The 56,559-nt window shown below is 63.7% G+C and carries 51 protein-coding genes and 2 pseudogenes (1 of these 53 only partly in view); 30 read left to right on the top strand and 23 right to left on the bottom strand.

What is annotated here, in order from left to right:
- Positions 1-253, bottom strand: the 5' portion of a protein-coding gene (locus AC1DJB_RS13785) for a MarR family winged helix-turn-helix transcriptional regulator (protein WP_284988925.1). 179 nt of this gene lie to the left of the window's left edge; the window shows 253 of its 432 coding nt (coding positions 1-253); its start codon is at positions 251-253; its stop codon lies beyond the left edge, outside the window.
- A 100-nt stretch (positions 254-353) separates the two neighbouring features.
- On the opposite strand from AC1DJB_RS13785, the gene AC1DJB_RS13780 reads away from it, so the two are divergent.
- On the top strand, positions 354-2,240 hold the full coding sequence (locus tag AC1DJB_RS13780; protein ID WP_441433016.1) for an ABC transporter ATP-binding protein: 1,887 nt from the start codon (positions 354-356) through the stop codon (positions 2,238-2,240).
- Here AC1DJB_RS13780 and AC1DJB_RS13775 read toward each other — a convergent pair.
- Together AC1DJB_RS13775 and AC1DJB_RS13770 are read right to left on the bottom strand one after the other, a co-directional pair.
- Positions 2,230-2,907: a response regulator gene (locus AC1DJB_RS13775; protein WP_284988923.1), complete on the bottom strand. Its 678-nt coding sequence runs from the start codon at positions 2,905-2,907 to the stop codon at positions 2,230-2,232. The genes AC1DJB_RS13780 and AC1DJB_RS13775 overlap by 11 nt on opposite strands.
- The gene (locus AC1DJB_RS13770) at positions 2,904-5,552 is read right to left on the bottom strand and encodes a DUF4118 domain-containing protein (RefSeq protein ID WP_306964576.1); all 2,649 of its coding nucleotides are present in this window, start codon (positions 5,550-5,552) and stop codon (positions 2,904-2,906) included. The genes AC1DJB_RS13775 and AC1DJB_RS13770 overlap by 4 nt, the downstream gene beginning before the upstream one ends.
- A gap of 400 nt (positions 5,553-5,952) precedes the next feature.
- On the opposite strand from AC1DJB_RS13770, the gene AC1DJB_RS13765 reads away from it, so the two are divergent.
- On the top strand, positions 5,953-7,644 hold the full coding sequence (locus tag AC1DJB_RS13765) for a hypothetical protein (RefSeq protein ID WP_476910539.1): 1,692 nt from the start codon (positions 5,953-5,955) through the stop codon (positions 7,642-7,644).
- Complete coding sequence (locus AC1DJB_RS13760) at positions 7,628-8,281, top strand: hypothetical protein (RefSeq protein WP_441433014.1); 654 nt, start codon at positions 7,628-7,630, stop codon at positions 8,279-8,281. Before AC1DJB_RS13765 ends, AC1DJB_RS13760 begins: the two co-directional genes overlap by 17 nt.
- 51 nt (positions 8,282-8,332) lie before the next feature.
- Here AC1DJB_RS13760 and kdpC read toward each other — a convergent pair whose 3' ends face one another.
- Genes kdpC through AC1DJB_RS13740 form a run of 4 tightly spaced genes read right to left on the bottom strand, consistent with a single transcriptional unit; the run spans position 8,333 to position 12,828 of the window.
- Positions 8,333-8,941, bottom strand: a complete 609-nt coding sequence (gene kdpC, locus AC1DJB_RS13755) for a K(+)-transporting ATPase subunit C (RefSeq protein ID WP_059388763.1) — start codon at positions 8,939-8,941, stop codon at positions 8,333-8,335.
- Between the two features lie 9 nt (positions 8,942-8,950).
- Positions 8,951-11,077, bottom strand: a complete 2,127-nt coding sequence (gene kdpB / locus AC1DJB_RS13750) for a potassium-transporting ATPase subunit KdpB (RefSeq protein ID WP_441433013.1) — start codon at positions 11,075-11,077, stop codon at positions 8,951-8,953.
- Complete coding sequence (gene kdpA / locus AC1DJB_RS13745) at positions 11,074-12,741, bottom strand: potassium-transporting ATPase subunit KdpA (protein ID WP_441433012.1); 1,668 nt, start codon at positions 12,739-12,741, stop codon at positions 11,074-11,076. Before kdpA ends, kdpB begins: the two co-directional genes overlap by 4 nt.
- Positions 12,742-12,747: 6 nt before the next feature.
- Entirely contained in the window at positions 12,748-12,828 is an 81-nt protein-coding gene (locus AC1DJB_RS13740; protein ID WP_284988983.1) for a potassium-transporting ATPase subunit F, read from the bottom strand.
- Positions 12,829-13,213: 385 nt separating this feature from the next.
- Here AC1DJB_RS13740 and AC1DJB_RS13735 point away from each other — a divergent pair, with 385 nt between their 5' ends.
- Positions 13,214-15,190, top strand: a complete 1,977-nt coding sequence (locus AC1DJB_RS13735; RefSeq protein WP_059388766.1) for an APC family permease — start codon at positions 13,214-13,216, stop codon at positions 15,188-15,190.
- Between the two features lie 33 nt (positions 15,191-15,223).
- Here the strand turns inward: AC1DJB_RS13735 and AC1DJB_RS13730 are convergent, their stop codons facing one another.
- Positions 15,224-15,460 (bottom strand): hypothetical protein, encoded by a 237-nt coding sequence (locus AC1DJB_RS13730; protein ID WP_059388767.1) that lies wholly within the window; start codon positions 15,458-15,460, stop codon positions 15,224-15,226.
- 188 nt (positions 15,461-15,648) lie between these two features.
- Here AC1DJB_RS13730 and AC1DJB_RS13725 point away from each other — a divergent pair, with 188 nt between their 5' ends.
- From AC1DJB_RS13725 to AC1DJB_RS13715, 3 genes are all read left to right on the top strand, one after another.
- Positions 15,649-16,281 (top strand): hypothetical protein, encoded by a 633-nt coding sequence (locus AC1DJB_RS13725; RefSeq protein ID WP_476910538.1) that lies wholly within the window; start codon positions 15,649-15,651, stop codon positions 16,279-16,281.
- A 73-nt stretch (positions 16,282-16,354) separates the two neighbouring features.
- Positions 16,355-16,489, top strand: coding sequence for a hypothetical protein (locus AC1DJB_RS13720; protein ID WP_284988918.1), 135 nt, complete (start codon positions 16,355-16,357; stop codon positions 16,487-16,489).
- Positions 16,490-16,695: 206 nt separating this feature from the next.
- Positions 16,696-18,276: a zf-HC2 domain-containing protein gene (locus AC1DJB_RS13715; protein ID WP_476910537.1), complete on the top strand. Its 1,581-nt coding sequence runs from the start codon at positions 16,696-16,698 to the stop codon at positions 18,274-18,276.
- Positions 18,277-18,415: 139 nt separating this feature from the next.
- On the opposite strand, the gene AC1DJB_RS13710 is transcribed toward AC1DJB_RS13715, so the two are convergent.
- Complete coding sequence (locus tag AC1DJB_RS13710; protein ID WP_284988916.1) at positions 18,416-19,450, bottom strand: LacI family DNA-binding transcriptional regulator; 1,035 nt, start codon at positions 19,448-19,450, stop codon at positions 18,416-18,418.
- Between the two features lie 287 nt (positions 19,451-19,737).
- Between AC1DJB_RS13710 and AC1DJB_RS13705 the strand changes: the two genes are divergently transcribed.
- From AC1DJB_RS13705 to AC1DJB_RS13675, 7 genes are read left to right on the top strand one after another with little or no spacing between them, the layout of a single operon-like run.
- Positions 19,738-21,057, top strand: a complete 1,320-nt coding sequence (locus tag AC1DJB_RS13705; RefSeq protein ID WP_059388771.1) for an extracellular solute-binding protein — start codon at positions 19,738-19,740, stop codon at positions 21,055-21,057.
- Between the two features lie 3 nt (positions 21,058-21,060).
- Entirely contained in the window at positions 21,061-21,963 is a 903-nt protein-coding gene (locus AC1DJB_RS13700; RefSeq protein ID WP_059388769.1) for a carbohydrate ABC transporter permease, read from the top strand.
- Entirely contained in the window at positions 21,963-22,886 is a 924-nt protein-coding gene (locus AC1DJB_RS13695) for a carbohydrate ABC transporter permease (protein ID WP_441433009.1), read from the top strand. Before AC1DJB_RS13700 ends, AC1DJB_RS13695 begins: the two co-directional genes overlap by 1 nt.
- 33 nt (positions 22,887-22,919) lie before the next feature.
- Positions 22,920-24,128 carry a Gfo/Idh/MocA family protein gene (locus AC1DJB_RS13690; protein ID WP_441433008.1) on the top strand — a complete coding sequence of 403 codons (1,209 nt, stop codon included), beginning with the start codon at positions 22,920-22,922 and terminating at the stop codon, positions 24,126-24,128.
- 12 nt (positions 24,129-24,140) lie between these two features.
- Entirely contained in the window at positions 24,141-25,145 is a 1,005-nt protein-coding gene (locus tag AC1DJB_RS13685) for a sugar phosphate isomerase/epimerase family protein (protein WP_441437703.1), read from the top strand.
- A 47-nt stretch (positions 25,146-25,192) separates the two neighbouring features.
- On the top strand, positions 25,193-25,891 hold the full coding sequence (locus tag AC1DJB_RS13680) for a ThuA domain-containing protein (protein WP_441433006.1): 699 nt from the start codon (positions 25,193-25,195) through the stop codon (positions 25,889-25,891).
- The gene (locus AC1DJB_RS13675; protein ID WP_306964523.1) at positions 25,876-26,997 is read left to right on the top strand and encodes a Gfo/Idh/MocA family protein; all 1,122 of its coding nucleotides are present in this window, start codon (positions 25,876-25,878) and stop codon (positions 26,995-26,997) included. Before AC1DJB_RS13680 ends, AC1DJB_RS13675 begins: the two co-directional genes overlap by 16 nt.
- Here AC1DJB_RS13675 and AC1DJB_RS13670 read toward each other — a convergent pair.
- The 4 genes from AC1DJB_RS13670 to xylA form a co-directional block, all read right to left on the bottom strand.
- Complete coding sequence (locus AC1DJB_RS13670; protein WP_059388774.1) at positions 26,979-28,175, bottom strand: ROK family transcriptional regulator; 1,197 nt, start codon at positions 28,173-28,175, stop codon at positions 26,979-26,981. The two genes, AC1DJB_RS13675 and AC1DJB_RS13670, sit on opposite strands and share 19 nt — an antisense overlap.
- A gap of 66 nt (positions 28,176-28,241) precedes the next feature.
- On the bottom strand, positions 28,242-29,381 hold the full coding sequence (locus tag AC1DJB_RS13665; protein WP_441433005.1) for a Gfo/Idh/MocA family protein: 1,140 nt from the start codon (positions 29,379-29,381) through the stop codon (positions 28,242-28,244).
- Positions 29,356-30,858: a xylulokinase gene (gene xylB, locus AC1DJB_RS13660; RefSeq protein ID WP_441433004.1), complete on the bottom strand. Its 1,503-nt coding sequence runs from the start codon at positions 30,856-30,858 to the stop codon at positions 29,356-29,358. Before xylB ends, AC1DJB_RS13665 begins: the two co-directional genes overlap by 26 nt.
- A gap of 4 nt (positions 30,859-30,862) precedes the next feature.
- Positions 30,863-32,053, bottom strand: a complete 1,191-nt coding sequence (gene xylA / locus AC1DJB_RS13655; RefSeq protein WP_441433003.1) for a xylose isomerase — start codon at positions 32,051-32,053, stop codon at positions 30,863-30,865.
- Between the two features lie 205 nt (positions 32,054-32,258).
- Here xylA and AC1DJB_RS13650 point away from each other — a divergent pair, with 205 nt between their 5' ends.
- The 3 genes from AC1DJB_RS13650 to AC1DJB_RS13640 are packed head-to-tail and all read left to right on the top strand — an operon-like array spanning position 32,259 to position 35,698.
- Positions 32,259-33,524 (top strand): FAD-binding protein, encoded by a 1,266-nt coding sequence (locus AC1DJB_RS13650; protein WP_441437701.1) that lies wholly within the window; start codon positions 32,259-32,261, stop codon positions 33,522-33,524.
- A gap of 10 nt (positions 33,525-33,534) precedes the next feature.
- Positions 33,535-34,761, top strand: coding sequence for an ROK family protein (locus AC1DJB_RS13645; RefSeq protein ID WP_307053175.1), 1,227 nt, complete (start codon positions 33,535-33,537; stop codon positions 34,759-34,761).
- A complete protein-coding gene (locus tag AC1DJB_RS13640; RefSeq protein ID WP_441433001.1) occupies positions 34,751-35,698 on the top strand; it encodes an aldose 1-epimerase family protein in 948 nt (315 codons plus the stop codon). Before AC1DJB_RS13645 ends, AC1DJB_RS13640 begins: the two co-directional genes overlap by 11 nt.
- Before the next feature lie 18 nt (positions 35,699-35,716).
- Here the strand turns inward: AC1DJB_RS13640 and AC1DJB_RS13635 are convergent, their stop codons facing one another.
- The 5 genes from AC1DJB_RS13635 to AC1DJB_RS13615 all read right to left on the bottom strand — a co-directional run bounded on the left by AC1DJB_RS13635 (position 35,717) and on the right by AC1DJB_RS13615 (position 40,402).
- Entirely contained in the window at positions 35,717-36,904 is a 1,188-nt protein-coding gene (locus tag AC1DJB_RS13635) for a 4-hydroxybenzoate 3-monooxygenase (protein ID WP_441433000.1), read from the bottom strand.
- 113 nt (positions 36,905-37,017) lie between these two features.
- Entirely contained in the window at positions 37,018-37,770 is a 753-nt protein-coding gene (locus tag AC1DJB_RS13630; protein ID WP_332602918.1) for an IclR family transcriptional regulator, read from the bottom strand.
- Between the two features lie 48 nt (positions 37,771-37,818).
- Entirely contained in the window at positions 37,819-38,382 is a 564-nt protein-coding gene (locus tag AC1DJB_RS13625; protein WP_059388779.1) for a hypothetical protein, read from the bottom strand.
- 106 nt (positions 38,383-38,488) lie between these two features.
- Positions 38,489-39,259, bottom strand: a complete 771-nt coding sequence (locus tag AC1DJB_RS13620) for a GAF and ANTAR domain-containing protein (protein WP_284988978.1) — start codon at positions 39,257-39,259, stop codon at positions 38,489-38,491.
- A 93-nt stretch (positions 39,260-39,352) separates the two neighbouring features.
- Positions 39,353-40,402, bottom strand: a complete 1,050-nt coding sequence (locus tag AC1DJB_RS13615) for an FUSC family protein (protein ID WP_441433052.1) — start codon at positions 40,400-40,402, stop codon at positions 39,353-39,355.
- A gap of 306 nt (positions 40,403-40,708) precedes the next feature.
- Here AC1DJB_RS13615 and mscL point away from each other — a divergent pair, with 306 nt between their 5' ends.
- The 4 genes from mscL to AC1DJB_RS13595 all read left to right on the top strand — a co-directional run bounded on the left by mscL (position 40,709) and on the right by AC1DJB_RS13595 (position 43,438).
- Positions 40,709-41,140, top strand: coding sequence for a large conductance mechanosensitive channel protein MscL (gene mscL / locus AC1DJB_RS13610; protein ID WP_059388782.1), 432 nt, complete (start codon positions 40,709-40,711; stop codon positions 41,138-41,140).
- Positions 41,141-41,261: 121 nt separating this feature from the next.
- Positions 41,262-42,125 (top strand): ACT domain-containing protein, encoded by an 864-nt coding sequence (locus AC1DJB_RS13605; RefSeq protein WP_059388783.1) that lies wholly within the window; start codon positions 41,262-41,264, stop codon positions 42,123-42,125.
- Between the two features lie 30 nt (positions 42,126-42,155).
- Complete coding sequence (locus tag AC1DJB_RS13600) at positions 42,156-42,410, top strand: hypothetical protein (protein ID WP_306964542.1); 255 nt, start codon at positions 42,156-42,158, stop codon at positions 42,408-42,410.
- 80 nt (positions 42,411-42,490) lie between these two features.
- The gene (locus AC1DJB_RS13595; protein ID WP_441432998.1) at positions 42,491-43,438 is read left to right on the top strand and encodes a proline dehydrogenase family protein; all 948 of its coding nucleotides are present in this window, start codon (positions 42,491-42,493) and stop codon (positions 43,436-43,438) included.
- A gap of 346 nt (positions 43,439-43,784) precedes the next feature.
- On the opposite strand, the pseudogene AC1DJB_RS13590 reads toward AC1DJB_RS13595, so the two are convergent.
- The 3 genes and pseudogenes from AC1DJB_RS13590 to AC1DJB_RS13580 form a co-directional block, all read right to left on the bottom strand.
- Positions 43,785-44,792 (bottom strand): annotated as a pseudogene (locus tag AC1DJB_RS13590) (cysteine desulfurase family protein); the annotation flags it as partial.
- On the bottom strand, positions 44,753-44,995 hold the full coding sequence (locus AC1DJB_RS13585) for a hypothetical protein (protein ID WP_332602813.1): 243 nt from the start codon (positions 44,993-44,995) through the stop codon (positions 44,753-44,755). The pseudogene AC1DJB_RS13590 and the gene AC1DJB_RS13585, both read right to left, overlap by 40 nt.
- On the bottom strand, positions 44,992-45,759 hold the full coding sequence (locus AC1DJB_RS13580; protein WP_332602812.1) for an EamA family transporter: 768 nt from the start codon (positions 45,757-45,759) through the stop codon (positions 44,992-44,994). The genes AC1DJB_RS13585 and AC1DJB_RS13580 overlap by 4 nt, the downstream gene beginning before the upstream one ends.
- A 1,316-nt stretch (positions 45,760-47,075) precedes the next feature.
- Here AC1DJB_RS13580 and AC1DJB_RS13575 point away from each other — a divergent pair.
- The 5 genes from AC1DJB_RS13575 (at position 47,076) to AC1DJB_RS13555 (ending at position 52,191) form a co-directional block, all read left to right on the top strand.
- Complete coding sequence (locus AC1DJB_RS13575) at positions 47,076-48,428, top strand: MFS transporter (protein WP_306964553.1); 1,353 nt, start codon at positions 47,076-47,078, stop codon at positions 48,426-48,428.
- A 101-nt stretch (positions 48,429-48,529) separates the two neighbouring features.
- Positions 48,530-49,213 (top strand): GntR family transcriptional regulator, encoded by a 684-nt coding sequence (locus tag AC1DJB_RS13570; RefSeq protein ID WP_307053167.1) that lies wholly within the window; start codon positions 48,530-48,532, stop codon positions 49,211-49,213.
- On the top strand, positions 49,210-50,007 hold the full coding sequence (locus AC1DJB_RS13565) for an aspartate/glutamate racemase family protein (RefSeq protein WP_441432997.1): 798 nt from the start codon (positions 49,210-49,212) through the stop codon (positions 50,005-50,007). The genes AC1DJB_RS13570 and AC1DJB_RS13565 overlap by 4 nt, the downstream gene beginning before the upstream one ends.
- Positions 50,008-50,015: 8 nt before the next feature.
- Positions 50,016-51,449: an amidohydrolase family protein gene (locus AC1DJB_RS13560; protein WP_441432996.1), complete on the top strand. Its 1,434-nt coding sequence runs from the start codon at positions 50,016-50,018 to the stop codon at positions 51,447-51,449.
- A gap of 7 nt (positions 51,450-51,456) precedes the next feature.
- A complete protein-coding gene (locus AC1DJB_RS13555; protein WP_059388791.1) occupies positions 51,457-52,191 on the top strand; it encodes a maleate cis-trans isomerase family protein in 735 nt (244 codons plus the stop codon).
- A gap of 18 nt (positions 52,192-52,209) precedes the next feature.
- Here AC1DJB_RS13555 and AC1DJB_RS13550 read toward each other — a convergent pair whose 3' ends face one another.
- Positions 52,210-52,413 carry a cold-shock protein gene (locus tag AC1DJB_RS13550; protein WP_035743560.1) on the bottom strand — a complete coding sequence of 68 codons (204 nt, stop codon included), beginning with the start codon at positions 52,411-52,413 and terminating at the stop codon, positions 52,210-52,212.
- Positions 52,414-52,681: 268 nt separating this feature from the next.
- On the opposite strand from AC1DJB_RS13550, the pseudogene AC1DJB_RS13545 reads away from it, so the two are divergent.
- Positions 52,682-52,999: pseudogene (locus tag AC1DJB_RS13545) on the top strand (SDR family oxidoreductase); the annotation flags it as partial.
- Between the two features lie 81 nt (positions 53,000-53,080).
- Here AC1DJB_RS13545 and AC1DJB_RS13540 read toward each other — a convergent pair.
- The gene (locus AC1DJB_RS13540) at positions 53,081-54,133 is read right to left on the bottom strand and encodes an iron ABC transporter substrate-binding protein (protein ID WP_284988896.1); all 1,053 of its coding nucleotides are present in this window, start codon (positions 54,131-54,133) and stop codon (positions 53,081-53,083) included.
- A gap of 325 nt (positions 54,134-54,458) precedes the next feature.
- Here AC1DJB_RS13540 and AC1DJB_RS13535 point away from each other — a divergent pair, with 325 nt between their 5' ends.
- The 3 genes from AC1DJB_RS13535 to AC1DJB_RS13525 all read left to right on the top strand — a co-directional run bounded on the left by AC1DJB_RS13535 (position 54,459) and on the right by AC1DJB_RS13525 (position 56,361).
- Positions 54,459-55,112, top strand: coding sequence for a hypothetical protein (locus AC1DJB_RS13535; protein WP_476910536.1), 654 nt, complete (start codon positions 54,459-54,461; stop codon positions 55,110-55,112).
- Between the two features lie 54 nt (positions 55,113-55,166).
- On the top strand, positions 55,167-55,601 hold the full coding sequence (locus AC1DJB_RS13530; protein ID WP_059388794.1) for an SRPBCC family protein: 435 nt from the start codon (positions 55,167-55,169) through the stop codon (positions 55,599-55,601).
- Between the two features lie 130 nt (positions 55,602-55,731).
- Positions 55,732-56,361 (top strand): hypothetical protein, encoded by a 630-nt coding sequence (locus AC1DJB_RS13525; protein ID WP_307053163.1) that lies wholly within the window; start codon positions 55,732-55,734, stop codon positions 56,359-56,361.
- The last annotated feature ends 198 nt before the right edge of the window (positions 56,362-56,559 follow it).

Raw genomic sequence — 56,559 nt, 5'->3', positions numbered from 1 at the left:
GGACGAGGCCTTTGACCTCGAGCTGGTCCACCACTTCCGTGGCCGATCGTGGCGCAATGCGCAGCCGTTCCGCCAAGTCTTTCAGCCGAATCGGGTCCCCTGGCGCCGGGCGCATAAGAGTCATGAGCGCCCGCCATTGGTGCGGCGTCAGCTCCCACGGAGACAGCTGCTCGGCCCAGGTCCGGCGCAGCCCCCGGAAGGCGGCATGGAAGAGATCGCCAAGGTCGGCAGAATCTGAGGGCTGTGACTGCATTCTGTCAGTCTAGCAATTTGACCTGTAGCCACATAGTGAGGTAACCTCTGTATTAGTAGGCGCGATTCCCGCGCCCCGCTCGCCACTGGAGGTGGTGCTTATGACGGAGAACATCCTCACCCAAAATCCCCATCGACCGGGCGTCGGAGCCCGAAGTCCCGGCCGCGGCCCCGCCCGCCTCAATCCCGCGGACCGTACCCAGTTGAAACAGCACCCCGTGAGCCTCAAACGGATCGCCGGGCTGTTCACCCCGCACAAGGCGACCATCGCCGTCGTCGTGCTTCTCATCAGCGCTTCAAGCATCATCGGCCTGGCGCAGCCGTTCCTGGTCCGCCACATCATCGACGTCGCGCTGCCCGGCAAGGATCTGCCACTGCTCGCGTGGCTGGCCGCCGGATTGATCGCCGTGGCCGCCGCAACCGCGCTGATTGGCGTGCTGCAGACGTGGATGACCACGGGCATGGGCCAGAAGATCATGCACACCTTGCGCACGCGCCTGTTCACCCACTTGCAAAAGCAATCGCTCGGATTCTTTACCCGGACCCGCAGTGGCGAGGTGCAGTCGCGGTTGAACAACGACATTTCCGGCCTGCAGCAAGTCATCACCTCCACCGCGACCGGTGTTGCGTCCAACCTGACCACGGCCATTGCCACCGCCATCGCCATGGTGGCCATTTCGCCCGGGCTCTCGCTCTTGTCCCTGATAGTGATACCGCCGGCTGTTTGGTTCACGCGCCGGGTGGCCCTGCTCCGGCGCAACATCACGTCAACGCTGCAAAGCGAGCTGGCCACCATGAACACCCAGGTCGAGGAAGGGCTGTCAGTCTCCGGCGTCAGGCTCTCCAAAACCCTCGGAACCACCAAGCGCGACGCCCACCGCTACACGGAAAGCTCCAAAAGGCTGATCGGCCTGGAGATGCGCTCCCAGTTGGCCGGCCGCTGGCGCATGTCCACCATGGGCATAATCTTCTCGGCCATTCCGGCCCTGATCTACCTCGCCGCCGGACTGCCCGTCACCAGCGGCGGCATGACCATCGGCACGCTCGTGGCGTTCACCGCGCTGCAAGGCGCCATCTTCCGCCCGGTCATGAGCTTGCTGGATCTCGGCGTCCAATGGGTCACCGCAATGGCCCTGTTCAGCCGCATCTTTGAGTACCTGGACTTGGCTCCCGAGATCACTCCCCCGGCGCGGCCCGTCCCGCTGGACCCGGCCGCAGTGCGCGGCGAGGTCCGCTTTGAGGGCGTCCGTTTCGCGTACGACGGCGGCACGGACGTTCTGCTCGACGTCGACCTCACGCTTCCGGCCGGCACCAGCACCGCAATCGTGGGCCTCACGGGCTCCGGCAAATCGACGCTGGGCTCGCTGGTCCCGCGCCTGCATGACGCCACCGCCGGGCGGATCACCATTGACGGCGTCGACGTGCGCGACATCGCCCCTGAGGACCTGACGAAAATCGTTGGCGTGGTGTCCCAGGAGACGTACTTGATTCACGACACCGTCCGGGAAAACCTGCTGCTGGCTGCACCCGGCGCGGACGACGCAGTGCTGTGGAGCGCGCTGGCCTCGGCACAGATCGCGGACCTGATCGCAAGCTTGCCCGACGGCCTGGACACCATGGTCGGCGCCCGGGGCCACCGCTTCTCCGGAGGAGAACAGCAGCGCTTGGCGATTGCCCGAACCATCCTGCGCAATCCGAAAGTGCTGGTCCTCGACGAAGCTACCTCCGCCCTGGACAACGCAACCGAGGCTCATGTCCAGGCGGCGCTCGACCGGCTGGCCGTCGGCCGGACTACGCTCACCATCGCCCACAGGCTCTCCACCGTGGAGAAAGCCGATCAGCTCGCAGTGCTCTCGCGCGGTGCCATCGTGGAGTTCGGAACGCCCGGAAACCTTCGCGATTCAGGCGGCGCGTATGCGCGGCTTGTCGAGGCCGGGGAGACTGTCGGGTTTGCCGGTCATGCTGCCGCAGCAAGGCTCACGGCATGAACCGGTACCCGATCCCTACCTCGGTGATCAGATGGCGCGGGTTCCCGGGCTCCGGTTCCAGTTTCCGGCGGAGCTGGGCCATGTACACGCGCAGGTAATTGGCCTCCTTGGCGTAGGCCGGGCCCCACACCTCGCTGAGGAGCTGCTGTTGGGTGATCAGCTTCTCGGGATTGCGCACGAAAAGATCCAGGATCCTCCACTCCGTCGGCGTGAGGCGGACGTCTTCGCCGTCGCGCGTCACGCGTCTCATGGCAAGGTCCGCAGTGAACGATTCAGTGACCAGCACGGGCGCTTCTTCGCCCGGGTCAGAGGTGCGCCGCAGGATCGCCCGGAGGCGCGCGAGCAGCTCGTCGAGCCCGAACGGTTTGGTGATGTAGTCGTCCGCGCCGGCGTCCAAGGCTTCCACCTTGTCGTCCGAGCCGTGACGCGCGGAGAGGACCAGGATGGGTACGCTACTCCACTCACGCAAGCGGGTGATGACTGTGGTTCCGTCGATGTCTGGCAGCCCCAGGTCGAGGATCAAGACGCCAACCGGGTGCTGGGCGGCAGAGCGCAAGGCCGATTCGCCGTCGGACGCTGTGGCCACAGTGTAACCGTGGGCTTGGAGCGTAATCCGCAAGGCCTTGACGATGTGGGGATCGTCGTCCACAACCAGGACGTGGCTCATCCCGCCTCCCCGGAGGCGCTATCCGGACTGCCCGACGGCGGCATGTGGCGGTGCTGCAAAAGAACGGATTGCGCCTCCAAGGGAGCTTGCGCCTCCTCGTGCGGGATCGCGACCCCTGTGGATAGCGGAAGCCGGATGACCATGGTCAGGCCGCCGCCCGGAGTCTCTTCCGCGGTGAGCGTGCCTCCCATCGCCTCCGTGAATCCCTTGGCCACGGCGAGCCCCAAGCCAACCCCGGTGGTGGAAGGGACGTCGTTGAGCCGTTGGAACGGCTGGAACATCCTGACGACGCTTTCGGCGGGGACTCCTTGGCCGTGGTCGATGATGCGCAGTTCTCCGGACGGCCTCCCGTCCAGGGTGGACGAGCTGAAGCCACCAGCGGCTCCCACCAGCACAACATCGGAATCCGGAGCGTACTTGATGGCATTCTCCACGATGTTTGCGATAACGCGTTCCAGCATCCCGGCGTCGGCGTCGATCTCCGGCATGTTCCCGGGCAGGTCGACGCGCACCCGCCCCGGCGGCATGCCGTGGAGGGCCGTGGGGATCACTTCGTACCAGCGCACCGGGCGAATGAGGGCGTTCACCGAGTCCGAGGTAATGCGGGACATGTCCAGGAGGTTCCCCACGAGGACGTCGAGCCTGTCCGAGCATTCCTCGATGGTTGCCAGCAGTTCCTGTTCCTCCTCCGGTGTGTAGTGGACGTTGCTTTGCCGCAAGCCGCCGACGGCCAATTTGATCCCGGCCAGCGGAGTCCGCAAGTCGTGGGAGACCGCGCGCAGGATGGAGGTTCGCATGGTGTTGCTTTCGGCCAAGCGCCTGACTTCACGTCGGCTTGCCGCCAATTGCCGCCGCTCGAGCTGGGCCGAAAGGTGCGCGCCGAAGGCGCTGAGTAGGCGGCGGTCGCTGGCTGGCAGGATGCGGCCGGACAGGACCAGGCGGGTTCCGGCGTCGATCTGTTCGGTGTTTTCGCCGCCGTCGGCAGGGAGGGGTGCGGCCTCTCCGGCCTTGGCGACGAGGCGCCAGCCGCCCGCCGTCCCGCCGCCCGGGCCCGCCGTGCCAGCCCTGTACAACGCAGCCCCGCGCATCTGGAATACGTCCAACGCTTGCTTCAAAAGTCCTTCGACGGTGTCCTCGGCGCTCGATGCCCCGCGCGTGAGGTCACCCAGGGTGGTGGCCTCGGCACGGGCACGGGCGGCTTCCTTGGAGCGCCTGGCCGAGACGTCCACCACGGCCGCAACAGCGGCTGAAACGCCCACGAAAACCAGCAACGCGATGATGTTCTCGGGGTCGCTGATGGTCAGGGTCCCCACGGGCGGTATGGAGAAGAAGTTCACCAACAGGCTGCTCCACAAGGCACCGAGCAGAGCGGGCCACAACCCGCCCACCAGGGCGACGGCAACCGAGCCCGTCAACTGGAGGAGCACCGCCGTCGTGATGTTGTGGGAAGGACTCGCCGCCAGCAGGAGCTGCAAAAGAACCGGCAGGACCACCGCCATAGCAAACCCGACGACCACCCTTGTGCGGCCAAGGTCCCGCTGCCGTGGACGGTCCACGCCCCGGCCGCCCAAGGGATGCGAAACCATGTGCACGTCAATATCGCCGGAGTCACGCACCACCCGGTTGCCGATCCCCCGCCCGGTCAGCCTGGCGACGAGGCTCCGACGCCGGGAAATCCCGACGACGATCTGCGTCGCGTTCACGCTGCGGGCAAAGTCAAGCAAGGCCTTCGCCGGGTCCTCCCCTGCCACCGTGTGGTAGCTGCCACCCAAGTCCCGGACCAACAGGCGCTGGGCTTCCAGCGCCTGCGGAGATTCCGAGGCCACACCATCAGCGGCGCGGACGTGCACGGCGAGCAGGTCGCCGCCATTGACGCGCTTGAGGATCCGGGCGGCCCGGCGGACAAGGACCTCCCCTTCCGGCCCGCCTGTGAGGCCGATGACGATGCGTTCGCGGGCGGGCCAGCTCGCCTCGATCCCCTGTTCCGAACGGTACTTCGCGAGCCCTTCGTCCACGCGGTCGGCCAGCCACAGCAGCGCCAGTTCCCGTAATGCCGTCAGGTTGCCCATCCGGAAATAGTTGGACAGGGCAGCGTCGATCTTGTCCGCCGAATAGATCTTGCCGTCGCCCAGCCGTTGCCGCAACAGCTCCGGTGAGATGTCCACAAGATGGATTTGATCGGCACGCCGCACGACGTCGTCGGGCACTGTCTCCGCCTGCCGGACGTCGGTGATGGCACTCACGACGTCACCAAGGGAAGCCAGGTGCTGCACGTTGACGGTGGAGAGGACGTTGATGCCGGCGTCGAGCAGTTCCTCGACGTCTTGCCAGCGCTTTGCGTTGCGGCTTCCGGGGATGTTCGAGTGGGCGTATTCGTCGACGACGGCGATGCGCGGCTTGCGTGCCAAGACCGCGTCGACGTCCATCTCTTCAAAGCTGGTGTCCCGGTACGCAATCGTGTGCGGCGGGATGACTTCCAATCCGTCCATCAAGGCACGGGTGTCGCTGCGCCCATGGTCCATGGCGAAGGCCACCACCACGTCTTCACCGCGGCCGCGCAGCCGGTGAGCCTCCTCAAGCATGGCGTAGGTCTTCCCTACTCCCGGGGCTGCCCCGAGGAAAATGCGCAACGTTGCCCGTGCCATGTGGTCATTCTTTCACTTGTTTAACGCGTCGGTTGCCCGCAAGAAAGCCAGCCTTTTTGACCGGCGCGTCTGCCCGCCGGGGAACTTTCGGAGCGGTAGTCTCACGATCAGCAATACATGTGCCTCGGGGGATGGTTCTCTTTACGGCTGCGTCACCGCGGCCACTGTCCTTGCCGACCGTGGCTTCGGTTTGAGCGTGGCGGTAAAGGAGAAAGCAATTACTGGCATACAAGATAGCCCCAGGATGTCCACCGGGCGCGCACGCCTTCAATTCCCCCGTACACAGCGCCTCCATCGATTCGGAGCCGCAATAGCAATTGGCGTTTGCCTGTCCCTGTTGCCCGCCCCGGCCATGGCAAGCCCAACACCTGCACCGTCACCCTCAGCCTCCACGGACTCCGTGGCACCACAGGTTCCCGGGACCGGGGTCCCCGCGCAGGTGCCTGTGACGCCGTCGCCATCATCGACGACGTTACCCGCGCCCGGGCCGACCGGTCCGGCCCCGACGCCGGCTCCCACCGCGACGCCGGTTCCGACACCGGGCACCACGCCGCCAAAGGCAATCGAACCTTCGCCCGCCACGTCAGCCACCCCTGCACCTTCCTCCACAACCGTAAAGGCATCTGGCTTCGCCGTCCCTGGCGCGATCGGCGCCAAGCACGAAAGCCTCGGCGGTGACGCCGGCGGACTCGGCCCGGCGATTGCGGAGCAACAGTGCGATCTCCCCGGAGGGGCTTGCCGGCAGCAATTCCAGAGGGGGTGGATCTACTTCGTCCCGGGATACGGGACGTTCGCAGTTTGGGGCGCGATCAACGGCCGCTACCAACAGCTGTCCGCAGACACGGGCGGTCTGGGGTACCCGAGCAGCGACGAGCAATGCGGACTGCCTGGAGGGGCGTGCCGGCAGCAATTCCAACGCGGATCCATCCACTTCGTCCCGGGATACGGGACGTTCGCAGTTTGGGGCGCGATCAACGGCCGCTACCAACAGCTGTCCGCAGACACGGGCGGTCTGGGGTACCCGAGCAGCGACGAGCAATGCGGACTGTCTGGAGGGGTATGCTCCCAGCAGTTCCAACGCGGATCCATCTACTTCGTCCCGGGATACGGGACGTTCTCCGTTGTGGGCGCCATCAGTGGCCGCTACCAGTCCCTGGGCGGCCTCAGCGGCTACCTCGGAGCCCCGCACGGTGACGAGCAGTGCGGCCTGCGGTTCGGCGGCTGCTCGCAACAGTTCACGCGGGGAAAGATCTACTTTACGATAGGCGCCGGAACCCAGCCGGTTTGGGGCGGCCTTGGCAGTTTCTACGACTCCCGCCATTCCCAGGACGGCGTCATCGGGTACCCCGTCACGGGCGAAGCCTGCGACGGGGCCGGGAACTGCAGCCAGAGCTTCCAGTTCGGACAGCTTCAGTGGATCAACGGTGGAGGTGTCAGGTATACGATCGCCACCGCAGGGTACTGCCCCGCTTTGAACTCCGGCGCCGTGAAGTACCCGACTAACGGGGCGCAAAGGGTGTCCCTGGCGGTAGCGGACGCGTACCGTGCAACCCAGGTATCGATGATCACCTGCGTCCGCAGGCCCGGTGACGGGCAGTACGTGAAGGAGTGGGGTGCGATCGGCTCCGCCGGGGAGTCGGGGTTCGCCGGTCCCGGCGTGGCAACCGGCCCCACTTGGCAGGCGTTCTCGCCCACAGGTTCGTTCACGGTGACCGAAGCGTTCGGCCTCGGCAACCCGGGAACGGCCCTGTCCTACCGGACGCTGAACCAGTTCTCGCGCTGGGGCGGCAGGCTCAATGCGAACTACAATCAGTACTTCGAATCCAGCTCGGACATCTTCCCGGACGAGAACATGTGGTACTTCGCGACCCGGCCAACGCACGATTATCGTCAGGGAGTGGTCATCAATTACAACCGGCCACCGGACTCGCCCATCGTCATGAACGCCGGATTCGCGATCTTCATGCACGGCAACAACAAGCCCACCTGGGGTTGCCTCGCGTTCAACGATCCGGACTTGCTGCAGTTCATGCGCACCGCTCAGGCCGGGGACCGGATTGTGATGGGAGTTGGCTATGAAATCTTCTGGTAGGAGCGTCCGCACCTGGGCGGTGCCACTGTCCGTTGCCCTGGCCGGGCTCTTGCTGACTGCTTGCCAGGGCGGCTCGGAGCCAAGTGGCTCAGCGGCGAGCCCGGTACCAGCCAGCGCCCTGGCCTCTCCAAAAACCGATGCCACGGCCTCCCCGGGCACCACGGCCATGGACGGCAGGATCATCGGGACCCCCGACGCGCAGGCCTGCAAAGTGCCTGACACAGACGAGATCCGGCAAAAGCTTGGAGCCATTGCCGCGCAGATCCAGCAGGGTGTGCAATCCGTCACGGAAACCCAAGGCGTAAAAGAAACGAGTTGCACTTTCAGCTTGGTGGGTGTGCCCAACGGACAGGATCCGGATCCGGGCAACGCCCTGACCATTTCCACAACCGTGTACCCGGACACGGCTGCCTTGGGCAAAGTGGAACTGCCTCGGCTCATGATGTCCCCCAAGTCCGTCGACGGCGCAGGCGAACGGGCTTGGTACGCGCGGAACCAGTTGTCCTCGAGTACCGAGTACGTCCTTGAATCAGCTTCGAAGAACGTCATCACGAGGATCACGCTGGCCGTCCCTGTCCAAGCACCGCCGGTCGAACAGTCCCAGGACAAACTCACCTCGCTACTGCAAGCTCCCTGACGCGGGACGGCCAGCCACTTCACATGGCCGGTTTCCTTTAATTGGTTTCCTTTATTTGGCTGCAACTGCCGCCACGTCCAGGTTCAGCTCGGTGACGTTGACGGACGGCTGCCCAAGGAAGGCCTCAAGTCCGGTGACGGTTCGGCGGTCAACCATGGCCTGCACCGTCTCGGGACTCAGCCCGTGCGCCTTTGCCACCCTGGGCACTTGGAGGCGGGCGTAGGCAACCGAGATCTGCGGGTCCAGCCCTGAACCGCTCGCCGTCACGGCGTCCGCGGGGACGTCAGACTCCTTGACACCTTCCGCAGCGGCAACGGCGGCACGGTTGGCTTTGACGGCGTCGAGCAGTTTGGGATCGTTGGGTCCCAGGTTGCTGGCAGTGGATGCCCCCGGGTCCCACTTGGCCGCCGAGGGGCGGGCGTGGAACCACAGCGGGTTCTGGGTGCCGGCGTCGTTGGCAGAGACTTGCGCGATCAGGGCAGAAGCGGCGGGCTTACCTGCCGCGTCTTTCACGATGGAGCCATTGGCTTGGAAAGGCGCAACGGCCTGGCCGATACCGAAAATCGCCAATGGGTAGATCAATCCAAGGACCACGGTGGCCAGGAGCAAGAACCGAAGAGCCGTTCCTGCTTGCCGAAAATAGCCGGGAAGGGTGTTCATGGTTGTCTCCTAGCCGATGCCGGGGATGAGGGAAATGAGCAGGTCGATGAGCTTGATCCCGATGAAGGGAGCCACAAGACCGCCGAGGCCATAAATGGCCAGGTTCCGGGCCAGTGCCTGGTTTGCCGAGACAGCGCGGTACTTGACGCCCCGCAAGGCGAGCGGCACCAGGGCAATGATGATCAACGCGTTGAAGATCACGGCGGAGAGGATCGCCGAGGACGGCGAGGCCAGGCCCATGATGTTCAAGAGCCCGAGTCCGGGAAAGGCGCCTGTGAACAGGGCTGGCACGATTGCGAAGTACTTCGCCACGTCGTTGGCGACCGAGAACGTGGTCAAGGCGCCGCGGGTGATGAGCAACTGTTTGCCGATGCCCACGATGTTGATGAGTTTGGTGGGATCCGAGTCCAGATCCACCATGTTGGCAGCCTCCTTGGCAGCCGGAGTACCCGAATTCATGGCGACGCCGACATCCGCCGCTGCCAGCGCGGGGGCATCGTTGGTGCCGTCGCCCGTCATGGCCACCAGCCGGCCGTGCGCCTGTTCTTCCTTGATGACAGCGAGTTTGTCCTCCGGAGTGGCCTCGGCGACGAAATCGTCGACGCCTGCCTCTGCAGCGATTGCCTTGGCCGTGATGGGGTTGTCACCCGTGATCATCACCGTCCGGATGCCCATCCGGCGCAGTTCGGCAAAGCGGGCATGCATGCCCGGCTTGACCACGTCGGCGAGGTGGATCGTGCCGAGGACCCGGGCTCCGCCGTCGTGCCCGACGCCGGCCACCAACAGCGGGGTGCCGCCCTGGGCTGAGATTTCCCGCACCTTGCGGTCCACTTCGGCGGGCGTCTGGCCACCGGCGTCCGCCACGAACTTCGCGACGGCGGTAGCGGCGCCCTTGCGGATCTTCCGCCCGTCGAGGTCCAGGCCGCTCATCCGCGTGCTCGCGCTGAACTCGACAATTGCGAACTCTTCCGTGCCCTTCAGGAGAGCGGCAAGGTCCGGGCCGCCGACGCCCTTTTCCGCTGCGAGATCCACGATCGAGCGTCCCTCCGGCGTCTCGTCGGCAAGGCTGGATAGCCGGGCAGCCTCGATGAGTTCGGTCCGCTCGACGTCGTGGGCGGGGAAGAAGTTGACCGCGCGGCGGTTGCCGTAGGTGATGGTGCCGGTCTTGTCGAGCAGGAGGGTGGTGATGTCTCCCGCGGTCTCCACGGCGCGGCCGGAAGTGGCCAGGACATTGTGCTGCACCAAGCGGTCCATGCCAGCGATGCCGATAGCCGGCACGAGCGCGCCGATCGTCGTCGGGATCAGGCAGACCAGCAGCGCCACCAGCACGATCGGCGAGGGCGTTGCCCCCGGCAGGGAAGCGAACGGCGCCAAGCTCATGGTGACCGCAAGGAACACGATGGTGAGCGAGACAAGGAGGACGTGGAGGGCGATTTCGTTGGGCGTCTTTTGCCGAACAGCGCCTTCCACAAGCTTGATCATCCGGTCAATGAACGTTTCGCCCGCCTCAGCCGTAATGCGAACGGCGATGCGGTCCGAAAGGACCTTGGTGCCGCCGGTCACGGAGGAGCGGTCGCCACCGGATTCACGGATCACGGGCGCCGATTCACCCGTGATGGTGGATTCGTCCACGCTCGCCAGGCCCTCGATAATCTCGCCATCGGAGGGGATGACGTCCCCTGCTTCGCACATGACGACGTCGTTCTTCCGCAGTTCCGTTCCCGGCACTTCCTTGAGGGTGCCGTCCTCCAGCCGAAGCCGGGCAACGACACCTTTCCTGCTGGCCCGGAGACTGTCTGCCTGGGCCTTGCCGCGGCCCTCGGCGATGGCTTCCGAGAGGGTTCCGAAGAGCACCGTCAGCCAAAGCCAGATTGTCACCGATACGCCGAACACTGCTGGCTTGAGGATGCAGATGGCCGTGCAGAGAGCCGCCCCTACCAGCACGGTGAACATCACGGGAGAGTGGATCATCTGGCGTGGCCCCAGTTTCCGTACTGCAACCGGCAGCGCAGTCCGGATACTGGCAAGGTCCAGCTTTGCCGGTGCCTTGGTGTGGTGCTTGTGCTCTCCCGGAGTTCCCAGGGGATTTCCGTCTGCGTAGGTCCGGGCGGCGGTGTCCGTTGTGGACGGGGTCATTTGAGGAGTCCTTCTGCGAGGGGGCCCAGGGCGAGGGCAGGGAAGTAGCTCAACGCCGTCATGATCACCGTGACGGCGAGCAAGAGCGAACCGAAGAGCCAGCCATGGGTGGGCACTGTTCCGGCGGATGCCGGGATCCGGGGCTGTTTTGCCAGGGATCCTGCCAGGGCCAACACCAGCACGATGGGGAGATAGCGGCCAAGCAGCATGGCGATTCCCATCATGGTGGACAGGTAGGGGCCGGAGGTGGTGATACCGGCGAACGCGGAGCCGTTGTTGTTGGCTCCGGAGGTGAAGGCGTACAGCATTTCGCTGAATTGGTGCGGTCCGGTTGCAGGGGCGTTGGCAACGGCGTCCGGGAGAAGGACGGTGATTCCAGCCGTGGCCAGCACGATGACGGGCGTCACCAGGATGTACATGGCCGTGAGCTTCATCTCGCGTGGCCCGATCTTCTTGCCCAGGAATTCCGGAGTGCGGCCCACCATGAGCCCGGCGATGAACACGGAGACGATCGCGAGCATGAGCAGGCCATAGAGCCCCGACCCCGTGCCGCCCGGGGCCACCTCGCCGAGCATCATGTTGACCATGGCCACGCCGCCGGCCAAGGGCGGAAGCGAATCGTGGGCCACGTTGATCGCTCCCGTTGAAGTCAGGGTGGTGGCCGTGGCAAAGATGGAACTCTGCGCCGCGCCAAAACGCTGTTCAAAGCCCTCGCCCAAACCGCCGGCTGCCGCCGTTGCCGTTCCCGCAGTGCCGGCAACGGCCCAGCCCATCAGCAAGGTGGACGCCAGCCAGAGCATGCCCATGACACCGACTACTGTGTGCCCCTGCCGCTGGTCCCCCACCATACGGCCATAGGCGTACGGCAAGGCAGAAGGAATGAGCAGGACCAAGAAGACCTCGAACATGCTGATGAAGACGTTCGGGTTCTCAAACGGGTGCGAGGAATTGGCGTTGAAATAGCCGCCGCCGTTGGTGCCGAGGATCTTGATGGCCTCCTGGGAGGCCACCGGCCCGCCGGGGATGGTCTGGGTGACGCCTGTTGCTTGGTTGACGACGTCGGTGGACCAAAAGTTCTGCACCACACCGCCAATCACCATCACGATGGCCGCGAGCGCAGCCATCGGAAGAAGTACACGGAACGAGGTGCGGGCAAGGTCCACCCAGAAATTCCCCAGCCTGTCAGTCCGGGTGCGAGCGATGCCGCGGATCAGGGCAATCACCACCACGATTCCGACTGCGGCAGAGAGAAAGTTCTGCACGGCCAGCAGGCACATCTGTACGAAGATGCCCATGGTGGTCTCGGGGACGTAAGTCTGCCAATTGGTGTTCGTCGCGAAGGAGATGGCCGTGTTCATGGCCGTCCAGGGATCCACGCCGGCCAGGGAATTGTTCCCTGGCAGGACGCCTTGGAGCCGCTGGAGCAAGAACACCACCAGGATGGACACTGCAGAGAAGACCAGGACACTGCGCAGGTAGATCGACCAGCTCTGTTCGGCGCCGGCATCCACTCCCGCGAGGCGGTAGAACAGCCTCTCCGCCCGAGATGACTTCTTGCCGTCAAACACGAGGGCAAGGTAGATGCCCAGGGGCTTGTGCACCAAGACCAACAGCAAGAGCAGGACAACCACCTGGGTGAGGAAGGAGGCAACGCTGAAAACCATCCCGCATCACCACTTTTCCGGGTGGATCAACACGGCCAACAAGTAGCCGAACAGACACAGGCCTGAAATGAACAGGACCAACCACATCACGGCGTCCGCGCTCATTGCCCGCTCACCGGCCCATCGCCGTCGACGATTTTGCCCAGAAGGTGGGCAATCCACATCACGATCCCCATGGACACCACGAAGATCCCCACAACAGCCACGTCGGCCATTGGAACGTCCTTTCATCCGCGCCCCGTTTGCGGGGCTGATGCCAGTCAACTCCCCGGCAGACGGCGAAAATCGGTTCCTGATGGTTCCTTAACACCGCAGGGCCGAATCTTGACGGCTTCTTAACAGGCGCAAAGTGGATTCCGGGAAATCGACGTTAAGGATTCATCAAGATCGGCTTCAACCAGCGAAAACACCTGTGGCCGGTGTTATGTTCAGCAATGATCGCGGTGCCTGCGCGTCGCGCGGAAAGGACACCATGACTACCTTGAGCAGGCCCCCGGCTGATCCTTCGGCCCCACGGCCCGGAGGCATGGCCTCCCTTCGGACATGGTTGCTGTTCGGACTGCAAGACTCCAAAGGATCGCACCAAGGACCTGGTGCGGTGGGCGATCCCCATCTGAAGAAGCATTCGTGGTGGCAGGTCATGTGCCTCACCGGCGTCGACTATTTCTCCACCCTCGGCTACCAGCCGGCCATCGCAGCCTTGGCCGCCGGAGTGATTTCGCCGTTGGCCACCATCGTCCTGGTGGCCGTCACGCTGCTGGGTGCCCTGCCTGTGTACCACCGCGTCGCGGGTGAAAGCCACCGTGGCGAGGGATCAATCGCCATGCTTGAGCGCCTCTTGCCACGATGGGGAGGAAAGCTCCTCGTCCTCGTTCTCCTCGGGTTCGCGGCGACGGACTTCATGATCACCATGACCCTCTCGGCCGCGGACGCCACGGCCCACGCAATCCAGAATCCACTCGCCCCGGGCTGGCTGCAGGGACAGAACATCCTGGTCACTTTGTTCCTTCTGGCCCTGCTGGCCGCAGTATTCCTGCGCGGATTCAAGGAAGCCATCGGCGTGGCGGTGGTTCTGGTCATCGTCTATCTGGGCCTCAACGTCGTGGTCGTGTTCTCAACGTTTGTGGAAGTGTTCGCACATCCGGTCGCAGTGGGTGACTGGTGGCATGCACTTTCCACTTCGCACGGAAACCCGTTCATGGTGATCGGCATCGCGCTACTCGTTTTCCCCAAACTCGCCTTGGGCCTGTCCGGTTTCGAGACGGGAGTCGCCGTGATGCCCCAGATCCGCGGACGTGCCTCGGACACGGAGGAAAACCCTGCCGGACGGATCAAGGGAACCCGCCGTCTCCTGACCACGGCCGCGGTCATCATGAGTTCGTTCCTGATCGCCACCAGCTTCACCACCGTTGTGTTGATTCCGGACCAGGAATTCCAAACCGGCGGCCAAGCCAATGGACGGGCCCTGGCATTCCTTGCGCACCAATATCTCGGCGTGGGGTTCGGCACTGTCTACGACCTAAGCACCATCGCCATCCTGTGGTTCGCAGGCGCCTCCGCCATGGCGGGGCTGCTGAACCTGGTCCCGCGGTACCTGCCGCGATATGGAATGGCACCGGGATGGGCCCGGGCAGTGCGCCCCCTCGTGTTGGTATTCACCCTCATCGGGTTCCTGATCACCTTCCTGTTCAACGCCGACGTCGACGCCCAGGGTGGCGCGTACGCCACCGGGGTGTTGGTGCTGATGACGTCGGCCGCCGTGGCGGTGACCCTCTCCGCCCGCCGTTTGAGGCAGCGCAAGCGCACCGTCGGATTCGGCGTCATCGCCCTTGTCTTCATCTATACGACAATTGCCAACATCTTCGAACGTCCCGAAGGCATCCGGATCGCCGCGATCTTTATCGTGGGGATTATCGTGATCTCCCTGCTTTCCCGGATCCGGCGCTCGTTTGAATTGCACGCGACCCACGTCCACCTGGACCGCCAGGCGCTGGAATTCATGTCCACCAACCTAAGTGGCCCGATTGCGCTCATCGCCCACGAACCCCTCCGCCTCACCGCGGAGGCCTACCGGGACAAACTCACCTCAGCGATCGAGGTCAGCCACATTCCGGTGGATTACCAGGCGCTCTTCCTGGAAGTGATAGTGGACGATTCCTCCGACTTCGAAACCGCGCTCGAAGTCCACGGCGTGGTTCGGCACGGACACCAGATCCTCGAAGTCCACGGCCCGGTGGTCCCCAACACCATCGCCTCGGTGCTGCTGCACATCCGCGACGTGACCGGCCTCATGCCGCACATCTACTTCCGCTGGACCGAAGGCAACCCGGTCATCAATCTCCTTCGCTTCCTGTTCCTGGGCGAGGGAGAGATCGCTCCAGTCACCCGGGAAGTGCTGCGTGAAGCCGAACCCGATGTCAGCCGCCGCCCGTGGGTCCACGTGGGCTAAGCGCGGCTACAAGGTGGCCTGACGGCGATGCCGTCAGGGCCGCTCAGGCACCTCGCCGTTCGCTACCGCTTCGATCCAGTCGACCGCCTCGTCCGAGAAATAGAACCCCGAAGGCCCGTTCTCACCAACCCACCAGGCATCGGAAGTAACAACACCTCCAACTTGGGCGATCTCGGCAAGCACCTCGGGGGACACTGCGTCGCCATTGTTCTCGATCAGCCATTCTTGGGTGGACGGCTTCAGCTTCGGCCACCAGTGCTCGATACTCATGGCCGAAGTCTGCCATGCCTGCCCCATTTGCTCGAGCCTTGACCGTTAAGAGAGTGCTAAATCTCCGCCCTGCCGCATATGGAAACCGTAAAGACCACCGGTGGCGGGTCCTTTCGGTGATCTGATCGAGTGAAGAATTCACGGCCACCCGGGCTGTGGACTGGTCCTCCGCAGGAGCTGACGTAAGCATGAAGCGCTTTGGCTTTACCCACGGAACGGCACCCGACACCACGGTTCCCGGCAGCAGCCCGATCGACTATGTTGTGGTCGACGACGTCGGTGATTTCTCGTACTATCCGTCCGAGGCCGCCATGCTCGACAACTTGGAATACGTTGACGAAGCAGCATGCATCCTTGACCGAGCCGGAAACGACTACCGCCTGACCATGGATAAGGACAGGCACCTGCGCCTGGGCCCTTCGTTGGGCACTGTCGAATTCAACTGGCTCCGCCAAGCGTGGACAACCAACCAACGTCGGAATATGCAGACCCACCCCTTACAACCGTTCTCCCCGGAAACGTTGGAAGCCCTCCTTGCCGGATTGTTTGAAATGCTTTACCTCGAACAATCCGGCAGGACCACGGATGCGCCGTGGGTGTTGGAGGTGGATGGCGAAGTAACCCATCCTGCGACGCTCCAAGAAGTCAACGGCCTCCTCACACGCGAGGATCACCTCGAACGAGTCACGGTGCATGACCCATTCGGCCACGACTATCAGCCAATCCGACACGCAGGGCACCGCTTCTCCTTTCCCACCGGGAGGTCCATCTACTACGTCGAGGTTCCTGGGAGATTCAAGCGGGACGGCGTCCACCACTGAGGCCACCCGCACGGCACGCAAATACTTCTCCGCACTTGCGACATGAATCGTCTGCACGCGCCATACAGTAGGCATGAAGATCCAAACAGCGGCTGCGGTGCCCGTCGCGGATGGCATGTGGCTGCTTCTGACCCGGTGGCGGGACCAGAGCCTCGTTGCGCAGCTCAGGACGCGGCAACCGGCACGCGGCGATTTGCTTCGTCAATAGACGCGATCCCCGAACCGATGGAGCCTTCCGAGAACGACGTCGTCGACCAAGTGCCCGTCCGCGGGCGCCACCGGGCCGCACCACTGAGGAACAAATGGCTGATCACCCTTTTCGCGAGAAAAGATTCCAAACCTGCGTCATGAATTCCGGGTCCGCCCACTGTGTCTATATGGTCGGAAATATTTATGCTCGCAGGGAAGCCGGTAATGGCGCCTAGTACTACCTCTTCAATGGCCGACGCTGTTAGCGACAGTGAAATAATCGCCATGGTCCGCGGTGGAAACCTGGATGCGTATGACGGGCTGTACGCTCGCCATGTTTCCATCGCTTCTACCGTTGCCCGCAGGAACGTTGACAACCTCAGCGATGCCGACGACGTCGTCGCCGAAGCATTCCGGTCGGTCCTGCAGAGCCTTGTCGAGGGCAAGGGGCCTGAACAATTCTTCCGTGGGTACCTGTTGTCCACGGTGACCAGGCTTTCCCATCATAGGAACCGGAATGCCCGCCGCGCCCTGCCGACCGCCGACGAGGCTGTTCTTGACCACAAAATGACACCCGGGGATCCGGTCGTCCAGGCTTTCGAATCCCATACCGTGGCCCGTGCCTTCCGATCACTGCCGGAACGATGGCAATCGGCCCTGTGGTACCTGGACGTGGAACGGATGAAGCCCGCCGTCGTCGCTCCGATCCTCGGGCTCTCGCCCAACGCTGTCTCCGCACTGGGCGTGCGCGCGAGGGAAGGATTGCGCAAACAGTATTTGCAGATGCACGTCAGCGAGATTCCACAAGGCACCTGCACGAAAGTCGTACCCCAGCTCGGATCCTATGTTCGCGGGGGCTTGTCCAAACACGCCGAGGCAAAGGTCCGGGATCACCTTGACGAGTGCGCCAAGTGCACGGCCGTGCTGCTGGAGCTCAGGGACGTGCAGGCAACCATGCGGGCCGTGCTCCTGCCATTGATGACAGGCGTCCCGCTGGCAGCATGGGGAAGCGGCGCCTCGGGGCTGGGCATTGCAGGGCAGTTTCCTTCAGCGCCGGTGGCATCCGGGATGACCCGGATCTCACAGCCTCTATTGATGTCTATCCTCGCTAGCCTCGCAGTAGGGCTGGTCGTGGCAGGGGTCGGTTTTGTCCAGGTCCTGGGTGGCCAGCCGGCGCCGCAGGGATATCAGGATGCGCAGATACAAACAACCGGGTCTGCCCGGCCGACGCCGGCGCCGTCCCGAGACCAGTCCCCCACCCGTGTTGCCTCCGAAGCGCTCCCGCCGCTTCCTGCGCTGCCGGACGAAGCGGCGACGCCTGTGATCACCGAACCCCTCTTTGCGACACCGGCGCCGGCACGAGGGCCCGCGCCAGCCAGCACACCATTACCCATTGCCGTTCCCGTGCGGACCCCGGCTCCCACGCCGACGCCGACGCCGACGCCGACGGCAAATCGCGGGAAGATCAGCGGTACAGCGAGTCGGACAGACACGGGTGCGGACCCCACGACGGCGACGCTCGAGACCGTCTTCACCCTGTCCCGAGGAATCGGGAATGCCACAGCCGACTTCTCGATCAACGCGCCCGGCACAATTTCAGGCGGATCCGTTACTGCCCCCTCGGGCTGGAGTTGCTCGGCGAAGCCACTGGATCCTTCCGGCATCAGTTGCACCACAAATTCGGCACAACCCGGCGAACTGACCTTCCGGCTCAACGTCACCGTCGTGAACCAGGGCGTCCACACCTTGACGTATGGCCTGAGTGGAACCGGGATTGCAACGAGCACATTCCGCTACGACTTCTGACAGATCAATCGGCCCAAATTAGACCCTGACGCGCGGAACACCAAGCTGAGGGAAGACCACCGCCCCGTCGTCGGGCTCGAAGATGTGAGCTAGCGTCGGCGAAAACACCCCCAAAAGTGAGCGGGGGTCCGGACTAGGCCTACGCCGGCGGGGCGGTGGATTCGCGGACCACAAGGTGCGTGGCGAGTTCCACGCGCCGCGAGTCCAATGCGTCACCGCGCATTTGGCGGAGCACGAAGCGCAGGGCGGCACGGCCCATCTCCTGCAGCGGCTGGGATACGGACGTCAGCGGCGGCACCGATTCCTCTGCTTGGTAGGTACCGTCGAATCCCACCACGCTGATGTCCTCCGGGATGCGGATCTTTTGCCGCCGCGCCTCGGCGAGCACACCCAGGGCGATGCTGTCGCTTGCGGCAAAGATGGCCGTTGGGCGCTCTTCGAGTTGAAGCAGGGTTTTCATTCCCGCCACCCCGTTCTCGGAGCGGAAGGGCCCTGACAGGATGTAACGCTCCTCGACGGGCACACCATTCGCCATCAGCGCCGCCATGTAGCCGTGGAGACGGGCCTGGTTGCACTCGGCGCCTTCCGGGCCACCCAGGTAGGCGATCCGGCGGTGCCCTAGATCCAACAGGTGCGCCGTGGCGGCCTTGCCCCCGGCCCAGTTGCTGGCACCGACGCTGACCACGTCACCCGGCGGCGGGTTGAGCGGGTCGATGACCACGATGGGTATCTGCCGCCGTCGAAATGGATCCAGCTGGGCCGAACTGAACGCCGAGGTCACCACGATCATGCCGCTGCGGCCTTCGTCGACGATCCGCTGCGCCCGCTGCTCGAGGCTCAGCTTCGACGCCGACTGCTGGCCGGTGATGTTGAGCAGGACTTCGACGTCGGAGGCGGCCGCGTGCTCCAACACGCCGTTGAGCACTTCCACCCCATACGCCGAATTCAAGGTGTCGAACACAACCTCCACCACGGGCCGGCGGCCGGCGGTGTTCTTTCGCTGAAGCGGCGACTTGTATCCCGTCCGCTCCAAGGCGGTCAGAACTTTGGCGCGCGTGTCAGCTGCAACATCCTCGCGCCCATTGACCACCTTCGAGACGGTCGGCATCGAGACGCCCGCTTCCCGGGCAATGGCGGCCAATGTCACCTTGGCGGAACTTTCACTGCTGGCCATGGATCCTCAACTCTTTCGAAATATTTCGCTGACACAAGTGTGGGCGGCGAGGCAAGCAGAGTCAATCGCCATTTCGTAAAAGAGTTGAACTTTATGCCCGAATCGCCTTGACGGTGACCCAGACCACAGCTAAATTTGCCTAACGGACCGAAAAGATTATCGAAATATTTCGAAGATTCGGATCAAGCATATTCAGCGGCAGTGCAGCCTCGCTCCCCGAAGGCCGGACTCCCGAAACCAATAGCCGGGCAATCAGCGTCGAGCCCGGAGGACGAATGGAATTGCAAATGGTAAAACTCACGTTGCGCACGGCAGCGATCGCCGTCACTGCCGCGGCCGTATCGATCTCCCTCGCAGCCTGCGGATCAAGTGGACCGGCAAGTTCGGCAGGAAACGCCGATTCGGCCACCATGTGGGGCCTCACGGGCGGTAACCAGCCCGTACTCCAGAAGTCCATCGATGCATGGAACAAAGCCCACCCGGACGAGGCCGTCAAGCTCGACTTCTTCGCGAACGACGCGTACAAGACCAAAGTGCGCACCGCCGTCGGCGCCGGCCAAGGACCCACCTTCATTTACGGTTGGGGCGGTGGCGTGCTGAAGTCCTATGTCGACGCCGGCCAAGTGGCCGACCTGTCGGACTTCGTATCGTCAAACCCGGATGTCAAGAGCCGCTACCTGCCGTCCGTGCTCAAGAACGGCGTGATCGACGGCAAGACGTATGCCCTGCCCAACAACAACGTGCAGCCCGTCGTCCTGTACTACAACAAGGAAGTCTTCGATAAGATCGGCGCCCAGGCCCCCAAGACCTGGGATGAACTCATGGCCCTGGTGCCGAAGTTCAAGGCTGCAGGCATCGCTCCCTTCTCCCTGGGCGGCCAGTCCAAGTGGCCTGACCTGATGTGGCTCGAATACCTGGTGGAGCGCATCGGCGGACCCGAGGTCTTCGCTAACATCGCCGCCAACAAGCCCGGCGCCTGGTCCGACCCCGCCGTCAAGGCAGCCCTCAGCAAGATCCAGGACCTGGTGGACGCCGGCGGATTCGCCAACGGATTCTCCTCCATTGCCGCCGACAGCAACGCGGACCAGGCCCTCCTTTACACCGGCAAGGCCGCCATGATCCTGCAGGGTGGCTGGATCTACCAGAGCATGAAGAAGGACGCCGCGGACTTCGTCAAGAACGGCAAGCTGGGCTACGTCACCTTCCCCACCGTGTCCGGTGGCAAGGGCGATCCTGCCAACGTCGTGGGCAACCCTTCCAACTTCTGGTCGATCTCTTCCAAGGCCACTGACAGCCAGAAGAAGGCGGCGCTCGACTACGTCAAGAGCGGAATGTTCACCGACGCCGACACCCAGTCCTTGATCGACTCCGGAGCGGTTCCCGTGACCACGGGCATCGAAAGCAAGCTGGCCGCATCACCGGACAAGGATTTCCTGAGCTACGTGTACGGCATGGCCAAGAACGCACCGAGCTTCACCCTCTCCTGGGACCAGGCCCTCAGCCCCGCCCAGGGAGACGCCATGTTGGCGAACCTGGACCAGATCTTCCTGAAGAAGATCAGCCCCGATCAGTTCGTCTCAACCATGAACGCCACGATCGGAAAGTAACCAGTGTCTACCTCAACCGGTTCTTCCCGGCGGGTCCTTGAAAAGGGCCCGTCGGGGTGGCTGGCCGCACCAGCCCTTGTCTTCTTCCTCCTCTTCGCCATCATCCCGCTCTTCGGCGTGCTCTTCCTCAGCTTCACCAAATGGGACGGGCTGGGCGAAATCAAACTGGACGGCTTGTCGAGCTGGACCACGGTCCTGACCGATCCCGTCACCGGCAATGCGCTGTGGGTCACGGCCAAGATCATGTTCTTCTCGTTCATCGTCCAAGCCCCCATCAGCTTGCTCCTCGGAGTTTTCACGTCCGCGTCCCAGAAATACCGCGCGGCCCTCGCAGTCCTCTACTTCGTGCCGCTGCTGCTGTCCTCCGCGGCCGTCGCGATCGCATACAAGGCCCTCTTGGACCCGAACTTCGGACTCGGTCCGGGCTTGGGCCTTCCATTCCTCGCCCAGGACTGGCTCGGCAACTCGGATCTGGTGCTGTTCGTCGTCGTCTTCGTCATCGCCTGGCAGTTTGTCCCGTTCCACACACTCATCTACCAAGGCGGCGTGCGCCAGATCCCGGCGTCGCTGTATGAAGCGGCCCAAATCGACGGCGCGGGGCGCGTCCAGCAGTTCTTCGCCATTACCTTGCCCCAGTTGAAATACACCATCATCACGTCCTCGACCCTTATGGTGGTCGGCTCACTGGCCTACTTCGATCTCGTCTTCGTCCTCACCGGCGGAGGCCCCGGCTATTCCACGCGGCTGCTACCGCTGCACATGTACCTGACCGGCTTCAAGGCCAACGACATGGGAGCGGCGAGCGCCCTCGGCGTCATCCTCGTGGTGATCGGCCTTGCACTGGCCCTGCTCCTGCAAAGACTCGGTGGCAAGAACCGCAACGCAAGCCAATTGGAAGGTGCCTGATGGCTTCCACAACCCAGATTCCCGCACCGCCGGCAAGGCCCAACGCGCCAAGCAACAAGCAAGGCCACAAACATGGCGAGCGAGCAAAAGGCTCCAAGGGCCCCGGCCGGCTCCGCCCCAACTACCTGGGCGGCCTGGGCGGCTGGCTTTGGCTGGCGATCATCATCGTTCCCATCTACTACGTGGTGGTGACCAGCCTGAAGAACCAGGCCGGGTTCTTCACCTCGAACCCGATGATGCCGCCCACCGAGCCGACCCTGGACAACTACAAGCTGGTCCTGGACAACGACTTCGCCATGTACTTCTTCAACAGCCTGATCGTCACAGTGGGCAGTGTCGTACCTGCACTCTTGGTCTCGTTCATGGCCGCCTACGCGATCGTCCGGGGGAAGGGCCGGTTCCTGACGTGGACGAACAACACGTTCCTCTTGGGCCTGGCGATTCCCTTGCACGCCACGATCATTCCCATCTATTGGATGATCACCAAAGCGCATCTCTATGACACCTTGTTGGCGCTGATCTTGCCCTCCATTGCCTTCGCGATTCCCATTTCCGTCCTCATCCTGAGCAACTTCATGCGCGATGTACCCAACGAGTTGTTCGAGTCCATGCGGCTCGATGGTTGCTCGGACTGGGCCATGATGTGGCGGCTCGCGCTGCCCATGACGCGCCCCGCCGTCGTGACCGTGGGCATCTACAACGCGCTCGGCGTCTGGAACGGCTTCCTGTTCCCGCTGATCCTGACCCAGAGCCCGTCCACCCGCGTGCTTCCGCTGTCCTTGTGGACCTTCCAGGGCGAATTCAGCGTGAACATCCCCGCCGTGTTGGCTTCCGTGGTGCTCGCCACCTTGCCGCTGCTGGTCATCTATGTGGTGGCTCGCCGCCAGCTGCTCAGCGGGTTGACCGCAGGATTCAGCAAATAGCCAACGCTCTTTGAAAGCACGAAAGGAAACACAATGACTACCGCAAAGCCCTTGCGGGTCGGCATGGTCGGCTACGCGTTCATGGGCGCCGCCCACTCCCACGCTTGGCGGACAGCGCCGCGGTTCTTCGATCTCCCGCTTGACCCCCAGCTCACCGCACTGTGCGGCCGGAACGACGACGGCGTCCGCGCCGCCGCGGGCAAGCTCGGCTGGGGATCGGTGGAGACTGATTGGCGCCGGCTCCTCGAGCGGGACGACATCGACCTGATCGACATCTGCACCCCGGGCAATACGCACGCCGAGATCGCGATCGCAGCCCTCGAAGCGGGCAAGCACGTGCTCTGCGAGAAACCCCTCGCCAATTCTGTGGCGGAGGCGGAGCGCATGACCGAAGCCGCCCAGGCCGCGGCAGAACGCGGAGTGTTCTCGATGTGCGGCTTCAGCTACCGCCGCACCCCTGCTTTGGCGCTGGCCAAGCGGATGGTCGAAGAGGGCCGGCTCGGAAACATCCGGCACGTGCGGGCGCAGTACCTGCAGGACTGGCTTAGCGACGAAAACGCGCCCATGACCTGGCGGCTGGACAAGTCCAAGTCCGGATCGGGCTCCTTGGGCGACATCGGAGCGCACAGCATCGACGCTGCGCAGTGGGTCACCGGGCAGCAGATCACGGGCGTTTCCGCACTCCTGGAAACCTTCGTCCACGAACGTCCGCTGGCCGGTGACCTCGTCGGGTTGGGCGGCCATGGCGACGTCGGCGCGGATGCGCCGCGCGGCGCGGTCACGGTCGATGACGCCGCCATTTTCACCGCCCGCTTTTCTGGCGACGGGCTCGACGGCGGCACTACTTCCGCGGGCGCCGTCGGGGTCTTCGAGGCCACGCGGTTCGCGCTGGGACGCAAGAACGCCATGCGCCTGGAAGTCAACGGGACCAAGGCCTCCCTCGCGTTCGACTTCGAAGAGATGAACGTCCTGTCCTTCTACGACGCCGCGGAATCCCCCGACGCCGGATTCCGCCGGATCTTCGTGACGGAGCCCGAACACCCCTACGTCGGCAACTGGTGGCCCACCGGGCATGGCCTCGGATACGAGCACGGCTTCACGCACCAAGTGGTGGACCTCGTGAGCGCGATCGGCGCAGGCGAGCAGCCCTCGCCGTCGTTCGCTGATGCCCTGCAGGTGCAAAAAGTGCTGGCCGCCGTGGAAGGCAGCGCCGCAGAGTCCAGCCGCTGGCAGAAAGTCTAGGAGGGAACACCGATGACAAGACCCATCACACTGTTCACCGGCCAATGGGCCGATCTGCCCTTCGAAGAGGTCGCCCGGCTCGCGGGCGAATGGGGCTTCGACGGGCTCGAAATCGCCTGCTGGGGCGACCACCTGGACCCCCACCGGGCCTCCATCGACGACAGCTATGTCCAGGAACGCCTCGACATCCTGGAGAAGAACGGCCTCAAGGTCTTTGCGATCGCCAACCATCTCACCGGCCAAGCCGTGTGCGACGACCCCATCGATGAGCGCCACCGGGACATCCTCTCCGACCAGGTTTGGGGCAATGGCGATCCTGAAGGAGTCCGCCAACGCGCTGCCGAGGCCATGAAGGACACGGCACGGGCCGCGGCACGCCTCGGCGTCAAGACCGTCACGGGATTCACGGGCTCCTCCATCTGGAAGGCAGTGGCCATGTTCCCGCCCGCCTCGGAGGCGATGATCGAGCGTGGCTACCAGGATTTCGCGGACCGCTGGAACCCGATCCTCGACGTGTTCGACGAAGTCGGGGTCCGCTTCGCCCTGGAAGTCCACCCCTCCGAGATCGCCTACGACTACTGGACCGCGAAACGTGCCCTGGAAGCCGTGGGGCATCGCGAGAGCTTCGGGCTGAACTTCGATCCATCCCACTTCATCTGGCAGGACCTGGACCCCGTCATGTTCCTCCAGGATTTCGCGGACAAGATCTTCCACGTGCACGTTAAGGAATCCATCCGCCAGCTCAACGGACGCAACGGCCGGCTCGGCTCCCACTTGCCATGGGCGGATCCGCGCCGGGGCTGGGACTTCGTCACCGCAGGCCATGGCGACGTGAAATGGGAGCCGATCTTCCGCACCCTCAATGCCATCGGCTACGAGGGGCCAACCAGCGTCGAGTGGGAAGACGCGGGCATGGACCGACTCGTGGGAGCACCGCAATCCTTGGCCATGGTCCGGGAACTCGCCGCCATCGCCCCGCCGGTCGCCGCTTTCGACGCGGCCTTCTCAAGCCGCTAACCATTTCATTTTCGGCTCTCCGGCCGTATTTCTCAGCAAAGGAAACCATGACTGACAAGAAGACCGCCCTGGTGGTCCGTGGCGGCTGGGATGGCCACCAGCCATTCGAAGCCACAGAACTCTTTATCCCCTTCCTCAAGGAGAACGGCTACGACGTCCGCGTGGAGGAATCCCCCAAGGTATATGCCGATTCGGCATATATGGCCGGCGTGGACCTGATCGTGCAATGCATGACCATGTCCACCATCGAGAAGGACGAATTCGAGGGGCTCCGTACCGCCGTCGAAAACGGCACGGGACTTGCCGGCTGGCACGGCGGCATCGCCGATTCCTACCGGAACAACTCGGACTACCTGCACATGATCGGCGGCCAGTTCGCCTGCCACCCCGGCAAACATCCCGACGAACGCATCGGCGAACAGTCGGACAACTACGTGCCGTACAGCGTCAACATGCTCCCGGCTGCCGCGAGCCACCCCATCACCCAGGGAATCGGCGACTTCGAGCTGGTCACCGAGCAGTACTGGGTCCTGTCTGACGACTACATCGACGTCCTCGCCACCACCACCCAGAAGGTCCGCGACTGGGACCAATGGAACCGGGAGGTCACCTCCCCTGCGATCTGGACCCGGCAGTGGGCCGAAGGACGGATCTTCGTCTGCACCCCGGGACACCGCGTGGAAATCCTCCAGGACAGCAACGTCCGCACCATCATCGAAAGGGGCATGCTGTGGGCAAGCCGCTAAGAGTAGGCATCATCGGCTGTGGCGCCATCATCGCCCAGTACCTCAAGAACTTCCGCCGGCTGGACGACATTGACCTGGTAGCCGTCGCGGACCTCGATCCCGCGCGCGCACAAGCGGTCGCGGATTCTTACGACGGCGTCCGCGCGGTGACCGTCGACGAGCTCCTGGCGGCGGACGACGTCGAGCTCGTACTCAACCTCACCATTCCGGCCGCGCATGCGCCGATCGCATTGAGGGCCATCGCCGCCGGCAAGAGTGTCTATGGTGAGAAGCCGCTCGCTGCGACAACCGCCGAGGCACGGCAAGTGCTCGACGCGGCGCGGGAGGCCGGCGTCGTGGTCGGCTGCGCGCCGGATACGGTGCTCGGCACCGGGATCCAGACTGCCCGCAAAGCGATCGACGACGGCCTGATCGGTGCGCCGATCTCGGCCACGGCAACCATGGTGACACCGGGACACGAGCGCTGGCATCCCAACCCGGACTTCTACTACCAGCCCGGCGGCGGACCGCTGCTGGACATGGGTCCCTACTACGTGAGCGCCCTGGTCACGCTATTGGGCCCGGTGGTCTCGGTCATTGGTGCCGCAAGCCACACACGGGACACGCGCACCATTGGTTCAGGACCGCGGGAGGGCGAGGTGATTCCGGTGACCATCGATTCGCACGTGACCGGGGTCCTGGTCCACGCCTCCGGCGCCCTGTCCACGCTGGTGATGAGCTTCGACGCGGTGAAGACCAAGTCGGCCAACATCGAGATCCACGGTTCGGCGGGATCTCTTGTTGTTCCTGATCCGAACCACTTCGACGGCGACGTCCAGCTCTTTACGCTTGGCGCCGACTCCTGGCAGACCCTTCCGATCTCGGCGGGCTACATCGATTCGGGCAGGGGCTTCGGCATCGCCGACCTCGCCGCAACCCCGGCCGGGGTCGAACCACGTGCTGGCGGCCAATTGGCGTTCCATGCGCTTGAGGTCATGGAATCTGTGCTGGCATCTGCCCACAGTGGCTCAGCGGTCTCGATCGAAAGCACGGTTGCGCGGCCGGCCCTCGTGGAACTGACCGCCTTGGCGGCCCCGCTCGCGGAAGTTCAGGGAATCAGTTCGTAGGCCTGGCTCAATATTCTCCGGACTGCGGTTGCTGCGGCGCCCCTGAGGGCCCCCGTCTGCCCCAGTCCGGAGAACGCCAGGTTTCCTTCCGGGATCAGTCCCGGTGCGTGGTGGTCCAAGCTCCGGCGCAGCGCAGGAGCGATCCACTCCTCGAGTACGGCGAAATGACCGCCGAGCACGACGGCGGAAATGTTCGCCACCCGCGCCGTCGAGGCTATCGCGATTCCTAGGTAGTGCCCGGCCTGTTCCACCGCTGAAACCGCGCTCCAATCTCCGTCGGCAAGGCGGCTCAGCAGGTATTCCATGTGCTTTGTAGCCACATCCTGATGTATTCCGGCTGCAGAATATATGGCGTCTTGGCCCGCGAACGTCTCAAGGCAACCGTGACCGCCGCAGGCGCACAACGGGCCGTCGGGATGCACCACCACATGCCCGATCTCACCGGCATGGCCGTGCGGGCCGGCGAAAAGCCGGGAATCTATGACCAGCCCTCCACCGACGCCCACTTCGCCGGAAATGTAGAGGAAGTCAGGGAAGCGGTCGCCGTGGCCAAACCAGAGTTCCGCGAGCGCGGCGCCATTGGCCTCGTTGGAGAGGGTCACTCCGAAGGGGGCTGCGGGCAGGAGCCTGGGCAGCTCTTCGGAGAGTCCGACGTCGGCCCAGCCCAGGTTCGGCGCGGCCAGCACCACGTTGCGTTCCGTATCCACCAAGCCGGGCACGGTCAATTCCCCACCAAGAAGTTCGACGCCGTCGCCGGCCGCCTGTGTTGCCGCCCGCTGCGCCATGGCGACGAGGAGCGGCAGGATGTCGGAGGGCAGGCTTCCGCGGTTATGCCTTTCGACCGTTTCGTGGAAGGCCAGTTCCCCTGCGAAGTCCAGGACTCCCACCGCGAGGTAGTCCACATTGATTTCCGCGGCCAAAGCGCCGCGGGCCGGATTGAGGACGAGACCGGTTCCGGGCCGTCCGCGTTCGCCGTCTCGGGTGATACTTGTTTCCCGCACCAGGCCGGATTCAAGCAAGTCGGTGACGATGCTCGAAACGGATGCTTTCGTGAGACCGCTTTCCGCGGCAAGCTGGGCACGCGTGGCCCCGCTGTTCCCCTGTATCCCGGCGAGGACGAGCGCAAGGTTCTGCCTGCGGACATCGCCCACTCTTCCCGGCGACGGCGTGGCGGGCATGTTTCCTCCAGGATCCTGTTTTGACTGCGTGACTTACATCATCATTCAGGGATCGGAGGTTGCTGGCTATTTGGACCGTGCCGTGCTGCGCTGGTCACTTGCCGAGGTGCTGCCCTGCCCCTGGTCCCCCGGGTAGCTGATTCCCGCTAGCCTGCGTGCTTCATCCAGCAGGGACATGGTGGTCAGGGTATCCGCCAACGGCATCGTGGGGCACTCGAGCAGGCCCAGCTGCAGGCAACGAATCACTTCGCGCAACTGGTAGGTGTAGCCATGGCCGACCGGGGTGAATTTCTCCTGCCGTTGCTCGCCGGAGCTGGAGGTGATGGTCAACTCCGTCGGATTGAATAGCGGTGCGTTGGATCGGAGCATCCCCTTCGTGCCGCATACGGTGGCCGTTTGGGGGGTGGCCGAGGTCAAGGAGGTCATGGCCTGGACCTGCGCCCCGGAAGGATAGGACAGTGTCAGTGCGGTCTCGGAATCCACTCCGCCGTCAGTCAGATGCGCCGTGGCCGTCAACGATTCCGGGCGTCCTAGGCTGATCAGCGCCCATGTCAGGGGATAGACACCAACGTCCATCAGGGCGCCTCCCCCGTCGTCGCGCCTCCACAGCCGGGATTCTGGATTGCACGGCGCCGGAAACCCGAGGTCAGCTTGCAGCCACCGGATCTCACCGAGTTCGCCGGATGCGATGATTTCCGCCGCCCGTTGCACGCTGGGCAGGAACCGGGTCCACACTGCTTCCATCAGGAACAGGCTTTTCTCCCGGGCCAGCCGAACCAGGACCTCTGCTTCACGGGCGTTGATGGTCAGCGGCTTCTCGCACAACACGTGCTTCCCCGCTTCGAGGGCCGCCTTCGCCGCCGAGAAATGACTCGTGTGAGGGGTTGCCACATACACGACGTCCACCGCGGGATCCTGGAGGAGCCGCTGGTACCCCGGAAGCCCGCCGTCGTCGCCGTAGGCGCTCTGGAAGCCGTGCTCGGAAGCAAACGCGTCCGCGTTTTCCTGGGTCCGGGAACTGACGGACTGCAAAACGGCGTCGGGAAGGAGCGCGAGATCGCTGACGACCGTGGAGGCGATCCGTCCGGCGGAAATGACTCCCCACCGGACGGGACTGCCCGATGCGGGCACCGGATCCTGGTTCAGGGAATCAAGAAGCGGTGTCCTGACGAGCAGCGATTCAGTTGGCGGCGTCAACGCGGGCACTGACCTTCCTGTAGTTCTGCCCGATCGAATCCCGGAAATCCGGCTCGGGTGTGGCGTCGAGGGCCACGGGCCAATCCGGGCGGTAGCCTGCGAGCGCCCACGCCGCCTGCACGGCTGAACCGCGGGCAACGTATTCGCCCGGGCTCGGAATCACGACAGGCAGGTCGAATACCTGAGCCGCTATCCGTTGCACGGCAGGATTCTTTACCGCGCCCCCGATCAACTGCAACCGTTCCGCACGGACACCCTGGTCACGCAGCGCGTCCAGGCCTCCGGCGAGTCCACACAGCATGCCTTCGATGGCGGCCCGGGCGATATTCGGCCGGGTGGTGGAGGCGATGCTGAGGCCGTGGAAGCTGGCCTTCGCGTGAGGCAGATTGGGAGTCCGTTCCCCTTCGAAATACGGCACCAGCACCACGCCTCCCGAGCCAGGCTCAGCTTCAAGGGCGAGCCTGGACAGCCCGTCGAAGTCGACGCCGAGCACTGCGGCTACCGAGCTGAGCACGCGGGCGGCGTTCAAGGTCACTGCGATGGGCAAATACTCGCCGCTCGCATCGGCGAAGCCCGCCACGGTCCCGCTCGCATCATGTCCGGGTGAAGAGTCGACGGCGAACACGGTGCCGCTGGTGCCCACGGACACGACGACGTCGCCGGGTTTGGCTCCGAGCCCAAGCGCGGCGGCGGCATTGTCCCCCGCCCCGACGCCGAGCAGGATCCCGCCGCCCAACGCTTCGCTTGCGCCACGGCCCCCGAAACACGCCGGGTGCACGCGGCCCGCGGTTTCGCCCGGACCTAGCACCCGGGGAAGAACGACGACGCCGGGCGCCGCCGTCGTCGTCCCGCCCGAGGCTTCCCGGGCGTCCTGGCCGAACGCCAGTTTGAACAAATCCAGATCGTAGCGTCCGGTCAGCGGGCTCCAATAGCCGGTGCCGCTGGCGTCCGAACGGTCAGTGGTGAGTTCGTCCAGGTCCGGCCCCAGCGGGCTGGAGCCCGCCGGACCGTAACCGCGGAGACGCCACGTGAGCCAGTCGTGGGGGAGCGCGACGGCGGCCACCCGAGCCATGCTTTCGGGTTCGTGGTCCCTAATCCAGCGGATTTTCGTGATCGTGAACGAAGCCACCGGAACCAGGCCGGTCCGCCGGGCGAAGTCCTCCGCCCCCACTTCGGCGGTGAGATCTTCCGCCGAGCCGGCCGAGCGAGTGTCATTCCACAGCAGCGCCGGCCGCACCACATTGCCCTCGAGGTCCAGCAGCACCATCCCGTGCTGCTGGCCCCCTACGGACAGTGCGCTGACATCGGCCAGGCCGCCGGCGTCGCCGAACGCTTCGGACAGCGCCCGCCACCACTCGTCCGGATGGACTTCCGTTCCCTCCGGGTGGCTCGCGCGGCCCGCACGCACGAGCGCACCGCTTTCCGCGTCCAAGACCACCACTTTGCAGCTTTGGGTAGAGGAATCAACCCCGGCAACCAGTGTCATGAGGTCAGCGCGCTCCGAGGAGGTGCTCGATGAAGAGCTGCTGGAGCTTCACGAACCCAAAGCCCTTGCCGCCGAAGTAGGCATCGGCGTCGAAGTCCTCGTAAGCGGACTTGTCCGCACGCAACTGCTCGTAACCTTCGCCCGGGTTCAGGGTAGGTTCGTTGATTTCTGCCACGCGGGACGCCTGGAGGGCCTCCTGGACCTCGGGGTCGGCGCGGAATGCCTTGGCGCGCTCCTTGAGCAGCAGGTAGGTCTGCATGTTCGCGGCCGCAGAGTCCCACACGCCGTCGATGTCCTCGGTGCGGCTGGGCTTGTAGTCGAAGTGGCGCGGACCGTTGTAGGCGGGGCCGCCGTCGGGACCGCCGTTTTCGAGCAAGTCCACCAAGGAGAAAGCGTTCTGCAGGTCACCGTGGCCGAACACCAGGTCCTGGTCGAACTTGATGCTGCGCTGGCCGTTGAGGTCGATGTGGAAGAGCTTGCCCTGGTACAGGGCCTGGGCGATGCCGTGCGTGAAGTTCAGGCCCGCCATCTGCTCGTGGCCGGTCTCGGGGTTGATGCCCACGAGCTCCGGGCGTTCCAGGGTTTCGATGAAGGCTAGGGCGTGGCCCAGGGTGGGGAGCAGGATGTCGCCGCGGGGTTCGTTCGGCTTCGGTTCAATCGCGAAGCGGATGTTGTACCCCTTGTCCGTGACGTAGTCGCCCAACAGGTTCACGGCCTCGCGGTAACGCTCGAGCGCGCCACGGATGTCCTTGGCGGCGTCGTATTCGCTGCCTTCACGGCCGCCCCACATGACGAACGTTTCGGCGCCGAGTTCTGCGGCGAGATCGATGTTGTCCAGCACCTTGCGCAGGGCAAAGCGGCGGACGCCGCGATCGTTGCTCGTGAAACCGCCGTCCTTGAAGACGGGGTGGCTGAACAGGTTGGTGGTGACCATGGGAACGATCATCCCCGTGGCTTTGAGCGCACCCTGCAAGCGGTCGATTTCGCGTTGGCGATCGGCAGCCGAGCAGCCGAAGGGGAACAGGTCGTTGTCGTGGAAAGTGATGCCGTAGGCGCCAAGGTCGCTGAGTCGGTTGACGGCTTCCACGGTGTCCAGGGGAGGGCGGGTGGCCGAACCGAACTGGTCCTGCGCCTCCCAACCGACGGTCCAAAGACCGAACGAGAACTTGTCTTCACGGGTGGGCTGAATCGTCATTGAGTGCTCCGGGTAGTCGAAAGGGGTTTGTTTCGCTATCCAACATATTATGAATTCCTGTGATGTCAACCACGTGAAGCCAACAAAGTTTTTTTCATCCCCTCAAGGAAAAGTCAGGAAAAGACCTGGCGCATGGGCCATTCAGCCGTTATGTTGTTGTGGACATCAAATAAGGCCGTCGAGCCCTCGAACGAAGGATTCAACCGTGACTGATCAGCTGGTGGCGGAACGCAACTGGGCAGGAAACTACAGCTACCAGGCACCGCAACTCGCCCATCCCGCCAGCGCGGAGGAACTGCAAGGTCTCGTGGCAGGCGCCCAGAAGGTCCGTGCGCTTGGCTCCAGGCATTCCTTCAACTCCATCGCGGACACGGCCGGTACCCTCGTGGTGCTGGACCAGCTGGATCCGGGCATCAGCGTGGATGCGGCGAACATGACCGTCACCGTGAGCGGTGGCACGCGGTACGGGACCCTGGCGGCAGAACTCCAGCGCCAAGGCTTCGCCCTTCACAACCTCGCCTCGCTCCCCCACATTTCGGTGGCAGGAGCTGTCTCCACCGCCACGCACGGCTCCGGTGATGCCAACGGCAACCTTGCCAGCGCCGTCGCGGGCCTTGAGCTGGTCACGGCGGACGGCAGCATTCTCAGCGTAGGCCGCGGCGACAAGGATTTCGACGGAATGGTGGTGGGACTCGGCGCACTCGGCATCGTCACCAAATTGACCCTGGACATCCAGCCAACCTTCGACGCCGCCCAGAGCGTGTTCGAAAACCTCAACTGGGACCTCGTCCTGGAAAACTTCGACCAGATAACCTCCTCCGCGTATAGCGTCAGCCTGTTCACCGATTGGAGCGAAGACACCGTGGGCCAGGCGTGGCTCAAGAGGCGCGGCGGCGATGCGGCCGTGGAAACGTCGGATTTCTTCGGCGGCACCCCGGCAACAGAAGCCCGGCACCCCCTTCCCGGCGTGTCAGGCAGCAACTGCACGCAGCAGCTCGGCATGGCCGGGCCGTGGTCCGACCGGCTGGCCCATTTCAGGATGGAATTCACACCGAGCCAAGGCGACGAGTTGCAGAGCGAGTACCTCATCCCCCGTGAACACGCCGTGGACGCCCTCCGCACCATGCGCCGGCTCTCCCACGTCGTGACTCCCCTGCTGCTGGTTGGCGAAATCCGCACGGTGGCCGCCGACCAGCTCTGGCTGAGCGCCAACTACGGCCGCGACGGCATCGGCTTGCACTTCACGTGGCGCCAGGACCAGCCGGCCGTCGAAGCCATCCTGCCGCTGCTTGAGGCGGAACTGGCTCCGTTCGCGGCGAGGCCGCACTGGGGCAAGCTGTTCGACGCCGGTGCTGCCGCCGTCGCGCCCTTGTACCCTCGCTTCAACGACTTCATCGCCCTGGCTGAACGCCTCGATCCGTCCGGAAAGTTCCGCAACGACTTCCTGGACCGAACGGTGTTTGGGAGCTGATATTGTCGCGATGATGCCCTCCCCCACCCGAAATCCCGTCACCGCCAGCGAGCCCGATCCGTCACGGCGAAACAACCTGGCGCTGCTGACCTCCCTTGTCCACCACAACGGTGTACTCAGCCGTGCCCAGCTGACCAAGCGGACGGGCCTGAACCGGTCCACGGTAGGGGCGTTGATAGGGCAACTCGTGAACTTGGAAGTGGTGTATGAGACGGCGCCCTCCGGCGAAGCGCAGGTGGGCAGGCCCAGCCCGATCGTCCATCCCCGGCCGTCCATAGCTGCCCTTGCGGTCAACCCGGAGATCGATGCTGTCACCATCGGTCTTGTGGGCCTCGGGGGGAAGGTCCAGAAGAAGATCCGTTTCGACACCGAGCGGATCCCGACGGCCAAAGAAGCCGTGAACATCGCGGCGGCCGTCATCGAGGGAATGCGGTCGGAGCTCGACACGTCGTACCAGGTCATGGGCGTGGGCATCGCAGTGCCCGGGCTCGTCAACCGCGGCGACGGCGTGGTCCGGCACGCCCCGCATCTGGGCTGGCGCGATGAACCCATAGCCCGAATGCTCGGCGAAGCTACCGGATACCCCTGCCACGCGGCCAACGACGCATCGCTCGGCGCCGAGGGTGAACTCCTTTTCGGCGCCGGCGCGGGCCAAAGGAACCTGATCTTCCTCAACGGTGGCGCCAGCGGCATCGGCGGCGGAATCATCGCTGACGGGGAATTGCTTCGCGGGACATCCGGCTACGCCGGGGAACTTGGACATACCTTTGTCCGCTCGACCGGCAAACCTTGCCATTGCGGGGCCGCAGGCTGCCTCGAGACCGAAGTCTCGCAGTCCTCGCTTTTTGAACTGGCCGGGATCGGCGGTGGGGATGCGGGTGAACTCGAGCAAGCGCTTCGCCGGAACAGCAGCGAAGCGGTGGGCGCCGAAGTGGCACGCCAGCTTGAGTATCTTGGCATCGCCTTGCGGAATGCGGTGAACATTTTCAACCCTGAAGCGATCGTCCTGGATGGCTTCCTCGGCGTCTTGCACGCCCTGTCTCCCGGGACATTGGACAGCTCGCTGCGATCCCAGGCGATGGACGGACCGGCTGGCCAGGTAAAGATCTACCGGGCCGCCCTCGGCTCGGATCTCATGATGATCGGAGCCGCGGAACTGGCCTTCGCACAGTTCCTCGCGGATCCGGCCGGCGCCTTAGCTACGCTTCCTCTTAGCAAGGTCGACTATGTCTACTGACAATTCGCCCATGGGCGAACATTTCGAACTCACGGCCAGCATCGGCGGCCGCATCCAGCGCGCCGTCGTCACGGAAATCGCCGCCAGCCTGCGGGAGCTCGCCGTCGACGGCGTGGCCCTGGTCCAGGACTATCCCGCCGATGCCCAACCGCCATGGTGCTCGGGCTGGGTCCTGGTCCCGTGGCCCAACCGGGTGGCTGGCGGCACATGGAGCGACGACGGCGTCACCCAACAACTCGATATCACCGAACCGGACAACGGCAATGCTTTGCATGGATTGCTGACGCACACTCCATACGGGGTCAGTGCCCGGACCGCTGACAGCATTACGCTCGACGCCGGCATCTCGCCGCAAGCTGGGTACCCCTTCGAGCTGTCGACGTCGGTCCGTTATCAACTCGTGGAGGACGGGCTGCTTGTCACCCACCGCCTGGAAAACACGGGCCACCGGTCCGCGCCCGTCGCGCTCGGCGCCCATCCTTTCCTCCGGCTGGGCAGCGTGCCGACGGACGAACTCACGCTCTATATCAACGCCGCTACCCACATCGAGGTGGACGAACGCCTGAACCCCAGCGGAATCACCACGGACGTCGCCGGAACCACGAACGACTTCCGCACAGGCCAGCTGGTTGGTTCAGTTGACCTCGATGACGCCTGGAGCGATGTCCACCGCGAGGACGACGGAAGCTCGGTGCACTACCTCGAAGCGCCCGACGGCAGCCAAGTCCAAATGTTCATGGATGCCTCCTTCGGCTACGTCCAGGCCTTCACTACCACGGACTTCGCCACCGACGGCGGTATGGTGACCGCCGTCGCGGTTGAACCGATGACTGCGCCCGCCGATGCCTTCAACAGTGGCGAAGGCCTGCGCTGGCTGGAACCCGGGGAGGCCTGGGAGCCCAGCTGGGGCATCCGGTACGTGACGACGCGCGAGTAGCCAGCCGCGCGTCGCCGGCTACTTCCCCGTCGGCCACCCCGTGTACGACTCCGCAAGGTAGGCACGGGCGTGCCGGGACGAGACCACGGAGTGGAGCTCGCCGAGCTGGCGCGCGCGTCCGAAGTCGTCCGATCCAGGAGCGGTGTGCAGCATGGACGTCATCCAGTAGGAGAAGTGCTGGGCTTTCCAGACGCGTTCCAGGGCGCGGTCGCTGTAGGACTCGAGCAGGCCGTTGGAACCGTTCGAGTAGAAGGACTCCAGGCCTTCGAAGAGCACTTTGACGTCGTGCAGGGCCAAATTGAGGCCCTTGGCACCGGTCGGGGGGACGGTGTGTGCGGCGTCGCCGGCCAGGAACAGGTTCCCGTGGCGCATCGGAGTGTGGACGAAGCTGCGGAACGGCAGGACCATCTTCTCCAGGACCGGGCCCTCCTTGAGCTCAAAGCCGTTCCCGTTGACGCGTTTGCGGAATTCGGACCAGATGCGCTCGTCGTCCCAGTCGGTCACGTTTTCTTTGGGGTCGCACTGGAAGTACATGCGCTGCACGTTCTCGGTGCGCTGGCTGATCAGGGCGAAGCCGTTCGCGGAGTTGGCGTAGATCAGTTCGTCCGAGCTGCGCGGGGCCTGGGCGAGGATGCCGAACCAGGCGAAGGGGTATTCGTGGAAGTACCATTTCCGGTTGGCCTCGGGGATCTGGAAGCGGCAGTGGCTGCGGGAACCGTCGGCGCCCACCAGGAAGTCCGCCTGGATCTCGAATTCCTGGCCCTCGGCGTCGGTGTACCAGACTTTCGGCTTGCCTTCGAGGTCATGGACGGTGGTGTCCGTGACGCTGTACCGGACGTCGCCGCCGTCGTCCTTGCGCCGTGCTGCAAGGTCGAGGAAGACGTCCGTCTGCGGGTACAGCCAGACCGATTCCCCCACGAGCTCTTTGAAATCGATCCGGTGGCTTTCGCCGTTGAAGCGCAGTTCGATCCCGTCATGCCTGTCGCCGTCGCGCAGCACGCGGTCCGAAACCCCGCTGTCCACGAGCAGGTTCACGGAGCCGTGTTCCAGGATGCCCGCACGGACCGTTTCGGCGATCTCCTGATGGCTGCGGACCTCGATGACGGTGGATTCGATCCCCGATTTTGCCAGCAGGTGGGAAAGCATGAGGCCGGCCGGGCCGGCGCCCATGATGGCCACTTGGGTGGTGATGATCTTGCGTGCCATGGTGTTCCTCGCTTCATTGCGGAACCGCGCCTAAGGGCCGCGGTGGTTCTGCTGATCAGTGTGACCCCCGCCGCATCGTCGGCGTTAGACGAATTCCGTTCAACGGAAAACCCTTAAGTGTTCCGCTGCTCCCCGAGCTGGCGCCCGATTCCGCGCGCCGCCGTCTGCAGCGCCGGCACCAACGCCTGCAGGCGCATTTCGGCGAGGGGAACCACGACGCCGAGCGCCGCCACCGTGCGCCGCTTGCCGTCCGCGACCGGCACCGCGATTCCCCAAGTGTCCGGATCCACGACGCCCGCGAGCTGCGCGTACCCCTGCTGGGCGGTTTCAGCCAAAAGGTGACGGACGACGTCGGCCGTCACCTTTCCAGCTGGGTCGCTGAACTGTTTGAGGTAATCGGCCTGCTTTTCCCGCGGCTGGCTGGCCATTAACGCCAGCCCGGCCGAAGAAATGTGAACGGGCATCCGGCCGGCAACGCGGGCACGGTTGGCCACGGATCCCCGGCGGGACAGCCGCTCCACGAACAACGCTTCCCAACCATCGAGCACGGCAAGGTTCACGTTCTGGTTCAGGACCTGCTGGATATCCTCCATGAACGGCAGGGCCGCTTGCCGGAGGGCCAAGGTGGGTGAATTCCGGTTGACGAGTTCCCATAACCGCAGGCCCAGGCGGACATCTCCGCCGGCAGCCAGATCCAGGAGACCGTGGTCGGCGAGCTGCCGGACCAGGCGATGGGCACTCGTGAGCGGCAAGCCGGCAGTCTCCGCGAGTTCGGAAAGCCGCAGTGACGTGGATCCTTCGGGGAATGCTTCGATGATCCGGACGATGCGGTCCACGACGGAATCACCGGATGCCGAGTTGGCCACTGCGCTTTCCCCATTTCCCACGGATTCCATTCAATGGTGGGCTCAAGTTTACTGCGGTTCAGCGGGATCCGCAGGGGCATGCTTGGTTTCCCGGCGCGAAATCTCCAAGCCGATCGCGTCGTAGTGCGCCAGCACTACCGGCGAGGCGGATGTACCGGGCTGGTCCAGCAGGCCAAACGCGAAATCGCTGGCAGCAAGAAGTTCTTCATCGGAGCATTTGTCCAGCGGTTGGAGTCCCGCCGCGTCGATTGAGGCTGCGAATTCGCCGGTGATTTCAATCGATTTCGTTCCCGCCGCGGCCCCGAAACCGGGACTGGCAGGCTTGTCCGTGAATTCCAGGGAAACGCCGGATCCGGTGGGCAGGCCAACTTCGGTGGCTCCGCCGTCGATCGCATTGAGGTCGTTGCGGAGTCCCGCTAGTGCCTGCGATTCGACAATCGCGGCGTGCGAAAAGCCGACTCTGATGTGGGAGGTGATGCCCATTCGGCGAATCCGGCGAACAATGTGAACCAGCGCGGAGCGGGAGTCCTGATTCAGGCTCCCCCGCACGTCGATCTCGACAGCGTCGGTGGAAACATCAAACTTTACAAGGGCGTGCAATCTACGGTCCATAGGTACTCCAAAAGAGGCGTCTATGGCCGACGGCTCAACCTCAAGAAGCCTATCCTCCGGAACCCTCGTTGTACACCCCGCGAGTCGACCGACGAGCGGGCCCGCCTCACCCGGCCCGGCTGCGGCCCGGCTCCTGGGCGGGCTCTTCGAAGTGGGTCAGGGTGCCCGCTGCGTCAACGGAGTCCACCAAGGACGTGGCGATATCGCGCAATTTCACGTTGCGATTGCTCGAGGCCTCCGTGAGGATCCGGACAGCGTCCTCCTGGCTGCAGCGGCTTTGTGCCATGACAATTCCAACGGCGATATCGATCACTGTGCGGGACTCCATGGCCGCCCGGAGATTCTTTGCGCTGTCTGCATGGAGGGCGAACCTGATAGCGAGACGCAAGGCCTGCGACACCTCACGGGTATATCCGCGGGCCCGATCAGCAGCCCGTTCGTCGAACTTGTACGGGGCCTCGGAGTACAGGTTGAGCGCTGCTTTGGCCTCTCCCTCCAGATTGAAGGGCAACGACAACACCGACCTCAGTCCGTGCGACGCAACGGCACTCGCATAGTCGGGACCCCAGCGGTTCTCTTCAAGAAGATCCGGGACGTGGACTTCCCTTTCCTCTTCGGCAGCCGTCAAACATGGCCCCTGGGCCAAGGAATACTGGATCTCGTCCACTTCGCGGGCCGCATCACTGCTCCAACCAATCGTGAGTGCCTTCCGCTCGCGCAGCAGCGTGATCCCACAGAGCGCGTCATCGCCGTCGCCCGCCATCTGGTGGGCAGAAAACCGCGCCAGCTCGTTGAGGAATTCCTCGAAGTCGGCACTCTCCAGGATCAGGTTCTGGATTCGGTCGATGGTGGTCAAAGTGTTATCTGCAGGAAGCATGGCGCGTTCTCCCGGTGAATATGCTGATTGGGGCATGTGGAAACAATAAGTCCCTTTACATAAGGTCCCACACGGTCGCCAATTGGGAAACGCCTAGCCGGAAGTGAGTTCCCTGACCCGGGACCATGCCGCAGGCGCCAATACCACCGCGACGCCGACGGCGGCCCCGATCACGGTCTCCACAATGCGGTCCCGCAGCAGGAGCGCGGGCGGAACGTTGGCAACCAGCAAAGTGGAAATGAGCGCGAGCGGTGTGACGAATATCTGCGCCACGAGATATTGGCGCGTAATGAAGAGCTCTGCTCCGAACTGGCATGCGGCAATCACCAACACCATCTGCCATGGCGCCGGACCGAGCCAGAGGATTCCGGCCAACACCAGCAAACCGAGCAATGTCCCCACGATCCTCTGGATTCCCCGTTGCACCCGATGCCGGGTACTGCGCCCAACCAGGGGAACTACTGCCGCCACCATGGCCCAATAGCCGTGTCCGAATCCGAGCCACTGCCCAACCAAAGTAGCAAGCGTTCCGGCTAGCCCGGCAGCCAGGAAGTAGCCCAGGCCTTCCAGCCAAGCTGCCCGGATTTCCTGGGGCAGCAACCGGTCCGCAGCCGGTCGCTTCCATGGTGTCCGGTGGCTCGGGACTACCCGCGCCGACATTCCGATCAGCAACGCCAACACGGCAGTCAAAACCGCCGCCAACATCCCTTCCCAGAGCGGGGGCTGCTGGGGAACGGAGGCGATCGCGGCGAAAGCGAAAATATGGAAGAGCGAACCTGCCGGGCGAAGCCTCCACAGCGCGGTCACCACGGAGCAAAATGCGGCAACCAATGTGGTGCCTAGCGTGAGGATCCACAGGTACGCGTCCGAGCCCTGGCCAACCCGGGCGGTCAGGGTGGCAAGCAGGATGATGCCGAGGAGCAACGAACCGGCACGGAGCTGGCTTCGAAAACGGTGGCTGTGGGGCTCGTTACGGCCGTAGATATTCGTGAACGCCGCAAAGCTGGCGAAGACCACAAGGTCCAGCCGTCCGAACAACACGAGGGTGATCAACGGCAGGAAGACGCCCACCGCGCAGCGCACAGCCGGGTGATGGTCCTTGTTGCCAGGACCGATCCTGAACATCTCTGCCAGGGCGTTCAATGGCTTGCCTGCCTCTTTGCTTCTCTTGAGCGCCGAACTGCTCAACTAATCCCCACCGCCACCCTCGCCTCGCAAGCTCGGCCAGGGAACCCTGGCGGCGTGGGCCCACGACGGCGGCACTGGCATCCGCTACGAGCTTACGCCGGGAGGCTCCAGGCAGCCGGACCGCCTTCCGTTGAATGGTAGGTCGTGAAGCGAAGTAAGACGGCGGCACGTCTTCGATTGATAGTCTCATGTCGGTTGTTACCAGCCGGGCCGGGGCGATTCCGGCCACATCACCTGTACCCATTCACCGGAGGTCAATCCATGCTCAAAGGTTTCAAGGACTTCGTTCTTCGCGGCAACATCATCGAGTTGTCCATCGCCGTCGTCATCGGCACCGCGTTCACAGCCCTGGTCGCAGCGTTCACCACCAACATCATCAACCCGGTCATCGCCGCCGCCGGCGGAGTCAACGCCCAGGGGCTCGGCTTCGCGATTTGGCCCGACAACGCGAAGACCTTCGTCAACTTCGGCGCCGTCATCACCGCGTTCGTAACTTTCCTGATCACGGCCGCCGTGGTGTACTTCATCTTCGTTGCGCCCATGAACAAGATCAACGAACTGACCAAGCGCCGCGCCTCCATCGAAGAGCCCGAGGACGAGCCACTGCCGGCTGATACCGCCCTGCTTGTTGAAATCCGCGACCTCCTGACCGAGCTCGCCGCTGCCAACAAGAGCAACGAGAACGCCCGCTAGGTTTCGTGAATCACGGCCAGTTCGGCGCGTCCGGTCGGCGCCGAACTGGCCCCATGAATACCGCCCCAGATCGTGACGCAGGCGCAATCCGCCTGAAACAGGGTTCGGGCACGATAGTGCCATGAAGCCGAAGAAGAGGTCTTCCGTTACCGCTGAGCTCTCCTGCGAAGTGTGCGGGCAGATGCCCGAGGCTCCGAAGGCAAGGGTCACCGTGGCCCAAATCGCGGTGATGCTTCCCATTGAACTTCTTGTCCACGCCATTGTGGTTGAAACGCAACTGCCTTACCTGGCCAAGGTGCTCCTCCTGACCGTGACCGCAACGGTCCTGGTGATTTGGGTTGCCGAGCCCTCCGCGGCCAGGATCCTGCGGCGCTGGATCCACGCACCTGCCCTCCGCCACCGCAGGAAGCTCCATTCGGCCCCGGCGCTTTGGCGGGCGAGGACTGTGCTCCGCGACCAGCCAGGCTCCCTCCAACGCATGACCCACTCGCTCGCCCGGACGAACATCAACATCCTCAGCATCCATGTCCACCCCATGGATGGAGCCGTCATGGACGAATTCGTGGTGTCTGCCCCGGGCCACCTCGGCGAGCATGAGCTACTGACAGCGCTCGACGACGGCGGTGGCCGGGATTCGCACGTGTGGCCTACCACTGCACTCGCCATGGCGGACGGCCAGACAAAGGCCCTGAGCCTGGCTGCCCGGATCGCCGACAACCCGGACGAATTACCGCTGGCGGTAGCAGAACTGCTGTCGGCGAAAATCGTCACCCCTGAACCCGAAGGGCCGGCCGCCGAGGCAGGCGCCGCCGTCGGGCCCTCCACAACCCTCCTCAAGATTCCGACCGCATGGCACGGGCCGCTCCTGTTCTCCCGACCGGACGAACCGTTCACGCCGGCGGAATCGGCACGCGCACATCGGCTTGCCGAGCTGGCGGAAATCCTGGCGCACACCCGGAGCGCCGACGCCAAGGACCGGGACTAGACCGGCCGACAACTGGAAGGTGGTGGCAGGATGAGCGCCATGGACATGAGGGAGATGGATTCCGCAGGGGTGTCCGTTCCCGGCCAGCCCAGCGCCGAGGCGGTGGCCACGAGCCGGGAGCCTCAGCACTGGGGCCGGGCGATGGCCGTTGCCATCAGCAAACTCGCGGACCAGCTGGCAAGCGAGGACGCGCATGAAGCCCTGATGGGCCGCGAACTCCGGCTCCGCGTCACCCCGGATCCGGACGGCGCACGCATCTCCGTGTGGTGTTTCCCGGAGGAGTAGCGAGGGCGGAGGGCCGATCCGGATTTCACATCATGAACCCGACGCCGGCGTCCACAAACTCCGCCGGTACAGTTTGGCGGGTGACTACCAAGATTGATCTCGAGCGTGCTGCCGATACCCTCCGGGCGTGGGCTTTGGATGAAGACCTGAAGCAACGCGTCATGTCCACGCCAGCCTTGGCAACAATGGCTTCGCGCGTGGCAAGGCGATACTCAGCCGGGGACACCACCGCCGATGCCATCGAGGTAGCCGCAGCGGCGGTGGCGCGCGGGCATGCCGCCAGCATCGAGTATGCCGGCGAGAGCGTGCGCAACGCCGAGCTCGCACGCTCGGAAGCCGGGGTCTTCCTTGAGCTGGGCGTTGCCCTCGGGAAGTCCGGCCTGCCGGGCACCATCTCTTTCGACCTCTCCCACCTCGGCGCACTCGTGGACCGCGATCTGGTCCTCAACCATGTACGCCAGCTCGCCGCGATAACTGAACCGTACGGAACGGGACTGATGATCTCGGCCGAAGGCTCCGACCGGACCGATTTGGTCCTCGACCTGTACGACGAGCTCGCAGCAGAGATCCCCCGCGTCGGCATCACGCTCCAAGCCCGCCTGCACCGCACCCCCGGAGACCTCGAGCGGGTCCTTCGCCACCCGGGTACCGTTCGCTTGGTCAAAGGCGCGTTCCTCGAGCCCGAGTCCGTCGCCTACCCTCGCAACAGCGCCGAACTGACGGCTGCCTACCTCGACCTCGCGAGCCAGCTCATCCGCTCGGGCCACTCCCTGTCCCTCGCAACCCACGACGACGAGCTCGTCAACACGCTCATCTCCAGGCACGGCGAGGCACTGAAGACAGACGCGATCGAATTCGAGATGCTCCTCGGACTCGGGACCGACCTTCTCGACCGGCTCCACAGGGCCGGGTACAGGACCCGTGAATACGTCATCTTCGGTGGCGAATGGTGGTTGTACATCCTGAATCGCATCGCGGAACATCCCGAGCGGGTGCTGACGGCTCTCGCCGACCTCAACCCGAGCTAAGCCCTCCCCGATCCCGGCTGCCCTGCGACGCGGAAAATACCCTGCGATACCGGTATTCCAGCGTCGCAGGGTATTTTCCGCGTCGCGTAGCCAGCTGCGCATCGCGAGGTAGGAAGCGCGTCGGCAGGCCATTTGCGTGTCGCCATAGCAACGCCCCAGCGCCGGGTTGCCCGGTATCCCATGCAATACCCGGCAGACCTAGGAATTGCGTCGGTATCCCATGCAATACCCGGCAGACCTAGCGTGCGGCCTGCTAATATCCACTGTCAGATCTCTGAGGTAGGTTCCCGGTCCTCGGCCTCGTCTTCCTAGATCTTGACGGTGTCGGCCTTGAGTACGCTCGCGCCTACGAACTTTGGAGCCGCTGAACAGCCTTCGCAATCATGCCTGCTGCCTCGTCGATTTCCTCCGTGGTAGTGAAGCGCCCGAATCCTACGCGAATACTGGACCTGGCCATGGCGCCGTCAAGGCCAATGGCCATGAGAACATGTGAGGGATTCTGGTCGCTGCTGTTGCAGGCGGACCCAGTCGACATGGCTATTTTCGGTAGGGCTGATAGCAGGTCCACCGAATCGATGTCCGGAATCCTGAAATTCAGGCAATTCGGAAGAGCGTCATCGAGCGGCGAGTTGGCGGTGACCGTTTGGATGCGCTTGGACAACTGGTTCCAGAATCTGCTTCTCAGGTCGAGAACTCTTTGCTTTTCGCTGGCGGAGATCTCGTTGGAAATTTTTATTGCTTCCGCGAATCCGACGATGCCGGTGATGTTTTGCGTCCCAGGCCGGCGCCCTCCCTCTTGGCCGCCGCCGAACAACATGTTTTCGAACCCCCCATGCAGCGTCTGGGTTTCCTTGTCGATGTAGAGGGCTCCGATGCCTTTGGGCCCGTAAATTTTGTGCCCTGAGAAGCTGATCAGGTTTGGGCCCAGGGATTTGAAGTCCGGAGCGAGATAGCCGATGGCTTGCGTGGCGTCGCAGTGAAACCGAACCCCTGCCTCACGAGTGATGGCGGCGATGTCCGTGACCGGTTGTATGGTGCCGATCTCGTTATTAGCCAGCATTATCGACACGAGGCTGGTGTTGGGCCTGATCGCGTCGGCAATGTCATTGGGTGAGACGATCCCTTGTGCGTCCACGGGCAGAAAGGTGACTTCACCGCCCCGCTTTTGAAAGGCGAGGCAGGCATCCAGGACGGATTTGTGCTCGATGACAGAGGTAATGATGTGGTTGCTGCTGGACCCAGCTGCAGTTGCGGTTGCCCAGTTGTTGGACTCCGTCGCCCCGGAGGTGAAGAAGAGCTCACCCGGGCGGCAATTCAGCACTCTAGAGATGCTGCGGCGGGCCTTTTCGATTCCGTGAGGTTCGCGGTGTTGGCGCCGTCCAAGACTGTGCCAAGGCTGAGCCCTGCCATCATCGAACTCCGCGAAAAATCATCGATCCCGGTTGGTGCATCGAAATATCCGCATGAGATCAGGGCTTGCGTGTCGCCGGTAACCTCAACCGACAAATCCAAGCCGTCCAGAAGTCGATCAATATCCATGGCGGGTGCTGTCTTCATTGCACACTGACCTTCTTTTGTGAAGTTGATGATTCAGCAAAAACGGCAACGCCGGCGCAGACCGTGAGAATCGCGATACCTGCCATCTGCCGAAAGTCCAGGCTTTGATGTAGAACCACGGCACCTACGGTGGAAGCCAACGCAGGGTCAAGGGCAGCGACGAGCGCGAATACCAAAGCTCGAAGGCGTTTCATTGCAAATAGCTCCAGCGCAAACGGAGCCAGCAAGGTCAATATGGAAACAATGAGCGCATGGAGCGCCAATTCAGGAGTGAATAGAACAGCGGGCGGAGCGTTCACCATGAAGGCAGCCAGCGCAATGGGTAGGGCAACCCATAGCCCCTTACTAAGAGTGAGCATCGGGTGGTTGGCCTGCGGAATGGAAGTCCCGACATGGATGTATGCGGTCAGTAGCAGTCCCGTTGCCGCAGCAAAGAACAGACCTTCGAGTGCAGTCGTCGCGCCATAGGTCGGAATCATGAAGAGCCCGGCAACCGCCAGCCCCGCAGCAACCCGGGCCGTGGTGTTGCGGGACCGGATGCATCCGATAACGAGAGGCAGTGTGAACTCTATGGAGACGGCCAGGGATAGATCAATGGTGGATATCGCCCGGTAGAAGGTGACCTGCATCAGCCCCAGCACCAACCCGTACTTGAGGATGAATCGGACCGGCGCTCGACTCGATGATTTCATCATGAAAATCACTGGAAGAGTCAGGATCGCGGCAATCCCGATTCGCAAAACCGTCGCACTCGCGGCGCCCATCGAGCTAATCAACCCGACCGCGACGGCGTTACCGATTTGAAGGAGCGAGAGGCTCGCTACGGACGCCAGAATGCCGGCCCTGTGTCGGGATGACTCTGGCCTATTTGCTTGAAAAGTCAATTGCTGACCCGTTCCGAGTCGGCATGGTGCAAACACGCGGAGCCAGCCTTGGCCGTTTCCGCCGAAGGTATACGCGCTATTTTCACGAGAGGATGCCCAATTATCCAGAAGTGAGTCGTGCATTTGCGCTTGTATGCGGCGCCTGAAAATCCTCACACAAACCTTTTGACAGGGCCAAATAGTTTGTGACAGCAACGTGACACACAAATTCGGATGCGGTTGGCAGTGATTATCCCTGTTGGGGCGGCGTACCCAGGGGCTTGTGGGCCCGGCCCCCCTTTTTGTTTGGGCCGCCACCCTTCAAAGTTTTCCGGGTTCGTGGATGAGCGCGAGTTGCGCGTTGCGTGCGGGACCGGCCCTTAACACGCGCCTTGTCCACGTGAAACACCACCCCAGCCGATATGGCATCGTCCCCCTTGTCGACCTCCGCCGGCCGGCAGACCCCGAAAGGCGAATCGAGCAAGTGCCCTGAACCGGACGGGGATCCTCCGACCGTCGGGATCATCGTAGGTCCGACGCCTACCTCGAGGAAGGCGCAACGGGTGCGAGTGAACCCCTCCACGCCTCCGGTATCCCATCTGCGCACCCGCGTTTCAATAACAAGCCACCCTCCTCACCGACCTCAACCCGAGCTAAGCCCTCCCCGACCCTGCCCGCCTCGCGACGCCCCAAATGCCTCGTGACACCCTAAACGCCTCGTGACCCGGAAAATCCCTATCGACACCGGTATTCGGGCGTCGCCAGACTTTCTCCTCGTCGCATAACCAGTTGCGTGTCGTGAGGTAGACAGCGTGTCGTGGGGTCGGGAGCGCGTCGGCAGGCAGGAACACGCGAACACGCCGGTATCCCATGCCCCACCCGGACAAGCCTAGGAATCGTGTCGGTATCCCATTTCCCGCACCACTCGGGTGAGTGAACCCATATTCCGCCAGACTTCGCCCCCGGTCACATTCTGTTTCTTCACGTTGTATACCAAAACTCTTGACAGTGCGCCGGGTCACATCTAATTTTGATTTTGGGATCCCAAAGCGGGATCCCAAAACGGACCCAACGAACCGGCAGCGTCCCTCCTCCCAGAAAGAGGACCGGGCCGCTACTGCTGCCGCCGGCGCGAGTCCAGCTGCCGCGGCAACCCGCACCCAGCTCAACAATTCAAGACTTTCCCCGCTCCCCAAACTCCCCCTGAAGGAGAAACTGTGTCTCTCCAAAACACCGAAACAGAAGCGCATGCCGCCGAAGGAAAAGCAGAAGAAAAAGCCGGCAAGGACGGCGTGCAGCGACGCACGAGTGTCCGTTGGAGGCTCTTCGTCCTGCTGCTGATCCTGGTCGCCGTCAACTACATCGACCGCGGCTCCATCTCCGTGGCACTGCCCATCATCCAAAAGGAATTCAACCTCGCACCGGAGCTCGTCGGGCTCCTGCTTTCGGCATTCTTCTGGACCTATGCCCTCATGCAGATCCCGGTCGGCTTGCTCATCGACAAGTTCGGCCCCCGTAAGGTCGTCACGGCGTCGTGCATCGGCTGGGGTGCCGCAACGGCAGCATCCGGCCTGGCCGGCGGCTTCCTCAGCATGTTCATCGCCCGCTTGGGTATCGGCGTCGCCGAAGCAGGCGTCATGCCGGCCGGCGGCAAGCTCAACGCCATCTGGATGCACAAGAAGGAGCGCGGCCGCGGCGCCACGATCCTTGACGCAGGCGCCCCGCTCGGAGCCGGCCTGGGCGGTATCCTCATCACCTGGCTCATCGCCTCAACAGGCAGCTGGCGCTACTCGTTCATCATCGCCGGTGCCGCCACCGTCCTCATGGGCCTGGCTGTCTGGTGGTACGTCCGGGACAATCCCCGCAACCACAAGGCCGTCAACGACGCCGAGGCCGAATACATCGAGTCCTCCCACGCCGAAGAAGACGCCGAGGCCACGAAAGACGGCGTCAAGGGCAAGCGCGCACTCCTCCCCTACCTGAAGTTCCGCTCTTTCTGGGCCATGTGCTTTGGCTGGCTGGGATTCAACGGCGTGTTCTACGGCCTGCTGACGTGGGGCCCGCTCTACCTCGCCCAGGCCAAGCACTTCAACTTGAACACCATCGGCTGGTCCACGTTCGTGATCTTCGGCGCAGGCTTCGTCGGCGAGATCCTCGGCGGCGCTATCGCCGACAAGTGGCGCGCAGCTGGCGCCTCGGCCAACCTGGTCATGCGTACCCTGCTGGGCATCTCCAGCGTCGTGGTGGTCGGCGGCCTGGTTGGCGTGACGGTCGTCGCAGACCCGATCACCGCCGTCGTGCTCCTCTCAGTGGTCTTGTTCTTCCTCCGCTGGGTGGGCCTCTTCTGGTCCATCCCGTCAATCCTCGGCGGCCGCACCAACGCTGGCGTCCTCGGCGGTGCAATGAACTTCAGCGGCAACATCGCAGGGTTCGTCACCCCGATTGTGGTAGGCCTGATTGTCGGGGCCACGGGCTCCTACACCTGGGCGCTGCTGTACTTTGTAGGATCCGCCGTGATCATGGGCGTCTCCGTCCTGACCCTGAACTACAACAAGCGGCTTCCGGTCTAACTCGCCTGACCGGGCCGGCCGTGCGGTCCTGAACCGCCGCACGACTGGACGCCTCCGGGTTGCCGGGCGCATTGACCCAAGAGAACACGAATGGAGCAAGAATGCTGATTGCAGAAGAAACCCCCACCACGGACCGTCCCCTCCGGGAATCCGTGCGGGACGCCATCCGTTCGCGAATCTTCGAGGGTCACTACGCGCCCGGCACCCGGCTGGTGGAGCGGGACCTCGCCGCCGAATTCAACGTCTCGCGACTCCCCATCCGCGAAGCCCTCCGCATGCTGCGGCAGGAAGGCCTCATCCAGGACCGGGCCTCACGCGGTTCCGAAGTGGCGGGGTTGAGCCCCAAAGACGTCGAGGACCTCTTCGACGTCCGCCAGTCGCTCGAAGTCCTCGCCTGCCGCCTGGCCGCGGCCCGCGCCACGGACAAGGACCTCAAGCACCTGGCCGGGCTCCTCGATGAGGCCGATCGCTTCCTTGCGAAAGGCTCAATTCTCGAGGCGCACCGCGCCAATAGCGAATTCCACGATGCCATCACGGCCATCGCCAACAACGATTTTCTCCGCACCGCGCTGGAACCGCTCCAAGGCCGCATGCACTGGCTCTTCCGCCACGTGCACGACCTGCCGGAGCTGATCCAGGAGCACCGCGATCTCTACGCCGCCATCGCCAGCGGCGATGCCGAGCGCGCCGCAACCCAATCGGCGTCGCACATTGGAAAGTACCGCGAGCAGTTCCCCCAGAACGAGCCCGCCACCGAACTCAAGTTGCAAGGCAAACGACCATGAAATTGCTAGTCATCAATCCCAACATCAGCGCGGATGTCACCGCGCTGATCGACGCCGAAGCCCGCCGCTCGGCGGGGACCGACACCGAGCTGATCGTCAGGACCGCCGGACATGGCGTCGAATACATCGAGACCCGCTTCGAATCCCTCATCGCAGCCGGAGCCGTCGCCGAAATCATCGCCGAGCACTGCGGCGGCGATCCGGCTGCGGACCGCATAGACGGCGTCGTCGTGGCCGCATTCGGCGACCCCGGAATGCCTGCGCTCAAGGAACTGACCGACGTGCCGGTCATCGGGATCACGGAGGCCGCCCTCTGCGCCGCGGCCCTGCAGGGCCAACGCTTCTCCATCATCGCCATTTCGGACCGCATCACCGCTTGGTACCGGGACTGCGTGGAGCATTTCGGACTTGGCAGCCGTCTTGCCTCGATCCGTTCCATCAACCAGAGCCTCAACGGCATCGGCACTGTGCAACAGGACTTCAAGGAAACCCTCCTGGCACTGAGCCGGCTAGCGGTCGCCGAGGACGGCGCCGACGTCGTCATCCTGGCAGGTGCCCCGCTTGCCGGACTCGCGCGTGAGCTTGAAGGACAAATCCCCGTGCCCGTGGTGGACGGAATCTCCGCCGGGATCCGCATGACCGAAGCGGTTGTGGCCCTGCAATCCGGCTTCCACCGCCAAGGCGCTTTTGCGCCGCCGCCCGTCAAGCACCGCCGGGGACTGTCCGAAAACCTCGACGCCGCCCTGACCGCCATCCAGTCCGCCGCCGGCACCGCCGTTCCAGCAGGAAGGTAGGAACCACCGTGACCATTCCCGATCTCGTCATCGCCCACGGCACCGTGGTCAACAGCTTCGGCCGGCAAGCCGCGCACGTCGTGGTCGACGGCGGCCGCATCATCCAGCTCATCGACGCCGCAGAACCGGTCCCCGCGGCCGCGCGTATCATCGACGCTTCGGGCAAGTTGGTCATCCCGGGCGGTGTGGACGGCCATTGCCACGTGGCCCAAGTGACCGGCCGCTTCCGCACCCTGGATGACTACCGCACCACCTCCACCGCAGCCCTGTGGGGCGGCACCACAACCATCATCGACTTTGGTATTCCGCGTGACGCCCAGGAATCCCCGCTGGACGCCGTCCTGAACAAGAAGCGCTTGGCCGCCGAATCCCGCTGCGACGTCGCGCTGCACGGCTCCGTGGTCAGTTGGGACGAGACCGTGCCCTGGCAGCTGGAGCAACTCGCCGCCGAGGGCATCCGTTCGGTGAAGATGTACACCACCAACCGCGGCTCCACCATGGCCGACGGCGACACCATCCTGAAAGTCATGCGCGAAATGGTGCGCCTGGACGGACTCACGTACATCCATGCCGAACACGATCCCATCATCGCCGACTGCACCGAACAGCACGCTGCGGACGGCCGGATCGGCATCGAGCACCTGCATTCCACACGGCCCGAGCTCGCCGAGGAAATCTCTGTCAAAGAGACCCTCGCCATGGCCGAGTACACCGGTGCGCCGGTCTACTTCGTGCACCAGTCGACCCCCGGAGCGGTGGATCTGGTCACCGAGGCCCGCGGGCGCGGCCAGGAAGCCTACTCCGAGACCTGCCCGCACTACCTGACGCTGGATGACACCGTCTACGGCTCAAAATTCCCCGAATGGTATGCCTGCTGCCCGCCGATGCGCAGCGCTGAAACCGTCGCCGCGCTGAAGGAACGGCTCGCGGACGGAGCGATCCACACCGTCTCCTCGGACCACTCCTGCTACGACCTCTCACAAAAGCGGGAGCGCACCGACGACGTCCGCTTCATGCCGCACGGGCTGCCCGGCGTCGAAACCCGAATGCCTGTCACATTCACCGCAATGGCGCCCAACAGCACAGTGGAGGACTTCGTCGAGGTCTTCTCGGCCGGTCCCGCGCGGATCAACGCCGTGCCCGGCAAGGGCAGCATCGCGGCAGGGTTCGACGCCGATCTGGTCATCTTCGATCCCGCCGAAGAACGCGAGGTCGACGGCGGCGCGCTCCACATGGGTACTGACTTCTCGCCTTTCGAAGGGAAGACGCTGAACGGCTGGCCCGCCGTCGTCGTCTCCGCCGGACGCGTCGTGGTCGACGACGGCGGTTTCCACGATCCCGGACCGGTGGGCCGTTTCGTCGCCCGCAACGGCTTCGCCGCCCACCACGACGCCCTGTCCGTTCGAATATCGCCGTCCGTTCCCGCCACCGTTTCTGCTTAGGAGAACCATGCCTTCCGAACACCGCCCCACCCGCATCGGCATGATCGTGCCGTCATCCAACACGTGCCTTGAGCCGCAGAGCTACCGGATCCTGGGTGACCGCGAGGACGTCACCATCCACTTCACGCGCATTCCGGTCACACGCATTGCACTGGATGATTCCTCGGACAAACAATTCGATTCGGCCGTCATGAGGGAGGCCGCCGCATTGCTCGCGACGGCGGATGTAGACGTCATCGCATGGAACGGAACCTCAGGCTCCTGGCTCGGTTCCGCCCATGACGAAGCGCTGGTCCAGGAAATCACGGAGGCCACCGGGATCCCGGCCACGACCTCTACGTTGGCCTACCTGGAGGCCTTCAAGGCGTTCGGCACAGAAAGGATCAGCATGTTCACGCCCTATACAGGGGACGTGAACCATGCCGTCATTGAGTCATATGGGCGCGAAGGAATCAGGACGGTTGACCACCGCCACCTGGACCTCAGCAACAACGAATCCTTCGCCCGGGTCACGGACGCGGAGATGCTGCCCGGGTCCTTGGAACTTGCCGCCTCGAACCCGGACGCGCTCATTTATTTGTGCACGAACCTTTACGGCGCCAACATCACCGCGGAAGTGGAGGAAACCACCGGAGTGCCGGTGCTTGATTCCGTGGCGGTGACGCTATGGCACTGCCTCAAGCTTGCCGGAGCGCCCTTACTGGCACCCAAGTGGGGCCGGCTGCTTGCCGAACTAGCCTGATTCGTCAGTGGTGCCCTCTTAAAGAGGCTGGATGTTCTCCGCCTGGGGGCCTTTCGGGCCTTGGACGACGTCGAACTGGACCCGCTGATTCTCGTCCAGTGATCGGTACCCGCTTGAGGCGATCGCTGAGTAGTGGGCAAAAACGTCCGCCGAACCGTCGTCGGGGGCAATGAAGCCGAAACCCTTTTCGGCGTTGAACCACTTGACAATACCTGTTGCCACGGCCATGTTCCTTCTCTGAATCTGACTGGCCACCGGCTTCAAACCCGATGCCCCCGGACGCATACGTCCGCTTCCTCAAAGCTACGTGGCGGGGTTCGGGGGCGCAAGGATCTTCGGGGGTCTCGGTGTTCCCTGGGGCCCGAATCTTGAGGATTTCTTGTTCCTCTGCAGGGCGGGATCTTGAAACTGGGACGGCAGAGTGGTTGGCGATTAGCGTCGGCGGCCATGAAGGAGAACACCAGGTGGGGTTGTTCCGGCGCCGGTTCGAAGCGGCCGGATTGTCGCCTTGACGAGCGACCACACTGTTCACAACCTGCCGTATGGCGCGAGCAAGGGGGCCCTCGACCGGATCGTCACAGCGTCCGCCGTCGAGCTGGCAGGCCGGGGCGTGCGGGCGAACGTGGTGAACCCGGGCCCGATCGACACCGGGTGGATGGACGACGCTACGCGGCGTTCGGGCATTGACCCGACTCCAGCGGGTCGACTCGGCACGGCCGAGGACACGACGGACCTGGTGAGATTCCTGTTTTCCGGGCAGGGGTCGTGGATGAATGGCCAGATTCCTTATAGCAACGGGGGCTTCAAGGTCGGCTGGGCACTGACGGACCGCAGCCCCCGTCTTCGACGGGACAGGGGGCGGTCCGCAGCAGCAAGGCGGCCCTGGGGCCTAGAGAAGCCCGACCTTGGTCATCAACTCGGTAACCTTTTCGCTGTTGAGCTTGGCGGGGTCCACCGAAGGTGCCTGAAGGTCCTTGAGGGGCACAAGCTTGGAGTTCGCCGGTACGTCGGAGCCAACGGTGTATTCAAAGGAGTCACCGTTCTGGAGGACCTGCTGACCCGCTTTGCCCGTGATGAACTTCAGGAACTGCTGGGCTTGGGCCTGCTTCTTGCTGGATGCCAGAACAGCGCCGCCGGAGACGCTGACGAACGCACCCGGGTCCTGGTTCTTGAAGTAGTGGAGATCAACGTTCTTGCTGTTTTCTCCGGTCTGGGCCTGGTCCACGAAGGAGTAGTAATGGTACAAAACTCCTGCGTCGACCTCGCCTGCGTTCACAGCCGCGAGCACCGGGGTGTCGTCCTTGTAGGACTTGAAGTTGGTTTTAGCCGCCTCCAGCCATTTCTGGGTGGCGTCTTCTCCCTTGAGCGCAAGCATCGCGCTGACAATAGCCTGGAAATCGGCTCCACCCGTGGACGCACCGATGCGTCCCTTCCATGACGGGTCCGCAAGGTCCATCAAGGACTTCGGAAGCTTGTCTGCACTGAGCTTGGTCTTGTTGTAGGCCAACACGGTGGAGCGGGCCGCGATGCCCGTCCAGTCGCCGGTGGAGGGCCGGTACTGCGTAGGGACTTGGCTAAGGGTTGCCTGATCGACGGGGGCGAGCAACCCGGCACTCGCGATGCGGACCATCGCCGGGGAGTTTTCCGTGAGGAAGACGTCCGCCGGAGAGTTCTTGCCTTCCTCACTGAGCTGGTTGCTCATTTCAAGGTCGTCACCATTACGGAGCGTAACCTTGATTCCCGTCTCCTTGGTGAAGGCGTCCACCCATGCGCCGGTGAGGTTTTCATGCTGCGCGTTGTATACGACGATGCCGTCACCGGACGCGCCGGCCGTGGAACCACCGCTCGCAGTACCGCTTGGTGCGCCGCTACACGCAGAAAGTGCCAGCAGCGTGGCCGTGGCGGCGGCAAGGGCCGTAGCGGGTTTGATGCCGAATTTCATGGGGGGCCTTTCAAGGGTTCCGGCTGGGACCGGAATGGCTGGGGGTTGCCGTACCCTTCGTGCACAGCAGCCCGACGAGTCGGGAGGAACGGCAACGAGATAGGCAAGGCAATCCTTACTGTAATAACAACATGCTGCTGTTGCGTAATTCTGGGCACACTGAGGTCGACTGTTACAAACGGGAGCCTTGGCGCTAAATCTGTTCCGGTCCGCGTAAGGAAACCATTAAGGACCGACGACGGCCGCTCGGTTTGGTGGTCTGATGAAGAAAGGACGCACGGCCTATTCGGGCTTTGGGCCAACCTCGGTAGGAGCTGAATCCACCATGAAACGCAGTCCCCTCAACCAAGGAGCGGCATACGCTTCCGAGCTTGCCGGCGCGGCTCCGGAAGACTACGTCGTTGTCGATGAGCTCGGCGATTTCACGTACTACCCGTCCAAGACCGCCATGCTGGAAGACCTTGAGTACGTTGAGGAAGCGGCCAGCATCCTCGACCGGGCGGGGAACAACTTCCACTTGACCTTGGAGGAAGGCCGGAAGCTGACTCTTGGGTCCTCGTTCGGTCGGGTCGAATTCACGTGGCTCCGCCAAACCTGGATCAGCGACCGCCGCCGCGAACCGCAAGCGCATCGTTTGCTCCGCCTCTACCCCACAACGCTCGATGCCCTTCTGGCTGGAATATTTGAAACCTTGAGCCTGGAACTTGCCAGCGGCGCCACCGGTTCGCCCTGGGTATTGGATGTAGCGGGAGAAGAGACCCACTGCGCGACGCTCAGGGAGGTCGATGGCCTCCTCGCGCGGATGGACCACCTTGAACGAATAGCAGTGCGGGACCCCTTCGGACACGACTACCGGCCGATACGTCATGCGACCCACCGCCTTCACGCCCCGGGTGCAGGCGCGATCTACTACGTGGAGATTGAACCCCAGAGTGAAGAGGCCCAGCAGCGCCCCGAAGAATCTGAGCATCTGCCATGACTTCCTTCAATGGGGGTTACCGCCCGCTAGGCGCGTTCTGCAATAGTTAGGGACATGGTGGACGTCCAGACCGAAATACTGATCCAGCGGCCCCGCGAGATCGTGGCAAGTTATGCTTCCAACCCGGACAACGCGCCGGTCTGGTATGTGAACATACGATCTGCACAGTGGCAGACGCCGAAGCCCCTCGCGGTCGGATCCCGGGTTGCCTTCACCGCAAGGTTCCTGGGCCGAAATCTGGACTATGTCTACGAATTCACCGAGCTTGTCCCCGGCGAGAAACTCACCATGCGCACAAGCCAAGGTCCTTTCCCGATGCGCACCACTTACACCTGGTCCGATGAGAATGGCGCCACCCGCATGACCCTCCGCAACACAGGTGAACCCTCCGGGTTCTCCGCGCTTGCGGGCATCCTCATGGCGCCAATGATGCGCACCGCCATGCGCAAGGACCTGGAGAACCTCAAGAAGATCCTCGAAGCCGGCTAGTCCACGAGCCCCAGGCTCTCCCCACGGCGTCGAATCGCCGACGCATTTATTCGCCGCAATTGCTGGCGAATTTCCTCTGTCGCGTGCAAGGATGACCCATACGATCGCCGCGGTCCACATTGGGGGAAACATGACCGAAAGCACCAACCTGCCGGAAAACACGCAGCCCGGCAGCAACGAATACGGCGCATCGCAGCGTCCCAAGCCTGAGTTCGGAATGAGCGCTCCGGATGCCCCGGGCCCCCACATTCCCTCTTGGCATCCGGAAGCCAACCAATCTCAGGCACCAGCATGGCCGCCCGCCCGCCCAGTTCGAACTGCCGAAAACGTGGGCCGAGGCGCGCTGTTCGCCCTCCCTGCCCTCCCGATCGGCGTCGTTCTGTGGCTTGTCATCTGGAGTTTTGGCTGGATGTCCTCGCTCGTCACCTTCGCCGCTGCCGCGATGGCGGCCCGTTTCTATGTCATGGGAGCCGGCGGGCTGAGCAGAAAAGGCGTGTGGGTGATAGCAGCCATCACAGCTGCCACTGCGATTTTGTCTTTCGTAGCTGGAGTCTGGCTGGACGCCGCCAAGTACATCAATAGCCAGCCCTTGTCTTTGATCACCAGCTCCGAACCGTGGGACCTGATGAACTACAACCTGGCGAACAACCCGAATTTCGTGAAGAGTTACATGGGCGACTTCTTCATGGCGCTGCTCTTCGGCGCCTTGGGTTGCTTTTTCACCCTTCGACGCATGTTCGCAGCCACCAGGAACGGCTGAACGGCCACCAGGAAGTCGATCAACCCCCCTACCCGTTGGTGAGGGTGACGTCGTCGAGGTACATCCAGGTGTCGTCGGCGGGGCTGGAGCCGTCGAGGTGGACGTTGTACCAGAGGGTGATGGTTTGGCCTTTGTAGGCGGTGAGGTCGGCGGTGAGCTGGGTCCAGGTGCCGTTGTTGTTGCAGAGTTTGAAGAGGC

Source organism: Arthrobacter sp. 01T428 (genome assembly GCF_056398685.1).
This window is presented reverse-complemented; position numbering and strand designations above follow the sequence as displayed.

What these genes read in the sequence shown, in the direction of transcription:
- AC1DJB_RS13720 (WP_284988918.1), top strand. Translation starts at nt 16,355, where the DNA reads ATGAAGATCCAAACAGCGGCTGCGGTGCCCGTCGCGGATGGCATGTGG.
- AC1DJB_RS13715 (WP_476910537.1), top strand. Translation starts at nt 16,696, where the DNA reads ATGGCGCCTAGTACTACCTCTTCAATGGCCGACGCTGTTAGCGACAGT.
- AC1DJB_RS13585 (WP_332602813.1), bottom strand. Translation starts at nt 44,995, where the DNA reads ATGAAGACAGCACCCGCCATGGATATTGATCGACTTCTGGACGGCTTG.
- AC1DJB_RS13690 (WP_441433008.1), top strand. Translation starts at nt 22,920, where the DNA reads ATGACTACCGCAAAGCCCTTGCGGGTCGGCATGGTCGGCTACGCGTTC.
- AC1DJB_RS13685 (WP_441437703.1), top strand. Translation starts at nt 24,141, where the DNA reads ATGACAAGACCCATCACACTGTTCACCGGCCAATGGGCCGATCTGCCC.
- AC1DJB_RS13635 (WP_441433000.1), bottom strand. Translation starts at nt 36,904, where the DNA reads ATGGCACGCAAGATCATCACCACCCAAGTGGCCATCATGGGCGCCGGC.
- AC1DJB_RS13535 (WP_476910536.1), top strand. Translation starts at nt 54,459, where the DNA reads ATGAAACGCAGTCCCCTCAACCAAGGAGCGGCATACGCTTCCGAGCTT.
- AC1DJB_RS13780 (WP_441433016.1), top strand. Translation starts at nt 354, where the DNA reads ATGACGGAGAACATCCTCACCCAAAATCCCCATCGACCGGGCGTCGGA.
- AC1DJB_RS13540 (WP_284988896.1), bottom strand. Translation starts at nt 54,133, where the DNA reads ATGAAATTCGGCATCAAACCCGCTACGGCCCTTGCCGCCGCCACGGCC.
- AC1DJB_RS13525 (WP_307053163.1), top strand. Translation starts at nt 55,732, where the DNA reads ATGACCGAAAGCACCAACCTGCCGGAAAACACGCAGCCCGGCAGCAAC.
- kdpB (WP_441433013.1), bottom strand. Translation starts at nt 11,077, where the DNA reads ATGACCCCGTCCACAACGGACACCGCCGCCCGGACCTACGCAGACGGA.
- AC1DJB_RS13555 (WP_059388791.1), top strand. Translation starts at nt 51,457, where the DNA reads ATGCCTTCCGAACACCGCCCCACCCGCATCGGCATGATCGTGCCGTCA.
- AC1DJB_RS13625 (WP_059388779.1), bottom strand. Translation starts at nt 38,382, where the DNA reads ATGGACCGTAGATTGCACGCCCTTGTAAAGTTTGATGTTTCCACCGAC.
- AC1DJB_RS13770 (WP_306964576.1), bottom strand. Translation starts at nt 5,552, where the DNA reads ATGGCACGGGCAACGTTGCGCATTTTCCTCGGGGCAGCCCCGGGAGTA.
- AC1DJB_RS13530 (WP_059388794.1), top strand. Translation starts at nt 55,167, where the DNA reads ATGGTGGACGTCCAGACCGAAATACTGATCCAGCGGCCCCGCGAGATC.
- AC1DJB_RS13775 (WP_284988923.1), bottom strand. Translation starts at nt 2,907, where the DNA reads ATGAGCCACGTCCTGGTTGTGGACGACGATCCCCACATCGTCAAGGCC.
- kdpA (WP_441433012.1), bottom strand. Translation starts at nt 12,741, where the DNA reads ATGGTTTTCAGCGTTGCCTCCTTCCTCACCCAGGTGGTTGTCCTGCTC.
- kdpC (WP_059388763.1), bottom strand. Translation starts at nt 8,941, where the DNA reads ATGAACACCCTTCCCGGCTATTTTCGGCAAGCAGGAACGGCTCTTCGG.
- AC1DJB_RS13605 (WP_059388783.1), top strand. Translation starts at nt 41,262, where the DNA reads ATGAAGCCGAAGAAGAGGTCTTCCGTTACCGCTGAGCTCTCCTGCGAA.
- AC1DJB_RS13565 (WP_441432997.1), top strand. Translation starts at nt 49,210, where the DNA reads ATGAAATTGCTAGTCATCAATCCCAACATCAGCGCGGATGTCACCGCG.
- AC1DJB_RS13710 (WP_284988916.1), bottom strand. Translation starts at nt 19,450, where the DNA reads ATGGCCAGCAGTGAAAGTTCCGCCAAGGTGACATTGGCCGCCATTGCC.
- AC1DJB_RS13740 (WP_284988983.1), bottom strand. Translation starts at nt 12,828, where the DNA reads ATGTGGTTGGTCCTGTTCATTTCAGGCCTGTGTCTGTTCGGCTACTTG.
- AC1DJB_RS13620 (WP_284988978.1), bottom strand. Translation starts at nt 39,259, where the DNA reads ATGCTTCCTGCAGATAACACTTTGACCACCATCGACCGAATCCAGAAC.
- AC1DJB_RS13645 (WP_307053175.1), top strand. Translation starts at nt 33,535, where the DNA reads ATGATGCCCTCCCCCACCCGAAATCCCGTCACCGCCAGCGAGCCCGAT.
- xylB (WP_441433004.1), bottom strand. Translation starts at nt 30,858, where the DNA reads ATGACACTGGTTGCCGGGGTTGATTCCTCTACCCAAAGCTGCAAAGTG.
- AC1DJB_RS13705 (WP_059388771.1), top strand. Translation starts at nt 19,738, where the DNA reads ATGGTAAAACTCACGTTGCGCACGGCAGCGATCGCCGTCACTGCCGCG.
- AC1DJB_RS13735 (WP_059388766.1), top strand. Translation starts at nt 13,214, where the DNA reads ATGACTACCTTGAGCAGGCCCCCGGCTGATCCTTCGGCCCCACGGCCC.
- AC1DJB_RS13695 (WP_441433009.1), top strand. Translation starts at nt 21,963, where the DNA reads ATGGCTTCCACAACCCAGATTCCCGCACCGCCGGCAAGGCCCAACGCG.
- AC1DJB_RS13730 (WP_059388767.1), bottom strand. Translation starts at nt 15,460, where the DNA reads ATGAGTATCGAGCACTGGTGGCCGAAGCTGAAGCCGTCCACCCAAGAA.
- AC1DJB_RS13640 (WP_441433001.1), top strand. Translation starts at nt 34,751, where the DNA reads ATGTCTACTGACAATTCGCCCATGGGCGAACATTTCGAACTCACGGCC.
- mscL (WP_059388782.1), top strand. Translation starts at nt 40,709, where the DNA reads ATGCTCAAAGGTTTCAAGGACTTCGTTCTTCGCGGCAACATCATCGAG.
- AC1DJB_RS13570 (WP_307053167.1), top strand. Translation starts at nt 48,530, where the DNA reads ATGCTGATTGCAGAAGAAACCCCCACCACGGACCGTCCCCTCCGGGAA.
- AC1DJB_RS13600 (WP_306964542.1), top strand. Translation starts at nt 42,156, where the DNA reads ATGAGCGCCATGGACATGAGGGAGATGGATTCCGCAGGGGTGTCCGTT.
- AC1DJB_RS13760 (WP_441433014.1), top strand. Translation starts at nt 7,628, where the DNA reads ATGAAATCTTCTGGTAGGAGCGTCCGCACCTGGGCGGTGCCACTGTCC.
- AC1DJB_RS13670 (WP_059388774.1), bottom strand. Translation starts at nt 28,175, where the DNA reads ATGCCCGCCACGCCGTCGCCGGGAAGAGTGGGCGATGTCCGCAGGCAG.
- xylA (WP_441433003.1), bottom strand. Translation starts at nt 32,053, where the DNA reads ATGACGATTCAGCCCACCCGTGAAGACAAGTTCTCGTTCGGTCTTTGG.
- AC1DJB_RS13580 (WP_332602812.1), bottom strand. Translation starts at nt 45,759, where the DNA reads ATGGGCGCCGCGAGTGCGACGGTTTTGCGAATCGGGATTGCCGCGATC.
- AC1DJB_RS13725 (WP_476910538.1), top strand. Translation starts at nt 15,649, where the DNA reads ATGAAGCGCTTTGGCTTTACCCACGGAACGGCACCCGACACCACGGTT.
- AC1DJB_RS13680 (WP_441433006.1), top strand. Translation starts at nt 25,193, where the DNA reads ATGACTGACAAGAAGACCGCCCTGGTGGTCCGTGGCGGCTGGGATGGC.